57 protein-coding genes and 9 pseudogenes (1 of these 66 cut by a window edge) are annotated in these 53383 nt (G+C 69.5%); 28 read left to right on the top strand and 38 right to left on the bottom strand.

Features of this window, described 5'->3' with window-relative positions; genetic code table 11:
* On the top strand, nt 1–947 hold the 3' portion of the coding sequence (locus ACZ5ID_RS28820) for a diacylglycerol/lipid kinase family protein (protein ID WP_468903595.1). Its footprint begins 391 nt before the window's first position; the window shows 947 of its 1338 coding nt (coding positions 392–1338); the start codon falls outside the window, past its left edge; it ends in the stop codon at nt 945–947.
* 478 nt (nt 948–1425) lie between these two features.
* On the opposite strand, the gene ACZ5ID_RS28815 is transcribed toward ACZ5ID_RS28820, so the two are convergent.
* The 3 genes from ACZ5ID_RS28815 to ACZ5ID_RS28805 form a co-directional block, all read right to left on the bottom strand.
* Entirely contained in the window at nt 1426–1713 is a 288-nt protein-coding gene (locus tag ACZ5ID_RS28815; protein WP_468903592.1) for an ANTAR domain-containing protein, read from the bottom strand.
* 244 nt (nt 1714–1957) lie between these two features.
* The gene (locus ACZ5ID_RS28810; RefSeq protein WP_468903590.1) at nt 1958–2317 is read right to left on the bottom strand and encodes an ANTAR domain-containing protein; all 360 of its coding nucleotides are present in this window, start codon (nt 2315–2317) and stop codon (nt 1958–1960) included.
* Nucleotides 2318–2397: 80 nt separating this feature from the next.
* A complete protein-coding gene (locus tag ACZ5ID_RS28805) occupies nt 2398–2640 on the bottom strand; it encodes a hypothetical protein (RefSeq protein WP_468903588.1) in 243 nt (80 codons plus the stop codon).
* Nucleotides 2641–3272: 632 nt separating this feature from the next.
* On the opposite strand from ACZ5ID_RS28805, the gene ACZ5ID_RS28800 reads away from it, so the two are divergent.
* Nucleotides 3273–3692: a hypothetical protein gene (locus ACZ5ID_RS28800; protein ID WP_468903585.1), complete on the top strand. Its 420-nt coding sequence runs from the start codon at nt 3273–3275 to the stop codon at nt 3690–3692.
* Here the strand turns inward: ACZ5ID_RS28800 and ACZ5ID_RS28795 are convergent.
* Nucleotides 3678–3971 carry a transposase gene (locus ACZ5ID_RS28795; protein ID WP_468903581.1) on the bottom strand — a complete coding sequence of 98 codons (294 nt, stop codon included), beginning with the start codon at nt 3969–3971 and terminating at the stop codon, nt 3678–3680. The two genes, ACZ5ID_RS28800 and ACZ5ID_RS28795, sit on opposite strands and share 15 nt — an antisense overlap.
* 1151 nt (nt 3972–5122) lie before the next feature.
* Between ACZ5ID_RS28795 and ACZ5ID_RS28790 the strand changes: the two genes are divergently transcribed.
* A complete protein-coding gene (locus ACZ5ID_RS28790) occupies nt 5123–6127 on the top strand; it encodes an alpha/beta hydrolase (RefSeq protein ID WP_468903578.1) in 1005 nt (334 codons plus the stop codon).
* Nucleotides 6128–6249: 122 nt separating this feature from the next.
* Here the strand turns inward: ACZ5ID_RS28790 and ACZ5ID_RS28785 are convergent, their stop codons facing one another.
* Complete coding sequence (locus tag ACZ5ID_RS28785; protein ID WP_468903576.1) at nt 6250–6429, bottom strand: hypothetical protein; 180 nt, start codon at nt 6427–6429, stop codon at nt 6250–6252.
* Here ACZ5ID_RS28785 and ACZ5ID_RS28780 point away from each other — a divergent pair.
* Nucleotides 6390–6587: pseudogene (locus ACZ5ID_RS28780) on the top strand (IS5/IS1182 family transposase); the annotation flags it as partial. The gene ACZ5ID_RS28785 and the pseudogene ACZ5ID_RS28780 sit on opposite strands and share 40 nt — an antisense overlap.
* A gap of 51 nt (nt 6588–6638) precedes the next feature.
* Nucleotides 6639–7315: pseudogene (locus ACZ5ID_RS28775) on the top strand (IS5 family transposase); the annotation flags it as partial.
* An 80-nt stretch (nt 7316–7395) separates the two neighbouring features.
* Here the strand turns inward: ACZ5ID_RS28775 and ACZ5ID_RS28770 are convergent.
* The gene (locus ACZ5ID_RS28770) at nt 7396–7587 is read right to left on the bottom strand and encodes a hypothetical protein (RefSeq protein ID WP_468903574.1); all 192 of its coding nucleotides are present in this window, start codon (nt 7585–7587) and stop codon (nt 7396–7398) included.
* Between the two features lie 146 nt (nt 7588–7733).
* Here ACZ5ID_RS28770 and ACZ5ID_RS28765 point away from each other — a divergent pair, with 146 nt between their 5' ends.
* The gene (locus ACZ5ID_RS28765; protein WP_468903572.1) at nt 7734–8744 is read left to right on the top strand and encodes an aldo/keto reductase; all 1011 of its coding nucleotides are present in this window, start codon (nt 7734–7736) and stop codon (nt 8742–8744) included.
* Here ACZ5ID_RS28765 and ACZ5ID_RS28760 read toward each other — a convergent pair.
* On the bottom strand, nt 8711–8956 hold the full coding sequence (locus ACZ5ID_RS28760) for a LapA family protein (RefSeq protein WP_468903570.1): 246 nt from the start codon (nt 8954–8956) through the stop codon (nt 8711–8713). The genes ACZ5ID_RS28765 and ACZ5ID_RS28760 overlap by 34 nt on opposite strands.
* Nucleotides 8957–9038: 82 nt before the next feature.
* Here ACZ5ID_RS28760 and ACZ5ID_RS28755 point away from each other — a divergent pair.
* Nucleotides 9039–9284: pseudogene (locus ACZ5ID_RS28755) on the top strand (IS5/IS1182 family transposase); the annotation flags it as partial.
* Between the two features lie 136 nt (nt 9285–9420).
* On the opposite strand, the gene ACZ5ID_RS28750 reads toward ACZ5ID_RS28755, so the two are convergent.
* Nucleotides 9421–9813, bottom strand: a complete 393-nt coding sequence (locus ACZ5ID_RS28750) for an SHOCT domain-containing protein (RefSeq protein ID WP_468903568.1) — start codon at nt 9811–9813, stop codon at nt 9421–9423.
* A gap of 192 nt (nt 9814–10005) precedes the next feature.
* Between ACZ5ID_RS28750 and ACZ5ID_RS28745 the strand changes: the two genes are divergently transcribed.
* From ACZ5ID_RS28745 to ACZ5ID_RS28730, 4 genes are all read left to right on the top strand, one after another.
* Entirely contained in the window at nt 10006–10560 is a 555-nt protein-coding gene (locus ACZ5ID_RS28745) for a potassium channel family protein (protein ID WP_468903566.1), read from the top strand.
* Nucleotides 10557–10817: a hypothetical protein gene (locus tag ACZ5ID_RS28740; protein ID WP_468903562.1), complete on the top strand. Its 261-nt coding sequence runs from the start codon at nt 10557–10559 to the stop codon at nt 10815–10817. The genes ACZ5ID_RS28745 and ACZ5ID_RS28740 overlap by 4 nt, the downstream gene beginning before the upstream one ends.
* A gap of 458 nt (nt 10818–11275) precedes the next feature.
* On the top strand, nt 11276–12202 hold the full coding sequence (locus ACZ5ID_RS28735; RefSeq protein ID WP_468903560.1) for an NADP-dependent oxidoreductase: 927 nt from the start codon (nt 11276–11278) through the stop codon (nt 12200–12202).
* 179 nt (nt 12203–12381) lie between these two features.
* Nucleotides 12382–13326, top strand: coding sequence for a hypothetical protein (locus ACZ5ID_RS28730; protein ID WP_468903558.1), 945 nt, complete (start codon nt 12382–12384; stop codon nt 13324–13326).
* A 52-nt stretch (nt 13327–13378) separates the two neighbouring features.
* On the opposite strand, the gene hypE is transcribed toward ACZ5ID_RS28730, so the two are convergent.
* The 15 genes from hypE to ACZ5ID_RS28655 all read right to left on the bottom strand — a co-directional run bounded on the left by hypE (nt 13379) and on the right by ACZ5ID_RS28655 (nt 28640).
* Nucleotides 13379–14452, bottom strand: a complete 1074-nt coding sequence (hypE, locus tag ACZ5ID_RS28725; RefSeq protein ID WP_468903556.1) for a hydrogenase expression/formation protein HypE — start codon at nt 14450–14452, stop codon at nt 13379–13381.
* The gene (gene hypD, locus ACZ5ID_RS28720) at nt 14445–15569 is read right to left on the bottom strand and encodes a hydrogenase formation protein HypD (protein WP_468903554.1); all 1125 of its coding nucleotides are present in this window, start codon (nt 15567–15569) and stop codon (nt 14445–14447) included. The genes hypE and hypD overlap by 8 nt, the downstream gene beginning before the upstream one ends.
* Nucleotides 15566–15886 carry a HypC/HybG/HupF family hydrogenase formation chaperone gene (locus ACZ5ID_RS28715; protein ID WP_358812587.1) on the bottom strand — a complete coding sequence of 107 codons (321 nt, stop codon included), beginning with the start codon at nt 15884–15886 and terminating at the stop codon, nt 15566–15568. Before ACZ5ID_RS28715 ends, hypD begins: the two co-directional genes overlap by 4 nt.
* A gap of 52 nt (nt 15887–15938) precedes the next feature.
* Nucleotides 15939–18269: a carbamoyltransferase HypF gene (gene hypF, locus ACZ5ID_RS28710; protein ID WP_468903696.1), complete on the bottom strand. Its 2331-nt coding sequence runs from the start codon at nt 18267–18269 to the stop codon at nt 15939–15941.
* 53 nt (nt 18270–18322) lie between these two features.
* Complete coding sequence (gene hypB / locus ACZ5ID_RS28705) at nt 18323–19153, bottom strand: hydrogenase nickel incorporation protein HypB (RefSeq protein WP_468903551.1); 831 nt, start codon at nt 19151–19153, stop codon at nt 18323–18325.
* Nucleotides 19154–19156: 3 nt separating this feature from the next.
* Complete coding sequence (hypA, locus tag ACZ5ID_RS28700; protein WP_389890828.1) at nt 19157–19552, bottom strand: hydrogenase maturation nickel metallochaperone HypA; 396 nt, start codon at nt 19550–19552, stop codon at nt 19157–19159.
* Between the two features lie 140 nt (nt 19553–19692).
* Nucleotides 19693–19800, bottom strand: coding sequence for a DUF6893 family small protein (locus tag ACZ5ID_RS28695; RefSeq protein WP_468903548.1), 108 nt, complete (start codon nt 19798–19800; stop codon nt 19693–19695).
* 25 nt (nt 19801–19825) lie between these two features.
* Entirely contained in the window at nt 19826–20359 is a 534-nt protein-coding gene (locus ACZ5ID_RS28690; protein ID WP_468903546.1) for a hydrogenase maturation protease, read from the bottom strand.
* Nucleotides 20356–21804 (bottom strand): hypothetical protein, encoded by a 1449-nt coding sequence (locus ACZ5ID_RS28685; RefSeq protein WP_468903544.1) that lies wholly within the window; start codon nt 21802–21804, stop codon nt 20356–20358. Before ACZ5ID_RS28685 ends, ACZ5ID_RS28690 begins: the two co-directional genes overlap by 4 nt.
* Nucleotides 21801–22508 carry a DUF6084 family protein gene (locus ACZ5ID_RS28680; protein WP_468903541.1) on the bottom strand — a complete coding sequence of 236 codons (708 nt, stop codon included), beginning with the start codon at nt 22506–22508 and terminating at the stop codon, nt 21801–21803. Before ACZ5ID_RS28680 ends, ACZ5ID_RS28685 begins: the two co-directional genes overlap by 4 nt.
* A complete protein-coding gene (locus ACZ5ID_RS28675) occupies nt 22505–23173 on the bottom strand; it encodes a DUF5947 family protein (RefSeq protein WP_468903539.1) in 669 nt (222 codons plus the stop codon). Before ACZ5ID_RS28675 ends, ACZ5ID_RS28680 begins: the two co-directional genes overlap by 4 nt.
* Entirely contained in the window at nt 23170–23775 is a 606-nt protein-coding gene (locus ACZ5ID_RS28670; RefSeq protein ID WP_468903537.1) for a hypothetical protein, read from the bottom strand. Before ACZ5ID_RS28670 ends, ACZ5ID_RS28675 begins: the two co-directional genes overlap by 4 nt.
* Complete coding sequence (locus tag ACZ5ID_RS28665; protein WP_468903534.1) at nt 23772–25556, bottom strand: nickel-dependent hydrogenase large subunit; 1785 nt, start codon at nt 25554–25556, stop codon at nt 23772–23774. Before ACZ5ID_RS28665 ends, ACZ5ID_RS28670 begins: the two co-directional genes overlap by 4 nt.
* A 138-nt stretch (nt 25557–25694) precedes the next feature.
* Nucleotides 25695–26783: an NADH-quinone oxidoreductase subunit B family protein gene (locus ACZ5ID_RS28660; protein WP_468903532.1), complete on the bottom strand. Its 1089-nt coding sequence runs from the start codon at nt 26781–26783 to the stop codon at nt 25695–25697.
* A gap of 117 nt (nt 26784–26900) precedes the next feature.
* The gene (locus tag ACZ5ID_RS28655) at nt 26901–28640 is read right to left on the bottom strand and encodes a hydrogenase maturation protein (protein ID WP_468903694.1); all 1740 of its coding nucleotides are present in this window, start codon (nt 28638–28640) and stop codon (nt 26901–26903) included.
* A gap of 352 nt (nt 28641–28992) precedes the next feature.
* Between ACZ5ID_RS28655 and ACZ5ID_RS28650 the strand changes: the two are divergent.
* A pseudogene (locus tag ACZ5ID_RS28650) lies at nt 28993–29109 on the top strand (tyrosine-type recombinase/integrase); the annotation flags it as partial.
* A 270-nt stretch (nt 29110–29379) separates the two neighbouring features.
* Here ACZ5ID_RS28650 and ACZ5ID_RS28645 read toward each other — a convergent pair.
* From ACZ5ID_RS28645 to ACZ5ID_RS28630, 4 genes are read right to left on the bottom strand one after another with little or no spacing between them, the layout of a single operon-like run.
* Nucleotides 29380–30075, bottom strand: coding sequence for an HAD-IC family P-type ATPase (locus tag ACZ5ID_RS28645; RefSeq protein WP_468903530.1), 696 nt, complete (start codon nt 30073–30075; stop codon nt 29380–29382).
* Nucleotides 30076–30080: 5 nt separating this feature from the next.
* Nucleotides 30081–30242 carry a cation-transporting P-type ATPase gene (locus tag ACZ5ID_RS28640; protein WP_468903528.1) on the bottom strand — a complete coding sequence of 54 codons (162 nt, stop codon included), beginning with the start codon at nt 30240–30242 and terminating at the stop codon, nt 30081–30083.
* 8 nt (nt 30243–30250) lie between these two features.
* Nucleotides 30251–31111: a universal stress protein gene (locus ACZ5ID_RS28635; protein WP_468903526.1), complete on the bottom strand. Its 861-nt coding sequence runs from the start codon at nt 31109–31111 to the stop codon at nt 30251–30253.
* On the bottom strand, nt 31108–32010 hold the full coding sequence (locus tag ACZ5ID_RS28630) for a universal stress protein (protein ID WP_468903524.1): 903 nt from the start codon (nt 32008–32010) through the stop codon (nt 31108–31110). Before ACZ5ID_RS28630 ends, ACZ5ID_RS28635 begins: the two co-directional genes overlap by 4 nt.
* Nucleotides 32011–32306: 296 nt before the next feature.
* Here ACZ5ID_RS28630 and ACZ5ID_RS28625 point away from each other — a divergent pair, with 296 nt between their 5' ends.
* The 7 genes and pseudogenes from ACZ5ID_RS28625 to ACZ5ID_RS28595 form a co-directional block, all read left to right on the top strand.
* Nucleotides 32307–32561 carry a CBS domain-containing protein gene (locus tag ACZ5ID_RS28625; RefSeq protein WP_468903522.1) on the top strand — a complete coding sequence of 85 codons (255 nt, stop codon included), beginning with the start codon at nt 32307–32309 and terminating at the stop codon, nt 32559–32561.
* A gap of 73 nt (nt 32562–32634) precedes the next feature.
* Nucleotides 32635–32961 carry a hypothetical protein gene (locus ACZ5ID_RS28620; RefSeq protein ID WP_468903520.1) on the top strand — a complete coding sequence of 109 codons (327 nt, stop codon included), beginning with the start codon at nt 32635–32637 and terminating at the stop codon, nt 32959–32961.
* Between the two features lie 251 nt (nt 32962–33212).
* Nucleotides 33213–34524: pseudogene (locus ACZ5ID_RS28615) on the top strand (AMP-binding protein).
* On the top strand, nt 34439–34756 hold the full coding sequence (locus tag ACZ5ID_RS28610; RefSeq protein WP_468903518.1) for an AMP-binding enzyme: 318 nt from the start codon (nt 34439–34441) through the stop codon (nt 34754–34756). Before ACZ5ID_RS28615 ends, ACZ5ID_RS28610 begins: the two are co-directional and overlap by 86 nt.
* Nucleotides 34757–34781: 25 nt before the next feature.
* Nucleotides 34782–35126, top strand: a complete 345-nt coding sequence (locus tag ACZ5ID_RS28605) for a thiamine pyrophosphate-dependent enzyme (RefSeq protein ID WP_468903516.1) — start codon at nt 34782–34784, stop codon at nt 35124–35126.
* Nucleotides 35127–35483: 357 nt separating this feature from the next.
* Nucleotides 35484–35766 (top strand): annotated as a pseudogene (locus ACZ5ID_RS28600) (CBS domain-containing protein); the annotation flags it as partial.
* A pseudogene (locus tag ACZ5ID_RS28595) lies at nt 35764–35874 on the top strand (CBS domain-containing protein); the annotation flags it as partial. The pseudogenes ACZ5ID_RS28600 and ACZ5ID_RS28595, both read left to right, overlap by 3 nt.
* A gap of 310 nt (nt 35875–36184) precedes the next feature.
* On the opposite strand, the gene ACZ5ID_RS28590 reads toward ACZ5ID_RS28595, so the two are convergent.
* The 5 genes from ACZ5ID_RS28590 to ACZ5ID_RS28570 form a co-directional block, all read right to left on the bottom strand.
* Entirely contained in the window at nt 36185–36442 is a 258-nt protein-coding gene (locus ACZ5ID_RS28590) for a dsRBD fold-containing protein (RefSeq protein ID WP_468903514.1), read from the bottom strand.
* 21 nt (nt 36443–36463) lie between these two features.
* Nucleotides 36464–39142 carry a cation-translocating P-type ATPase gene (locus ACZ5ID_RS28585; RefSeq protein WP_468903512.1) on the bottom strand — a complete coding sequence of 893 codons (2679 nt, stop codon included), beginning with the start codon at nt 39140–39142 and terminating at the stop codon, nt 36464–36466.
* Nucleotides 39139–39726 (bottom strand): Rv1733c family protein, encoded by a 588-nt coding sequence (locus ACZ5ID_RS28580; RefSeq protein WP_468903692.1) that lies wholly within the window; start codon nt 39724–39726, stop codon nt 39139–39141. The genes ACZ5ID_RS28585 and ACZ5ID_RS28580 overlap by 4 nt, the downstream gene beginning before the upstream one ends.
* A 64-nt stretch (nt 39727–39790) precedes the next feature.
* Entirely contained in the window at nt 39791–40303 is a 513-nt protein-coding gene (locus tag ACZ5ID_RS28575; RefSeq protein WP_468903510.1) for a flavodoxin domain-containing protein, read from the bottom strand.
* Complete coding sequence (locus ACZ5ID_RS28570; RefSeq protein ID WP_468903508.1) at nt 40294–40974, bottom strand: hypothetical protein; 681 nt, start codon at nt 40972–40974, stop codon at nt 40294–40296. The genes ACZ5ID_RS28575 and ACZ5ID_RS28570 overlap by 10 nt, the downstream gene beginning before the upstream one ends.
* A gap of 97 nt (nt 40975–41071) precedes the next feature.
* Between ACZ5ID_RS28570 and ACZ5ID_RS28565 the strand changes: the two genes are divergently transcribed.
* Complete coding sequence (locus tag ACZ5ID_RS28565; RefSeq protein ID WP_468903506.1) at nt 41072–41632, top strand: hypothetical protein; 561 nt, start codon at nt 41072–41074, stop codon at nt 41630–41632.
* A 364-nt stretch (nt 41633–41996) separates the two neighbouring features.
* Here ACZ5ID_RS28565 and ACZ5ID_RS28560 read toward each other — a convergent pair whose 3' ends face one another.
* Together ACZ5ID_RS28560 and ACZ5ID_RS28555 are read right to left on the bottom strand one after the other, a co-directional pair.
* Nucleotides 41997–42500 (bottom strand): hypothetical protein, encoded by a 504-nt coding sequence (locus tag ACZ5ID_RS28560; RefSeq protein ID WP_468903504.1) that lies wholly within the window; start codon nt 42498–42500, stop codon nt 41997–41999.
* Nucleotides 42501–42675: 175 nt separating this feature from the next.
* Nucleotides 42676–42819 (bottom strand): annotated as a pseudogene (locus tag ACZ5ID_RS28555) (hydrolase); the annotation flags it as partial.
* Here ACZ5ID_RS28555 and ACZ5ID_RS28550 point away from each other — a divergent pair.
* The 4 genes from ACZ5ID_RS28550 to ACZ5ID_RS28535 all read left to right on the top strand — a co-directional run bounded on the left by ACZ5ID_RS28550 (nt 42818) and on the right by ACZ5ID_RS28535 (nt 45779).
* Nucleotides 42818–43000 carry a BON domain-containing protein gene (locus ACZ5ID_RS28550; RefSeq protein WP_468903501.1) on the top strand — a complete coding sequence of 61 codons (183 nt, stop codon included), beginning with the start codon at nt 42818–42820 and terminating at the stop codon, nt 42998–43000. The pseudogene ACZ5ID_RS28555 and the gene ACZ5ID_RS28550 overlap by 2 nt on opposite strands.
* Entirely contained in the window at nt 42997–43275 is a 279-nt protein-coding gene (locus tag ACZ5ID_RS28545; RefSeq protein ID WP_468903499.1) for a cupin domain-containing protein, read from the top strand. The genes ACZ5ID_RS28550 and ACZ5ID_RS28545 overlap by 4 nt, the downstream gene beginning before the upstream one ends.
* A 1181-nt stretch (nt 43276–44456) precedes the next feature.
* Complete coding sequence (locus ACZ5ID_RS28540; protein WP_468903690.1) at nt 44457–45185, top strand: 1-phosphofructokinase family hexose kinase; 729 nt, start codon at nt 44457–44459, stop codon at nt 45183–45185.
* Between the two features lie 393 nt (nt 45186–45578).
* Nucleotides 45579–45779, top strand: coding sequence for a DUF5988 family protein (locus ACZ5ID_RS28535; protein ID WP_468903497.1), 201 nt, complete (start codon nt 45579–45581; stop codon nt 45777–45779).
* A 900-nt stretch (nt 45780–46679) separates the two neighbouring features.
* On the opposite strand, the gene ACZ5ID_RS28530 is transcribed toward ACZ5ID_RS28535, so the two are convergent.
* The 4 genes from ACZ5ID_RS28530 to ACZ5ID_RS28515 all read right to left on the bottom strand — a co-directional run bounded on the left by ACZ5ID_RS28530 (nt 46680) and on the right by ACZ5ID_RS28515 (nt 50018).
* Nucleotides 46680–46970, bottom strand: coding sequence for a hypothetical protein (locus ACZ5ID_RS28530; protein WP_468903495.1), 291 nt, complete (start codon nt 46968–46970; stop codon nt 46680–46682).
* 157 nt (nt 46971–47127) lie between these two features.
* Complete coding sequence (locus ACZ5ID_RS28525; RefSeq protein WP_468903493.1) at nt 47128–47376, bottom strand: hypothetical protein; 249 nt, start codon at nt 47374–47376, stop codon at nt 47128–47130.
* A gap of 486 nt (nt 47377–47862) precedes the next feature.
* The gene (locus ACZ5ID_RS28520; RefSeq protein ID WP_468903491.1) at nt 47863–49287 is read right to left on the bottom strand and encodes a sensor histidine kinase; all 1425 of its coding nucleotides are present in this window, start codon (nt 49285–49287) and stop codon (nt 47863–47865) included.
* On the bottom strand, nt 49284–50018 hold the full coding sequence (locus tag ACZ5ID_RS28515) for a response regulator transcription factor (RefSeq protein WP_468903489.1): 735 nt from the start codon (nt 50016–50018) through the stop codon (nt 49284–49286). The genes ACZ5ID_RS28520 and ACZ5ID_RS28515 overlap by 4 nt, the downstream gene beginning before the upstream one ends.
* A 166-nt stretch (nt 50019–50184) precedes the next feature.
* Between ACZ5ID_RS28515 and ACZ5ID_RS28510 the strand changes: the two genes are divergently transcribed.
* From ACZ5ID_RS28510 to ACZ5ID_RS28495, 4 genes and pseudogenes are all read left to right on the top strand, one after another.
* On the top strand, nt 50185–51540 hold the full coding sequence (locus ACZ5ID_RS28510; protein WP_468903486.1) for a ferredoxin reductase family protein: 1356 nt from the start codon (nt 50185–50187) through the stop codon (nt 51538–51540).
* A gap of 11 nt (nt 51541–51551) precedes the next feature.
* A complete protein-coding gene (locus tag ACZ5ID_RS28505; protein ID WP_468903484.1) occupies nt 51552–51989 on the top strand; it encodes an FMN-binding protein in 438 nt (145 codons plus the stop codon).
* A 34-nt stretch (nt 51990–52023) separates the two neighbouring features.
* Nucleotides 52024–52566, top strand: a pseudogene (locus ACZ5ID_RS28500) (FAD:protein FMN transferase); the annotation flags it as partial.
* A gap of 119 nt (nt 52567–52685) precedes the next feature.
* Entirely contained in the window at nt 52686–53213 is a 528-nt protein-coding gene (locus tag ACZ5ID_RS28495; protein WP_468903482.1) for a DUF2231 domain-containing protein, read from the top strand.
* Nucleotides 53214–53383: the final 170 nt, after the last annotated feature.

Here is a 53383-nt window from a genome sequence, read left to right as displayed (position 1 = left end):
GGTGGCCGCGGCACCAGGACGAGCCCGCCGACAGCGCACGGCCCAGGCTCCCGGTTCCCGCCCTTCCGTCCGGCGAGGGGCTGGTGGTGGTCGTCAACACCGACGCCGGAAGCGAAGCCGCCGATGTCGAGCTGCACGCCCTCCTGCCGAAGGCGGACCTACGGCTGTGCCAGGCCGGCGAGGACCTGCACACCGCGCTCCGGGAGGCCGCCGCGTACGTATGGGCGCGTGGCGGCGCACTCGGAGTCGTGGGCGGTGACGGCGCGGTCAACGCGGCGGCCGCGCTGGCCGTCGAGAGCCGTCTGCCGCTCGCGGTGTTCCCGGGCGGCACCCTCAACCACTTCGCCGCCGACCTCGGACTGCCGACCCTGAAGGACACCGCGGAGGCCGTGGAAGCGGGCCGGGGCGGAACCGTCGACCTCGGCCGCGTCACCGGCGACGGCGAGTGCACGCACTTCCTCAACACCTTCAGTATGGGCGTCTATGCCGAACTCGTCCGGGCTCGCGAAGCCCGCGAGACGTCTCTGGGGCAATGGGCCGCCCTCGCCCTCGGCCTGCTACGGGTCCTCGCCGACGGCACCCCCATCGATGTCGCCGTCGACGGACAGCCCCGACGGCTGTGGCTGCTGTTCGCCGGCAACAGCCGCTACGACCCGCCCGGTTTCGCCCCCTCATCCCGGCCGAGCCTCGACGACGGTCTCCTCGACGTGCGCATCGTCGACGGCAAGCATCCCTTCGCCCGCACCCGTCTCGTCGCCGCCTTCCTCACCGGAACCCTGGCCCGCTCCCGTGTCTACGAGGAGACCACCGCCGTCCGCCTGCGGATCGACTGCGCGGGAAAGGGGGGCGACTACACCTGCGACGGAGAGGTCGGTCCCGCCTCCGACACCCTCGTCCTCGACAAGAGGGCCCGGGCACTCACCGTCTACCTGCCGGCCGGGCGGTGATCCCGCGCCGCCAGCGGCCGTTGACGCGGTGCCGGGGACTGTGCCCCGAAACGGGCGCTCAGTGTCTCCGTATCCGTCGATTGCCAGATGGGCGTGACTGTCCCGCGGGTCTTGCGGTGTCCTGAAGCGGGGCCCCCGGTGCGCTCCGCACCACCTCCAGGAACGCCGCGGCTGCTGTTCCCGTGCCGCTGGTGGACGACGTACAACTGCCGGGATGCGACGAGGGGCTGGACGCACTGGCCCTTCGGCTCGAGGAGCGCACGACAAGGCCCCCGACGGCCCGGCTCACCGTGACAGGGCCCGAGCGGCCCGGACAGCCGCGCCGACCGGCCGGACACGGGGCGAGCGCGGACGGCGGACCCGTGGTGCCGGTCCCCAGAGCGGGCTGCCCGAGCAGGGCTTCTGCGTTCGGCCCGGGCGGAGGCACCGGAGAACGGGGAACACCACTCCTGGTGCCGTCCGCAGCACGCACACGCTCTCATCGGCGGTCGTTGAGGCGCCTCAGCGCGCGGCGCAGCTCCCGTTGTATCTGCCCGGGAAGCGGCTCGTCCTCCGTAGTGGCGACCAGAGCCGCAGCCACCCCCCGGAGCTTGACGTTGCAGTGCTGCGACACCTCCACCAGCAGGCCCCAGGCCAGCGCGCTGGAGCACGGTGCCAGGGCCATCACCATGCCACGGGCCTGGTCGATCACCGCTCGGCTCGACAGCGCCCTGTTCAACTCCACGTTCGCCGCGCGCAGTTCGAGGACCTCGGCGACGAGATCCACACCTTTTGCCGAATCCCCGCCCGTCAAGAATCTTCGCTCTTCGCAGGGTGTGGTCGCTCGGTGCATGGCGCCTACCTCACAACGCAGTAATGAGAGCCACGGCCTACGCCCCCGCGAGCGCGCCGTCGGCGTTCAGTGGCGGGCGAGGTGCCTCTCACCCGCCGTACGCGGGGCATGGGGCGATCGCCGGTTTTTGAAGATCGTTTCCTCGTCCTCGGCGGGCAGGACGTTCTCTGTGCGACGCTCAACGCCGGTCCGCCGCATGGAGGCGCCGCAGTGCGCGACCCAAGGCGCGCTGCATCTGCCCGGGAAGCGGTTCCCCCTCCGTAGTGGCGACCAGGGCGGTGGCAACCTCTCGAAGCCTGAGATCGCATCGCCGTGCGACATCCACCAGCATTCCCCGTGCTGCCGCGCGACGGCACGGAGTCAGCACCATCACCATGCCGCATGCCTGGTCGACGACGGCGCGGCCGGCCATCATCCGGCGCAGCTGGTCGAGCTCGGTTCGCAACGCGGCAACGTCCGGCCCCGGGGACACGCCGCCCCACGCGGCTTGGGCCCTCAAATTCCACCGCTCCTCTTGGATCGTGGTCGTCCGCTGCATGGCAAGCCTCTCTCGGCGAGATCTTCCACTCCGGTCCGGCTTGCGCCGCTCCGGAGTGCCTGAACAGGCAATTGCGCGTGTCACCTGCGATGCTCGTGATCCCGGCGGTCCTGGCGCATCCATTGCCCCCGGCGCTGATAACGGTAGCGGCGGTCCCACCGGTCCTGCCGATCCCGGTAGTCCCGATACTCCCCGTACCCCGAGTCGTTCCCGCGTAGCCAGCCCCCGGTACCGTCTCGGCCGTAGTGGACGAGGGCGAAGACCAGCACGGCCGCGGCCCACCACCACAGGGCATTGAGGAAGCCGAGGCCGAAGAGAGTCACGAGGAGAATGAACAACAGTACGAACACGCGGGCCTCCCGGAGCGGAATGGGACATCGCTGCCAGGGACCGGGGCCTCACCCAACAGCGTAGCCCTGTGCACCGACCGCGTATACCTCACGGTGGGTCACCTACCGGTCAATCTGGACGGCCCCGGAGCGGCTCCGGCCGCGCCCCGAACCCGTCTGCCCCTGAAGGACGTTGACAGCAGACGCCGACAGGCGTTGAGTGGCAGCACGGTGCAGGGCCATGCCACTCCGGACCCACGGAGCGAGACATGATCCTTCCCGCTTCGCCCGGACCCCGCGGAAAGCAGTGAAGCTCTCCGCGATCTGGAGGTCCGGCGTTGCCTACATGGACATTGTTTTCTCCTGATCCCGCAGTTCCGGAGGGTTCAGACAGTCCGGCGACAGGGCCGGGGATTCCTTCGGGCGCTGCCGCCGGACGTCCCGGTGGAAACCCGTGTCGCCTCGACACCAACAGGGTTTCTCGCGCGCTCACTTCGTTAGGGCACCGGGCGGCAGGCCGTCACCCGGGACCGAGCGAGCGGCGGACACGGACCGGCACGATGGGCACCCCGACCACGCGCGCCATGGGCGCTGAACCGACGCCACGCAAAGGAAAGTGAGACAGAATGATGTATGACCAGGAACGCGCACAACAGCCTCAGGGCGAGCGCCCGGACCCCGCTACGCGACGCGGCCCGCAGCGACCCCGCACGGGACCGCCCCGCACCCCGCACGAGCCGGCCGTCAACGGCAACGATCCCGACCGCGCCCCGGGCTCCACGCTCCTCCCCCAAGCCGAGCGGGACAAGCTCACCCTGGCGCTCCAGCAGGCCCTCGGCTCCTTCGTGGAGAGCCCTCGCGAGGCGGTGGAGGAGGCCGACGGCGTCTTCGACGAGGCCGTCACCCACGTGACCGAGACCCTCGCGGAGCGGCACCGCGTCCTGCGCGCGAGCTGGCAGGACAGGGGCACCGAAGTGCAGACCGAGGAACTACGGCTGGCGTTGCGGCAGTACAGGGAGACCACGGAGCTGCTACTGCACCTGTAGCGCCCCCGGGGCCCCCTCCTCTGCCCGGGGGCGAGGTGCGGGAGCATCTGCGACGTCGGCGAGGTGGTTGCCGGCGAGGTTGGCGAGCTCGCGGGTCTTGATGGCCGACCAGAGTAATTCCACGGGGCTGAGTTCGGGTGCGTAGGCGGGCAGCCGTTCCAGGGTGAACCAGTCCTGGTCAGCTGCCCAGGCCCGCATGCCCCGGCTCCAGTGCGCGGACAGCCCGTCCCACACCAGCATCACCGACTCGCCGGCGTAGAACGTTTTGACCTGTTCCAAAACCTCGATCAAGGTAGGTCTTGCGACCGGCGATCCGTGGCCCGTGCAACGCGTCACCGGTCCACAACTCGTTCGGGTGCCGGGCCTCAAACCGGCCGAAGACCTCCCCGCCCGGGGCGGGGACGTTCAGCCCTCGTTCGGCGAAGTGCCGCTGCAGGGTGCGCTCGGTCGGCGCCCAGCCGTTGCTGGTCCCAGGATCCGCCGGATCTGGGCCGCGGTCCGCTCCGGCTTCTCCTTCTTGAGCGCGACCGCGAGCTCCAGCAGCTCGGGCGGGGTCCGCGGGACGCACCGGCGCGGTGTCGGCGCGAGCGCGGCGAAACCGCCCCGGACGCCAGTCCCGCACCCACCGGTCCAGCGTCCACCGGGTCACGGTCACCCGCCGGTCGAACGCGTCGGTGTGCTCGGCCTCGGCGATCCGCCGACACAACGCGCCGCGCTGCCGGGTGGACAGCGGCGGGTCGATCAACTCCTGGATCAGCGAATACCGGAACAGAGCCACCTGCCGGGACTTCTCCGCCCGGCGGCGGTCCTCCTCCTAGAAAGACTCCATGCGGCCTCCACGCTCCCCTCCGGCTCACGACCACCCGGTGACAGGCAGTCACGATCCAGCGTCGGCGCGGAGACAGTGCGTGCCCAGAGGCGACTCGTGTTGATCAACTCCGTCAGCCCGGCCCCCTGCCGAGACAGGGAACTGCAGAGCTGCCGGCGGCCGGACGGCGCGACAAGACGCCGACCGACAGCCGTTCCCGTGATCGGCGCGAGCCGGTCACGAGAACACCGGGGTCACCGGTCAGATCGGCATCAGCAGCAACTCCCGGCCCGCCCCGAAGCCACCGACATCTCAGCCAGCACCTCGGCAACCGTCTTCCGCGTGACCCGCAACCGCTCCAGACCCTCCCGGGCCTGACCCAACTGCAAGATCACGAGGGCGAGTTCTTACTCAAGTTCCTCCACCCGCGCCCGGGCAGCCGCCTCCTGGGCCTCCAACTCCTCAAACAGCGGGCCCATCCGGCATCCCCTCCACTACCAGGTGGAGACGGACAGAGGCGAGCACCTCCCCAACCGCGATTCCCCAACGCAGCGCTTCGCCTCAGAAGAGCCGCACCCAAAACCGAATGACGCGAAGGGGACAGGGGCGCTACCGTCCGCGCATGGATCTTGAACCTAGTCAACCCGTGCCCGCCGTTCCCGTGCCCCTCGATGTCGAAGTTCAGGTCGCCTATGACGCCATTCTGGTGGAGAAACCGGATATGGCGGCGATGAGCCTCGAGAGGCTGCCGGTGATCCGCGCGGAGGTCGACGCCGCAGTGGCGGCGCTCGAGGACCTCAGCCATGGCGGACGCTTCGGCGTCTCCCAGCCTTCGGCACCCAGCCTGGACGGCGCCTCCGAGATCCCGTTGCTGGTGTGCACGCCCTCCGGCGCGGCGCCCGCATCGCGGCCGGCGCTCTACTTCATCCACGGCGGCGGCTTCTACTGCAGCGATCACCGCATCGGGCTCGACCAGATACTCGACACGGCCGAACGGCTCGGGGCCACGCTGATCTCGGTCGGCTACCGGCTCGCGCCCGAGCACCCCTACCCCGCCCAGATCAACGACGCGTACGCCGGCCTGCTGTGGGTCGCCGACCACGCGGACGAGCTCGGCATCGACCCGGAGCGCATCATCGTCACGGGCCCCAGCGCCGGCGGCGGCCTCAGCGCCGCGCTCGCCCTGTACGTACGCGACAAGGGCGGCCCCCGGCTGCTCGGCCAACTACTGACTGCCCCCCTGCTCGACGACCGGAACGACAGCGCCTCGGCCCTGCAGATGGACGACGTCGAACTCTTCGACCGCAGCCACAACGGGTTCGCCTGGAGCTCGCTGCTCGGCGACGCCCAGGGCGGAGCTGACGTGTCGCAGTACGCCGCGCCCGCCCGCGCCACCGACCTGACCGGCCTGCCGCCCACGTTCCTCGACGTCGGCTCCGCCGAGTGCCTGCGCGACGAGATCATCGCCTACGCCGACCGGATCTGGCAGGCCGGCGGCAAAGCCGAGCTGCACGTGTGGCCCGGCGGAATCCACTCCTTCGACCGGAAAGCCCCCGAGGCGCGGATCAGCAAGGCCGCCGTCGCGGCACGCCGCAACTGGCTCGAGCGCCTTCTCGCCGCCAACTGACGGTCTCCCCCGGCGGTCAAGGGCAGATCCTGCCATGAGCTGCAGACATCTGTCCCTTCAGAAGAGCCACACCCATTGACGGTCGGCCGAAAGCCTGTTCCGTCATCAGCCCAGCTAGGTACCTACCTCAAGTGCACAGGGTCACGAGGGTTGAGGTCGAGACAGGGGGCGATGGTGGCCGCGGTAGTGGCGGACTGCAGATAGTTCGTCGCGTGGTGGAAGCGGAAGAAGGGACTGATCACGGTGGTGTGGTCGGGGTCGACGCCGTCGAAGTAGCGGCTCAGTTTCGGTGGGACGGCCACGGGGTCGCCAAGATCGGCGATGTTCACCGATCTGGTGGCTGACCGGCACCCGCAGACTCAGCCCCCGCTACGAACGCCAACCCCGCAACTACCTGGCATGCCTCGGCCTCACCGCAGCCCTGTGCTGCTACAAACGTTTACTCAAACTCACCACATAGGACACCGTCTTGGACGAAGTTTCCTTTGGCGAGGGAAGCCGTTGTGTTGGTATGACGAGTCTTGTTGGGCATCTGGTCTCGGATGAGTTGTGGGCGTTGTTTCGGCGGGTGGTGCCGGAGACGGTGGTGGTGCGTCCGCAGGGCGGAGGCCATCGACGGGCCGGGGACCGTGAATGTCTGACCCCGATCGTGTTCGTGGCCACGTCTGGTTGCTCCTGGCGGCAGTTGCCTCCGGTGTTCGGGTCAGCTTCGCCCACCGTCTACCGACGATTCGCGCATTGGAGCCAGCAGCGCGTCTGGGCCCGTCTGCACCGCGTCATCCTCGACGAACCCGGTGCCCAGGGCGCCCTGGACCGGTCACGATTCGCCGTTGACTCCGTCAGCGTCCGCGCCCTCAAAGGGGGCAGCTGACCGGACCGAATCCGACCGACCGCGGCAAGACGGGATCGAAAATCCACCTCATCGTCGACCGCTCCGGCCTGCCCGTCTCCGTCGCCATCTCGGCTGCCAACACCCATGACAGCCTGGCCCTGCAACCCCTGGTCATGGGAATTCCGCCCGTCCGCAGCCAGCACGGACCACGGCGCCACCGACCGGCGAAGCTTCACGGCGACAAGGGCTACGACTATCCCCACCTTCGCCGATGGCTCCGCGAGCGGAACATCACCCCGCGCATCGCCCGCCGCGGCGTCGAAAACTCACAACGCCTGGGCCGACACATCTGGCTCCACCACGCCGACGACGTCGCGCTCGACACAGTCACCATGCACGCCAGCCGCGTGGCCTCCACGCCACCACAACCGGGGATTCAATGCCGCGTGGAGGACGCATAGCCGCAGGACAGCTGTGTGAAGCTCTTGCCGTTCGCCACGTAGGAGCAGGCGCCGTCGGGGGCGCGCTTGATGACGACCTGAAGATGCATGGGCTTGCCGCAGTTGTTCGTCACCGTCACGTACGGTGTGTGAACGTTGCGCTTCACACATGCCGGAGCGGTGCCCACGCCATTGTCGGCGCAGCGCTGGAATAAGGGATTCCGCGGGTAGGGGCGCGGTCGCGGGTGCTGCGATACCGCCGCCCGGTCCAGCGGAGCACGCCCCACGCCTCTGAGTTTGCGTTAGAACGCACTCCAACTCCTAGTTTCGGCGCATGCGATACATCAAACTCGGAACGACCGGGCTGGAAGTCTCCGCCATCGCCCTCGGCTGCATGAGCTTCGGCGAGCCGGAGCGGGGTGGTGAGCCCTGGTCGCTGAGCGCGGACGCCAGCCGGGACATCATCAAGCAGGCCCTGGAGGGCGGCGTCAACTTCCTCGACACGGCCAATGGGTACAGCGCCGGAAGCAGCGAGGAGATCGTCGGCCAGGCGGTCAAGGACTTCACCCGGCGCGAGGAGGTCGTTCTCTCTACCAAGGTCTGGATGCGGATGCGCCCCGGTCCGAACGGGGCCGGGCTGTCCCGCAAGGCGATCTTCGCCGAGCTCGACGCCTCCCTGAAGCGGCTGGGGACCGACTACATCGACCTGTACCAGATCCACCGCTGGGACTACGACACCCCGATCGAGGAAACCCTCGAGGCGCTGCACGACGCGGTCAAGTCCGGGAAGGTCCGCTACATCGGAGCCTCTTCCATGTACGCCTGGCAGTTCGCCAAGGCCCTGTACCTGGCCGATCTGAACGGCTGGACCCGGTTCGTGTCGATGCAGGACCACTACAACCTCATCCACCGGGAAGCGGAGCGGGAGATGCTCCCGCTCTGCGCCGACCAGGGCGTCGGCGTGATCCCGTGGAGCCCGCTGGCGCGGGGCAGGCTGACGCGGGTCCGGGACACCGCCACGGCGCGTGCCAATACCGACGAGGGCGGCAAGATCCTCTACCGCGACGGGGACCAGGCAGTGGCCGAGCGCGTCCACGAGATCGCGGGCAAGCGTGGTCTGTCCCCGGCCCAGGTCGCTCTGACCTGGGTCATGCGCAACCCGGCGGTGACCTCGCCCATCGTCGGGGTCACCAAGCCGGCCCAACTGGCCGACGCACTGGCTGCGGTGGACGTCGCACTCGACGAGGACGAGGCCGCCTACTTGGAGGAGCCCTACCAGCCGCACGAGGTCGCCTACTTGGAGGAGTCCTTCTACAAGTCGCGGCCTGTGGCCACCTCCCGGTAGTCCGGGCTACCGCCGGCCTTCGGCGAGCCCTTGACCTCGGCCTTCACAGCCCTGTGGTGGGCCTGGCGGTACTTGCGGGCGGTCGCGCGCAACCGCATGATCTGCTCGCTGCCCCCCGGCACGGTGAGCAGGATGCCCGCCACCGCGGCCAGCAGCAGGGCCACGCTCCGCGGAACGTGCCCGTGGTCACCGAAGTAGCTGACGTCCCCCAACTGCTCCTGAGTTTGGTCAATCGGTAAGAGATTTCGCGGGTGGAGGCGTCAGGCTGATGTGCCGCAGGCACCGGTCGGGTTCGACAAGCTCGTCGCGAAACTCGTCTTCGACGGCTCGTACGAGAAGCACGCCGATCATTCGTGCTCGGCAACCACGATGAGAACCCGACGCAACGAGTGGATCGCGGCCGGTGTCTTCGCAGGGCTGGAGCAGATCGTGCTGGAGACCTACGACCGTGTCGTGGGCCTCGACCTGGCCGACATCACCGTCGACGGGCAGATCACCAAATCGCCCTGCGGTGGCGAGGTCGCCGGGAAATCACCGATTTTTGACCGAGGAAGGCGGCCGGCACAACGCTGTGACGTAAGTGAAGGGGATGGAAGCGAGCAGCATGCAATGGATCAGCGAACAGATCGAGGGACCCACGCCATCGCCCTGAGGCGGGAGCGGCGGCACACCGGCCTCACGCCAGGACCTTGGCCTTGGCGCGCTCGTACTCCTCCGGAGTGATGTCGCCCTTGTCCTTGAGCGCGGAGAGCTTGCTCAGCTCCTCCACCGAACCGCCCCCGCCGGTTCCGGCCGCGTTGCGGACGTACTGCTGGAACGCGTCCTCCTGCTGCTTGAGCTGCTTCACGTCGCGCTGTCCCATGCCCTGTCCACGGGCGATGAGATAGACGAAAACACCGAGGTAGGGCAGGACGAGCACGAAGACCAGCCATCCCGCCTTGGCCCAGCCGCCGAGGCTGTGGTCGCGGAAGATGTCGGTGGCCACCTTGAAGAGCAGGAAGAACCACATCACCCACAGGAACAGCCACAGCATCGTCCAGAAGAGGTTGAGGAGTGGGTAGTCGTCCATGCCTGTCTCCGATCACGGGGGTGATCCCTTCCTACCTTCGGTAGGACGAGGTCGCACTCCGGAGGAGAGCCGCCGGGGCCCCTCCGCCTCCGGTGGCGGGACCGTCCGTCCCCGCCTCTCCTGAAGCAGAGGGCGGGCAGGCGCCGGGCGCGCCGGGCGCCCGACAGCACCACGCGTACACCGGAGCGGCCCATGGAACGCGCAGGCCCGGGCGACCGGCGCCGCCGCCGCGCCCTCGCCGGCCATCTGCTGCGTTCGGTGGCCTCGGCGGTTCTGCTGATCGCGCTGTACTACCTGGCCCCGCTGGACCGAGGAGTGGGCGTCGGCACCGCGGTGATGCTCGTGCTGGGGCTGGCGCTCTTCGGCTGTCTCGCGGCCTGGCAGATCGCCGCCATCACCCATGCGGAGTATCCGCGGCTGCGGGCGTTCGAGGCGCTGGCCACCGCTGTGCCGCTCTTCCTCGTGCTGTTCTCCGCAACGTACTTCCTGCTCTCCGACAACCGGCCGTCGTCGTTCTCGGAGCCGCTGAGCCGGACCGACGCGCTGTACTTCACGGTCACGGTGTTCGCGACCGTCGGCTTCGGCGACATCGCGCCCACCACCGGCACCAGCCGTGCGCTGACCACCGTGCAGATGCTCGCGGATCTGATCGTGGTGGGCGTGTTGGCCAAGGCCCTCTTCGGCGCGGTCCGCGTCGGGCTGCGCCGCCGGGGTGAGGCTCCCAAGTACCCGGAGGAGGAGCCGTGACCGCCGACGGGACGCAGCCGCAGGAGGCAGATCTGCTGAGGGGCATGCTCCGGACGCCCGGCTACCTCATGGCGCTCGTGCTGTGCGCACTCATCGGTATCCCAGTGTCCCTCGCCGCGTTCTGGTTCATGGTGGGCTGCACGAACTGGAACACGTGCTGTGTGCCGGGCTTCCGCACACCCTGGGCTGGGAACTTCCGCCGTGGTGGTGGCCGCTGCCCCTGCTCCTCTTCGCCGGGGCAGCGGTGGGTCTGGTAGCAACACGGCTGCCGGGCGAGGGCGGTCACATCCCGGCCGCCGGCCGAGCGATGGAACGGCCCCTCCCAGCCGATGGACGACGAGGCCCGCTGGGCAACCGCCCGACGCCTGCTGCACGACGAGACCGTCAAGCCCGAAGGCCGTCTCGCCGGCCTGCTGTTGCTTCTCTGTGCCCAGTGGCCCGCAGCGATCTCCCGGCTCACCGTCGACCACATCGCGGAGATGGACGAAACCGTCCGTATCCGCCTCCGCGCCGTCCCCGTCGGGCTCCCCGCACCCGTCGCTGAACTGGCCCTCCGGCAGGCAGGCCGAGACTCGCCGAAGCCATGCCTTCTTCGGCCGGACAGACTCCGCTGGTTTTCATGCCGCCCCGGCGGAATGAGAAACCGGTCGTCCAGGTTCCAATGACAGCCTGCCGGGACCTGCCCGGTCACGGCACCTTCAGAGAGGACGTAGAGATGCGTGCTGTCATCGTGTCCGAATATGGTGGCTCCGACGTGCTCCGCGTCGCCGAAGTGCCAGTCCCTGAGCCAGGTGACGGTCAGATCCGCATCCTGGTCGCGGCGGCCTCCTTGAATCCCGCCGACGCCTTGATCCGCTCCGGCGCCCTGGCCTCCCGCGTCCCCGCAAAGGACTACTACATTCCGGGTCTCGATGTCGCGGGCACCGTCGACGCCCTGGGCTGCGGTGTCCGCGGCTTCACGGTTGGCGACGCCGTGATCGGCCTGTCCGACTGGCCAGAGACCCAGGCGGGCACGCATGCCGAGTACGTCGTCCTGCCCGCCACAGCGGTCGCCGCCGCGCCCCGGCACGCAACGCCGGTCGAGGCGGCGACACTCCCACTGAACGGACTCACTGCCTGGCAGGCCCTGGATCTGCTCGGCGCGGCCGACGGTGCCACGGTGGCGATCACCGGTGCGGCGGGCGCCGTGGGCGGTTACCTTGTCGAACTCGCGGTCACGCGCGGTCTGCAGGTCGTCGCCGTCGCCGGGCCGCAGGACGAGGAACTTGTGCGCAAGTTCGGGGCCGACATCTTCGTTCCGCGCTCCGAGGACCCCACCGCGGCGATCCGCGCAGCCGTTCCCCGCAGAGTCGACGGACTGATCGATGCAGCCGCCTTGGGAGGGTCAGTGATCGGTGCAGTGCGAGACGGCGGCGCGTTTGTCAGTGTTCGCGGCGCGGGTCCAGAAGCGGAGCGCGGGATCCGGATTTCGCAGGTCCAGGTACACAGCGACGCGGTGCGGCTCGCCGAGTTGGCCGCGCTTGCGGACGCGGGCGGTCTCACCCTGCGGGTGGACCGGACGATGCCGTTCGCGCAAGCCGCCGCGGCCCACGACGCCCTGGCCTTCGGCGGCCTGCGCGGGCGCATCGTACTCATGCCCTGATCAGCTGATCCGGGCCGCGGCCGGCCCGGGTAGGCACGCCACGGGCTGGCCTCAAGTGCTGCCCCGCCTCCAAGGCGATCCCGCGGCAGCCGGAACAAAGCGCGGCACAGCAACGTTTTCGCAGCTCAAGCGGGCCTCGGATCGCTGACGGTCAGCACACTGTCAGCAAGGCCGCCTCGGTGAACCAGGCGAAGAGCGAGCGCGTCGAGAAGTACGGTCAGATGCGGTTCCGGGAGTACACCGCCGAGGGCAAGGCCTGCCGGCGTCACCTTGCTGCGGCGTCGCCCAGCCACCTCGACTCGCTCCTCCAGCACCACCTCTTCCCTGCCGTCGCAACCCGTCGGATGAACACGTTCGACCACAAGGTGGTGGACGGCTTCATCCGGACGATGGAATGCAACGGCATGGGTCTCGCAGCCCAGTCGAATGCCTACGACACGCTGAAGTCGATACTCCTCGACGCACATCGCCTGGGGTCCTTCGGCGGCACCACCCTGGGCGTCAAGCCGCTTCAGTACGACCCCAGCCTGCCGTCATCCCCTCCTCGGCGCAGCTCCAGGCTCAGCGCCGGCCACGCCTACCGCCCGGACCTCCCCCGCTCTCCCCTCATCGGCCCGGCGGCAGGACCGTGCCCCATATGGCCATTTTCCGCACAAGTTGGGAGAATCGCTCTATTCATGGGATGGCGCGCGTACCCGTCGGCCATCACCGTCACAGGACAGGCAGGCCACGTTATGGCGAAGAAGCCGGAGTCGTCCCAGCCGTCACACGGCAAGGGGCCGAGCAGGCACCAGGGCAAGCACCAGCACGGCTGGGCACCGGATGTGGACGAGACGCGCCAGCAGGACAACCCGAGCGCGCACCGTTCGTTCCATCCGGACGAGTACGCCCCTGAGAAGGGCCCGGGCCGGAAGACCTCCCGGGAGGAGAAGAAGCCGGTCCCGGGTGACACCGTCGAGAGCGTCAGCGACCGGGGGGAGGACCACGCCATGGCGAAGGACGAGGAAGGCATGCACGACCGGGGACGCAAGGGCCGCTCCCGGCGCCCCAGCGGCAGCAAGGACGCCTCCGCCTTCACAGGCGTGGACCCGCAGGACCCGCCCGACAAGCACAAGCGGGGTTAGAACAGCCCGGCTCGCGCCACCGCGCCCCCGCGGCGGCGCGGTCAGGCGGCGGTCAGCAGATCCGGGGCAGCTGCTCCCCCATCGGCAGGTCGACCACGCGTGTGCCCCCGAGGGCCGTGCGGGCCACCACCATGCCGGGGTGTGCCTCCACCGCCTCACCGATCACCGTCGCCGCCGCGCCCAGGGGGTGCGCGCGCATCGCGTCCAGAACCGCGTCCGCGTGTTCGCGGGGAACGAACGCGACCAGCTTGCCCTCGTTGGCCACGTACAGCGGATCCAGACCCAGGATGGCACAGGCATTGGCCACGGTCGGCGGGACAGGAACACTGCGTTCCTGGATGACCACACCGGTGCCGGAAGCAGCCGCGATCTCGTTGAGCGCGGCGGCCAGGCCACCGCGGGTGGGATCCCGCAGGACGCGCAGGTCCGTGGTGACCGCCAGCATGGCCTCGACGAGTCCACCGAGGGCCGCGCAGTCGCTCTCGATCTCGACGCCGAACTCCAGGCCCTCGCGCACACTCATGATCGTCACGCCGTGGACGCCGATGTCACCGCTGACGATCACCACGTCGCCGGGGACGACACGCTGGGGCCTCAGGTCGACCCCTGCCGGGATGAGACCGATCCCGGAGGTGTTGATGTAGATGCCGTCCCCGTGACCGGCTTCCACGACCTTGGTGTCGCCGGTCGCGACTTCCACCCCCGCTGCCCGCGCAGCCGCCCCCATGGCCTCGGCCACGCGTCCCACCAGGGCGACCTCGACACCCTCCTCCAAGATGAATCCGCAGGACAGGTACGCGGCCCGGGCGCCGCTCATGGCCAGGTCGTTGACGGTGCCGTTGACGGCGAGGTCACCGATGCTCCCGCCGGGGAAGAACAGTGGCCGAACCACGAAGGAGTCGGTGGAGAAGGCCAGTCGGGCTCCGCCGAGCGACACGGCGGCGGAGTCGCCCAGCTGAGCCAGGACCGCTCCGCCGAAGGCGGGCGCGAAGATGTGCTGCACCAATTCGGCGGAGAGTGCACCGCCGCCCCCGTGGCCCATCACCACACGGGGATGGTCGCGCAGCGGAGCCGGACAGGTCCAGGCGGTGAGGTCCGGCACACGGAGCTCGGTGATGTCAGGCAACGGGGCTCGCCTCCAGGGGGGCGGTGGTGGTGTCGAGACGCCGGTAGAGGTAGTACGCGGCACACGCCCCCTCGCTGGAGACCATGGTGGCCCCCAGCGGGCTGCGGGGAGTGCAGGTGGTACCGAACGCCTCGCACTCGTTCGGCTTCAGCAGGCCTTGCAGCACCTCGCCACTACGGCACTCGGCCGGCTCCTGGGTGTGGATGCCGGTCACCGAGAAGCGGTACTCGGCGTCGTAGTCCCGGTAGCGGGGGGACAGCCGCCAGCCGCTGTCGGGGATCACTCCGATACCGCGCCAGGCCCGGTCGGTGACCTCGAACACGTCCTCCAGCATGGCCAGGGCGGAGGGGTTCCCTTCGGGCCGGACCGCACGCGAGTAGGCGTTCTCGACCGTGTGCTCGCCGCGCTCCAGCTGCCGTACGGTCCGGCGTACGCCTTCCAGGATGTCCAGCGGCTCGAATCCGGTGACCACGATGGGGACGCGGTACCGGTCGGCCAGCGCAGGGTACTCACCGACGCCCATGACGCTGCAGACGTGTCCGGCCGCGAGGAAGGCCTGGACCCGGCAGTCCGGGGACTGCATGATCGCCTCGATCGCCGGAGGGACCCGCACGTGGGACACCAGCAGGCTGAAGTTCCCGATGCCCAGCCGGCGAGCTTGGTGGACCGTCATGGCGTTGGGCGGCGCGGTGGTTTCGAAGCCGATACCGAAGAACACCACCTCGCGGTCCGGGTTCTCCCGGGCGATCCGCAAGGCGTCGAGTGGGGAGTACACCACCCGTACGTCGCCTCCCTCACCGCGGACCTGGAACAGGTCGCGGCCGGTGCCGGGCACGCGGAGCATGTCCCCGAACGAACAGAAGATCACCTCGGGGCGGGAGGCGATCTCCAGCGCCTTGTCGATGACCTCCAGCGGAGTGACACACACAGGGCAGCCCGGCCCGTGGATCAACTCCACCAGATCGGGGAGAAGCTGGTCGATGCCGTGCCGGATGATCGTGTGCGTCTGTCCCCCGCACACCTCCATGAGGGCCCATGGTCTGGTCACCGTGGAATGGATGTCGTCGAGCAGGCGCTGGGCCAGGTCGGGGTTCTGGAACTCGTCGATGTACTTCACTTCTGGGCCTCCTGCGGTGCTTCACTTCCATCGGGCCACTGGGCTCCGCCCGCCTCCGCGGCCAGTTCCCACGGGTCTGCGAACTCCTCCTGGAGCATCCCGAGAGTCGCGAAGAGGTCGAGCGTCTGCCTCGCCGACTGCTCGTCCAGGCGCTGGAGGGCGAACCCGACGTGCACGATGGCGTACTCGCCGACCTGGAGGTCCGGCAGGTATTCCAGGCACACCTCCTTCACGACGCCGCCGAAGTCGACGGTGGCCATACGAGTGCCGTCACGAACCTCGATGTCCATCACTTTCCCGGGTACCGCCAGGCACATGGGGGTTTCTCCTCGCTGTGGTGGTCCGTGCCCCCGCCTTGCGGGTGGGGCGTCAGTCGGCGGTTCTGTGTCCGGCGATCACCAGCTGGCCGAGCGCCAGTCCCCCGTCGTTCGGCGGCACCTGGTGGTGGCGCAGCACCGTGAAACCGTCCTTCCGCAGCGCCTCGGCGCAGGCCGAGGAGAGCAGAACGTTGGCGAACACGCCGCCGGTCAGGGCGACACTGTCCAGCCCGTGCCGCTCGCGGGCCACGACGCAGGTGCGGTGGACGAGGGCGGCGACCGCACGGTGGAAGCGTGCCGCGACGAGTGCCGGAGGGACACCGGCGCGTACGTCATCCACGATCGCCGCCATGACAGGCGCGGGGTCGGCGGTCCACGTGGCCCCGACGGCCCTTTCAGGGGGTCGGAGGGCGAACGCGTAGCCGGTACGGCCGTCCGCGGCGGTCTTGGCGGTGAGCGCCGCGGCCTCCAGTTCGACGGCGGCCTGCGCCTCGTATCCGGCCCGGTGGCACACCCCCGCGAGCGAGGAAACGGCGTCGAAGAGCCGGCCCATGCTGGAGGTGGGTGTGCAGTTCAGGTCCCGCTCCATCTGGGCTTCCAGCACCCGCCTTTCGTCGGGTGGGCAGACCGCTACGCAGGGCAGGTCGTCCGTCCAGGCGATGCCGGCCGCGCGCAGGTGGGCCAGTGCCATGCGGTAGGGCCGGTGCACGGCGGCGTCGCCGCCGGGCAGCGGGACATAGGCGAGGTGGGCGAACCGGGTGAAACCGTCGTAGTCGGCGAGCAGGAACTCCCCGCCCCACACTGCCCCGTCGTCGCCGTATCCGGTGCCGTCGAAGGCGACGCCGATCACCTGGTGGGTGCCGTCCAGTCCGTGTTCGGCCATTGCCGCCGCGACGTGGGCGTGATGGTGCTGCACCCGCACGAGCGGCCGGCCGGCCGCCTGCCGCTCGGCCCATTGGCCGGAGCGGTAGCCGGGGTGTCGGTCGGCGGCCAGCGCCAGGGGTTCCACCCCCGTGATCGACTCCAGCTGCCGCTCGGCGCGCTCGAAGGCGTACTGCGTGGCGAGGTCGTCCATGTCCCCGATGTGGGCGGACAGCCAGGCCCGGCGCCCGTCGGCCAGGCCGAACGCGTTCTTCAGGTCTCCCCCGACCGCGAGGGTCGGCCTGACGGGCACCGGCAGGACGATCGGCAGGGGGGCGTAGCCGCGTGACCGGCGCAGGATCATCCGTTCTCCGTCGCACACCCGCACCAGGGAGTCGTCGCACGGCACCTGGATCGGGCGGTCGTGCGTGAGCCAGGCGTCGGCCAGGTGAGCCAGCCGCTCCAGTGCCTCGGCGTCGTCGGTGACGATGGGTTCGCCGGCCGTGTTCCCGCTGGTCATGACGAGCAGGCGTGGCCCGGCGGGGTCTGTGGGCAAGCCGAGCAGCAGGTGGTGCAGGGGTGTGTACGGGAGCATGACACCCAGGTCCGGACTGCCGGGCGCGACCGCGTCCGACACTCCTGGGGCCCCGACCCGCGGTGGCGGCGCCGCCCGGCGCCGCAACAGGACGATGGGCCGCACCCCGCCGGTCAGCAGTACGCGCTCCGCAGGGCCGATGTGCACGAGGTGCTCGATATCGGCGGTGTCGCGGGCCATGAGGGCGAAGGGCTTGTCGCCGCGGGCCTTACGGCGGCGCAGCAGGGCCACGGCTTCGGCATGGGAGGCGTCGCATGCCAGGTGGTAGCCGCCGAGGCCCTTGACGGCGAGGATGGCGCCGTCGGCCAGGAGCCTGCGGGCCTCCGCGACGGGGTCCGCGACGGGCACCTCACTGGGGGTGCCACCCCCGGCGGTGCGCAGCAGACGCAGGCGGGGCCCGCAGTCGGGGCAGGCGACGGGCTGCGCGTGGAACCGGCGGTCGGCCGGATCGGCGTACTCGCGGGCGCAGTCGGGACACATCGGGAAGCCGGCCATGGTGGTGTGGGACCGGTCGTACGGCAGGCCGGTGACGATGGTGAAGCGCGGACCGCAGTGCGTGCAGGTGATGAACGGGTGGCGGTGGCGCCGGTCGGCCGGATCGCCCAGTTCAGCGAGGCATGCAGCGCAGGTGGCCACGTCCGGCGAAACCAGCGTGCGCCCCCGTCCCTCAGACCGGGAGGCGATGATGGTGAACCCCGCACCGCCGGAGGCGGGAACGTCCTGGTGGTCGACGGACTCCACCACGGCCAGCGGGGGGGCTTCCGCGGCGATCCGGTCGCAGAACAGTGCCACAGCGGACGGCGCCCCCTCGACCTCCGCCACCACGCCTTCAGCGGTGTTGCTCACGTGGCCGGACAGCTCCATGGCCGTGGCCAGGCTGTACAGGAACGGTCGGAAGCCCACGCCTTGTACGACACCCCGGACCATGACCCGGCGGCGCTGTGGCGCGGGGGCGTCAACCGTGCCCGGGTGCGGAGCGTTCACGCCCGGGGCCGGGCGGCGGGGCCGGCGGATGCCGCGTACGCGGACTGCCGGGGATCATCCGCACGGTCGTGGGGGTGGGGATGGGTGTGCGAACCGTTCATCTGCCGGGAGCCGTCCCCGTGGTGGTGGTGATCGCGGTTCTGCCGGCCCATGACCGGTTCGTGTGCCGGCTCTCCGTCCGCCACCGCCATCGCCCGGTCGAGCAGCACGCCCACCCCTTCGCCCCGGCGGGCGGAGGTCAGGACCACCTCCACTCCGGGGTTGACCTGCTCGACGTGGGCGCGGAACGCCGGCTCGTCGAACCCGACGGCATCGGCGATGTCGGTCTTGGTGACCACCACGAGCTGGGCGAGCCCGAAGGCGGTCGGGTACTTCAGCGGTTTGTCCTCGCCTTCGGTGACCGAAGCGAGTACGACCCGCAAGGCCTCACCGAGGTCGTAGGTGGCGGGGCAGACCAGGTTCCCGACGTTCTCCACGAACACCAGCCGGGTGGTTTCCGGCAGCCATCCCTCGAGATGCCGGCCCAGCATGTCCGCCTCGAGGTGGCACAGTCCGTCGGTGAGGACCTGCTTGACGGGAACGCCGGAGCGGGCCAGGCGCCTGGCGTCGTTCTCCGTGGCGAGATCGGCGGTCAGCGCGGCGACCGGCACTCCTCGCTCACGTGCGAGGAGGAGTTCGCGTTCCAGCAGGGCCGTCTTCCCGCTCCCGGGGCTGGACAGCAGGTTGACCACGGTGGTGCCCCGGGCCGCCAGTCCGGTGCGCAGCGCATGGGCGGCGGCCTCGTTCTTGGCGAGGACCGCCTGTTGCAGGTCGACGACTCGGCACATGGTTCAGCGCTCCTCGGAGATGGGTTCTCGGGTGCGGTCACGGGCCGGACCGTCTTCCCACTGCACACTGGCGATCTGCAGCTCACGGCCGGAGAGAAGCTCGGCTGTCGCCTGACCGCACGCCGGGCAGCACAGTTGCGGAGGCGCACCGACCGCCCATTCGTCCACGCACGTCGCGCAGCGGGCGCGGCCGGGCACGGATTCGGCGATCAGTTCGGCGCCTTCCAGGACGGTCCCCGCGCAGGCGAGCTCGAAGCAGAAGGCCAGTGCGTCCGGGACGACCCCGGCCAGCTCACCCACCTGGAGCCGCACGGAGGTGACGGCGGTGACGCCGCCGGCTTTGGCTGCCGCCTCCTCCACCTGGCCGACGACGGCCATCGCGATGGACATCTCGTGCATCAGTCTCCGTCCTGGCGGAGGCCGGCCGGTAAGGGTGTGGCCGGTCCGCTGGGCACCATTACACGGCGGGCTGCGGGGGCGGGCTCCGTGGCTCGCCGATGCCGCGCCCCGCGTGCCCCCGTTCGGTGCAGCCGGCCGCGTCACATCCTGCGGATGCGCAGGTAGCGCCTGACGTCGGGCAGGATCTGCCTGACCAGGGCGAGGAGGACGGTGGCGGCGACGGCGCTGCCGATCATGGACTTCTTCATGGTGTGCTCCTCATGTCCCGGCCGGTCAGGCCACGGCACTGTGTGCGGACGCTTCATGGGTGCTCTGGCGTACGAGGTCGAGGACGCATCGAACCGCCTCGGGTACGGCGGCGGCCACCTCGGGGCTGAGGCCGATCCCCTCCTCGACGGATGCGGGTTCGCATCCCACCACCAGCGTGCGCCGCGGCGGCGTCGCACCGGTTCCGGCACACAGGGTGTCCAGCAGGGCCAGGACCGCGTCGGGCGACATGTGGTGCCCGTCGAGCACGGCCCCCTCGGGCTCGATGCCGCCCGCCGTTCCCGCGTCGATGAGGTACACGGTCCCCGGGTCGCCGCCGCGCGCCGTGGCGTCGACGAGGATGAGCGTGTCGTATCCGTCGAGCAGTTGGTACGCGAGGTGTACGCCCCGTACTCCGATGTCCACGACCTCGACGTGTTCGGGGAGCTGGTGCCCGGCCAGGGCGCGCACCGTCTCCACGCCGAAGCCGTCGTCACCGAGGAAGATATTGCCGACTCCGGCGACCAGGATCCGGCCGTTGCCGGGCGAGGCGGGGTTCACGCGTCCTCCGGGAGTGCTACTTCGTCGGGTTGGAAGTACAGGAACCGTCCCTGTTCGCGGCGGATGTCCGCGCCGGGATCGCCTTCGACGGTCACGGCGAGGTGCACTCCCCCGTCCACGTCGTGGAGTACGGCCTCGACCCGGGCGCTGCGCCCGTGCAGGAACAGGTCCTGCGCGTCGGTGCGGCGCAGGCCGGGACGCAGCAGCACGCGGCTGCCGGCGGCGACCGGGCGGCCGTCGACCAGGACCTGGTCGGTGGCCGGGTCGAGACCGGCGTCGCCCGCGGGGTCCCACCAGGGCGTGCCGGGACGGGAGACACCAGGCGCGTCGAACGGGTCGGGCGGGATGGGCGGCCCCGTCCCGCAGAGACCGGACGGGCCCGGTTCGGTGATCTCGCGCAGGGCGCGGACCGCTCCGTGGAGTCGTTCCAGGACCTCGGGCGGCATGGAGTCGGCCAGGTCGATCACGGCGGCGGCCTTCGCGTCGGTCCCGCGGGCCTCGCGCTTCTCCTGATCGGTCAGGGCCGCGGTGCGCAGGGCGAGGATCTCGTCGATCTCGGTCGCGTCGTAGAGCGCCCCCGGGCTTTCCGGGGCGATGGCGGGGTGGTCCTCCAGAATGATCGGGGAGGACAGCACCACGTCGGCGCGGCCGGGCTCGCCGGCCAGCACCGGCCAGGTGTTCCGGTTCCGGCAGGACGCCACCGCGCCCTTGGCCCACTCCGGCGGGTCCGTCATCGAGACGAACGAGCCGGTGTCGAGGCAGAGCATGAGGTGCGTGGAGACGAGCGAATGAGGCAGTGCGGCGTCGCGGTCGCCGCTCCCGTCGGCCGGGGCCCACGTGCTGGTGTTCTCCACCACGGCCGTCAGCCGCATCACCCGGTAGGGGCCGTCGAGTTCGCTCGCGGACATGCGTACGACGCCGACGGCCTCGTCGTACCGGCGGACCAGCCGGCCCACCAGCGTGCCGTCCGTGTCGTGAACCGGTTCGGTGTCTTCACCGGCGGGCCGGGTGAAGGGGACGACGATCCCGTCTCCGGTCAGCTCGGCCACGGTCGCGACGATCTCGACGCGTTCTTCGGTGCCTTCGTCCCAGGGGACCAGGACGCGGTCGTGGAGGTGCAGTTCCGGCACCGTTGCGAACGTACCGTCCGGCCGGGCCTCTTGGACGGTGCGCCGCTGGGCGCGCAGGAACCGCACCTCGGCCGCCAGCGTGGCGCCCGCTCTGGGTTCCATCAGGCATTCGGTGCGCTGGAAGGCGTGTTCCTCACGGTCGGCGCCCCAGGCGGGCGGTACGAGCACTCCGAACTGCCAGCGCAGCCGGTTCTTGGCCGCCGAGGCACGGTAGGGATAGAGCACATAGCCTTCGAAGAGGACGGCGTCGGCCACCTGCCGCGCGGTGGCGAAACGGGACTCCACCTCGGGGCTGAACACGGCCGCCGTGGTCATGTCGCCGTCCTCTCGGTGACGCGCGACGGTACGGCACCGGAACTGGGCAGGCTACGGGCCGGCGTCCGGGGAACCGCCGGGGCGGCCTCGTCCAGGAGTGCCCGAAGGGTGGCCTCCCACGAGGGCAGCGCCCGGTGCGAGCGGAACGCGAGAAGGGCATCCATGGTGTCGCGGGGCAGACGGATCCAGCCGCAGCCGGGAAAGTGCTGTTCGAGCATCTCCCGCCATACCTCCACGGGCATCCGGTAGGTAGCTTCGCGGTCCCAGGGCACCGGCTCGACGCGGAACCCGCCGGCGCCGGTGAAGGCCGTTCCCGAGAAGAGCATGAGCAGCGGCACCTCGCCGCCCGAGAGGGCCTCGGCATACCTGGTCGCGGCGATGTCCATGTCGTAGGTGCAGGGCACGACGAGGTCGATTTCCGTCTCCCCGGTGAAGCTGGGAGACATGAGGGAGACCTGCGCGAACTGCACCGGCTGGAGCGTGGTGCCCCAGCGGGAGCGCTCGCCGAACAGGTCGGCCAGCTTGCCCGCCTCCTGCTCCTCGTAACGGCGGCGGGCCGGTTCGATGCGGATCTGGCAGCGGAGCGCTAGGGCGTGCACCCGGGTCTCGTCTGACGCGGTGACGTGCAGCCGGAAGACCAGGGTGGGGCCGGCGGCGTAGGGGTCGGCGCGGACTCCGGTGCAGGTGAAGGAGAGCTCGGTCATGGCCTGCTTCCTTCGGTGAGCGCCCGGGCCCGCTGCCCGACGTGCGCGAAGAACACCTGCAGAGCGGCCCGTGCCTCGGCTCCGCCATCGAACCCCTGCCACAGCAGGCGCATTCGGCCCACCAGTTCGTAGCAGACGTCGATCGGCACCAGGTAGCACTCCGTGCGGCCTTCCTTGCGGCGCAGCAGCAGCGCCTCCACATCCGGTTCGAGCATGCCGGCCAGCCGGCTGGTGCCGAGTACGGTCTGCCAGGTCGCCGGGTCGAGTTCGCTTTCCGTGGCGCCGGCCGGGCTGGGGTAGAGCGCGACCAGCCGGTCCAGTGCGGCGTTGCGGAAGAAGAAGGCGACCCCGACCGGAATCTGCAGGAGGTCCCAGGCAGCGGCGTCGAAGGCGTGGCCCGGGTCGGCCAGATAGCGGTCCGGGACCGTGCGATAGCGGCCACCGCCGGCGCCGGGCTGTGCGAAGAGCAGGGAGCACGGGGTACAGGCACAGGCCAGGGAGCGCCTCTCGGTGTCCACGAGGTGGCGGTGGTTGTCGTCCGGGACCGCCACTCCACACAATTCGCACCGTTCCGGCTGCGGCGCACGCGGTCCCGCGAACCGGCGCAACCCCCGCGTCCGCGCGCCGGGTGCCGGGTGCTGTGGCCGGGCCTGCGGCGCACTCACGGCGCCGTCGCCGGAGCCGACCGGCCCGCTGCGCCCGTGGGCGGACGCGTGCCGATCTGGAGCAGCGCCGGCTCGTGGGAGGACGGGGCCTCTTCCAGTTCCACGTGGCTCACCTCCGGGGCGAAGCAGGCCAGCAAGTCCTCCACGGCCTGCCGGGGCGACGAACCCGTGCTGGGGCAGCCGCAGCCTGAGCCGCCGCCGGATGGGGCGGTCGAGCGCAGCCGCAGGGTGCCGGTCGCTTCGTCGAATTCGAGGAGTTCGAGCTCCACACCATGCCCCTGAACGCTCTCCAGGGCGCGGGAGATCCGCGCCGAGGTGTTCTCGGGGTGGACGTCGTGCAGGACAAGCAGACTGGCGACCAGTTCGTCGCCGAGCAGCCCGCTCAGCGGGCCGCCCTGCGCCCTGCGCGCCGCGGGGGCCTGCAGCAGTGTGACGATCCGGGCGAGGCCCGCGGCGTAGAAGTCCATCAGGACCCGGACCAGTTCCTCGGCCGCCGCAGCCGCCGCGGGGTCTCCGGCGGCGGTCAGCCGGTCGAGGATCTCTTCGACGCGCCGCCCGGCCTCCTCCGCGCTCGGAGACCGCGGAGCCTCGGTCGCGCTCATCCGGCCAGGCCGCTCAGGCCGGTCGGCATGTGCATCTTCTGCACGGTCTTGCCGCCGCCCACGTACATGTGGACGCCGCAGGGCAGGCAGGGGTCGAAGCTGCGGACGGCGCGCATGATGTCGATGCCCTTGAAGTTCTCCGGCGGGTTCTCCTCGAAGATGGGCGTGTTCTGCACGGCGTCCTCGTAGGGCCCAGGGGTTCCATAGGTGTCGCGGGTGCTGGCGTTCCACGGGGTCGGCGGGTAGGGGTGGTAGTTGGCGATCTTGCCGTCGCGGATCACCATGTGGTGCGAGAGGACACCGCGTACCGCCTCGGTGAAGCCGACGCCCAGGCCCTCGTCCGGTACCTCGAACTTCTCCCAGGTCTGGGTGCGTCCGGCGCGCACCTCCGCCAGACCCTGCTCCGCGCAGTGCAACGCGATGGCCGCGGCGTATGCCTGGAAGTACGTGCGGGCACGGTTGCGTTCCAGCGCGTTGCTCCACTTCGGGATCTTCCACTCGAAGCGGGTCTCGGGCTTGGTCATGGTGCGGGGCAGGGTGATGACGACGCTGTGCCCGGTGGCCTTGACATAGCCTACGTCGACGAGGCCCGACAGGGCGGTCGACCACAGGCGGGCGATGGGGCCGCCTCCGGTGTCAAGAGCGAGGTAGTCCTTGCCGTCGAACCAGCGCGGCGACATCACCCAGCTGTAGTTGCCGTTGAAGTCCCGCTTCTGGGGGGCCGGGATCGTGTGCTGGTTCCACGGGTGGCGAGGGTCGACGGGATTGCCGAGCGGGTCGTGCGTGACGAACTGCTCCTTCCCGGCCCAGTCCTCGTAGTACGAGCTGCCCAGGAGGATGCGGATGCCGAGGTTGATCTCGGTGAGGTCGTTGGTGACCAGCTTGCCGTCCACGACGATGCCCGGGGTGACGAACATCTTCCGTCCCCAGTCGGTCATGTTGGCGTACGTGAAGTCGCAGTACTCGGGGTCGTTGAGGGCGCCCCAGCAGCCGAGCAGCACGCGCCGGCGGCCGACCTCCTCGTACCCGGGAAGGGCTTCGTAGAAGAAGTCGAAGAGGTCGTCGTGGAGCGGGACGACGCGCTTCATGAACTCGACGTAACGCATGAGGCGGCTGAGGTAGTCAGTGAAGAGCTGGACGGACGCGATGGTGCCCACGCCGCCCGGGTAGAGGGTGGAGGGGTGCACGTGGCGGCCCTCCATCAGGCAGAACATCTCCCGCGTGTACCGGCTGACTTGCAGCGCTTCGCGGTAGAACTCGCCCTCGATGGGATTGAGGGAGCGCATGATGTCGGCGATGGTCTTGTAGCCGTGGTCGCCGGCGTGCGGGGCCTCGGTGCGCTCGGCCAGTTCCAGGACCCCCGGGTTGGTCTCGCGGACCATCTTCTCGCAGTAGTCGACCCCGACCAGGTTCTCCTGGAAGATGTTGTGGTCGAACATGTACTCGGCGGACTCACCGAGATTGATGATCCACTCGGCGAGGTGCGGGGGCTTGACGCCGTAGGCCATGTTCTGCGCGTACACCGAGCAGGTGGCGTGGTTGTCGCCGCAGATGCCGCAGATGCGGCTGGTGATGAAGTGCGCGTCACGGGGGTCCTTGCCGCGCATGAAGACGCTGTAGCCGCGGAAGACCGACGAGGTGCTGTAGCACTCCGCCACCCGCTTCTGCTTGAAGTCGATCTTCGTGTGGATGCCGAGACTGCCCACGATCCGGGTGATCGGATCCCAGGCCATCTCCACCAGGCCACTGCCGTCGTCGCCGGTCTTCGTCGTCGGTGCCATCGTCTGCGCAGCGCCCTTCTTCAAGACTTCGTTACGGAGGGGGGTCGGATCAGGACGGGATGATCAGCCGGGGCCGGCCGGGTCCGCAGCTGAGGTGGGGCCGGGGTGGTGGTGTGCGCGTCGCGCGTCCGGGGCCGGTCACCAGGGCGGCCGGTAGCCGGTCGTCAGCTCGTCTCCCGCGTGACGCCACTTCGGCTCCTTGTCCACGGTCCTGGCCGTGACGGAGCGGAGTTTGCGGACGACGGCTCCGTACGCACCGCTGGCCGCGCTGGAGACCTTGCCGCCGGGCGGCTCGTCCATGAACGGCATGAACTTGTCGGGGAAACCCGGCATGGTGCAGGCGATGCAGATGCCGCCGACGTTGGGGCAGCCGCCGATGCCGTTCATCCACCCGCGCTTGGGCACGTTGCACTTGACGACGGGCCCCCAGCAGCCCAGCTTGACAAGGCACTTGGGCGAGTCGTACGTGGTGGCGAACTGGCCCTGCTCGTAGTAGCCGGCCCGGTCGCACCCTTCGTGCACCGTGGCCCCGAACAGCCACGTCGGACGCAGCTTGTCGTCCAGCGGAATCATCGGGGCGGATCCCGCGGCCTGGTAGAGGAGGTAGGTGAGGGTCTCGGAGAAGTTGTCGGGCTGGATCGGGCAGCCCGGTACGCACACGATCGGGATGCCGGCCTTCGACTTCCAGTCCCAGCCCAGGTAGTCGGGTACCCCCATGGCACCGGTCGGGTTGCCCGCCATCGCGTGGATGCCGCCGTACGTGGCACAGGTTCCGATGGCGACGACCGCCAACGCCTTGGGTGCCAGGCGGTCGATCCACTCGCTGGTCGTGATCGGCTGGCCGGTCTCCGGGTTGTCGCCGAACCCGCACCAGTACCCCTCCGGCTTGATCGACTCATTGGGAATGGATCCCTCGACGACCAGCACGAACGGGTCGATCTCACCGCGCTCGCCTTTGAAGAACCACTCGATGAACGTGTCCGCCCCACCCACCGGTCCGCACTCGAAGTCGATAAGAGGCCAGTGGACCGCGATCTTCGGCAAGCCGGGCAGCACGCCGAGCACGATCTCCTCGATGCTCGGCTGCATCGCGGCCGTCAGGGCTACCGAATCGCCATCGCAACTCAGCCCCGCGTTGATCCAGAGGATGTGGATCGGGGACTCGTCCCCCTCGGGGGTGCTGGGGACGGTCTCGGACGGGGCCGGGGTCGGCGTTGCTGCATCCATGGGGCCAAGCCTCCTACGGGGAGGAATACGACGAAGCGGTTCATATTCCCTTCGCATTTCTTGATAGCAGGCAGCCGGTCACCCCGCGACAGCGCCGGGGGCGGATCCGGTACCGCCTCAGCGTGAGGACGCCTGGGGCGCCGCCCTCCTCCCGGGGAGGGCCACGCCGATGTGGGGCGGCGTCCGGGCCGCGGGGTACTTGCATACGAAGGCCCTGCGCAGCGAGTGGTAAGGGGCGTCCGGGTCCGAGAAAGTACGGAGCATGTGGGCCAGTTCCTCCTCCCGGTAGGAGGCCAGCGGCTTGGCCGCCTCGCGCCGCTCCCGTTGGGCCTTCTTGGCTGCGATACGCGCCTGCGTCGCGGCTGAGGACGCGAGCTGAGCGGCCAGGCGGCCGGTCTCGGCGGCAAAGTCCTGTGGCCCGCATTCGACCATACGGTCCACCAGGCCGAGCCCCAGTCCGGCTGCGGCGCTCACCGGGAGGGCCTCCCGCATGAGCCTGTCGGCCACCGCGGGGCCCACCCGGCCGGGCAGCGTGTAAGTCCAGTACTCGGAGCCGTACAGGCCCATCAGGCGGTAGTGCGGGTTCAGCACCGCGCCCCGCCTGCACCACACCTCATCCGCAGCCAGGGCCAGCATCACCCCACCTGCGGCCGCATTGCCGCCCACTGCGGACACCACCAGCCGATCGGTGGTCGTCAGAACGGCCTCCACCAGGTCGTCCATGGCGTTGATGTTGGCCCAGGACTCCGCGCCGGGGTCGTCGGCGGCCTCGATCACGTTCAGATGGATTCCATTGGAAAAGAAGTCCCGGCTGCCACCGAGGACCAGCACAGAGGTGGGCCGGGAGCAGGCCATCCGGTAGGCGCACAGCAGACGGCGGCAGTGCGAGGTGCTCATGGCGCCGCCGGGGAAGGAGAAGGAGAGGAAGCCGACGGGGCCGTCCTCCCGGTAGCGAATGTCGGCCCAGGTTCGGAGGGAGGCGTCCGCGTCCGGCGGAGCGGGGTGTTCGCGCAGCCTGGGCAGGCTGTCGCCCAGGGCCAGAACGGCGGGGAGCTTGAACGTGGCCGGTCCCCCGGGTACGCGCCGGGGCCGCAGCTCGGGGATCCACACGGCGCCATCGGCGGTGGCCCGGCAGATCGCCCCCGACCTGGTGGCCAGCAGCTCCCCCGGGCGGCCACGCAGTCCGTCCTCCGGGTGACCGCCGTGCAAATACCACTCCTTGCCCAGCAGTTCATCCAGCACACCGGGGAACGAGTCGGCCGCGCGTAGTTTGCGGACGACGACCTCGGTGGCATCCGACTCCCAGCGGATGCGGCGCAGCCCCTGGTCGAAGTAGGCCCGACTGCGGGCGACGCCCTCTTCCCCTCCGCCGGTCTGAGGCTGAGGCTGAGGCGAGAACGTACCCGAGGCGAAGCGTTCGACGGCCAGGAGGATCGCGGCCAGCGCGGCGTCGGACACCTCGTTGCGGTACAGGTCCCCCTTGCCCACGGGCGGCACCGGGCAGGCGACCGACGCCCAGACGTCGCCTGCGTCCATTTCGGCATTGGCCTGTAGGACGGTCACGCCCCACCGGCTCACCTTCTCGTGGATCGCCCAATCCAGGGAGGACGGTCCGCGGTCACCGACGGGGCCCGGGTGAACGATGAGGCACGTGTACGCCTCCCATACCTCTGGCGGGATGGCACTCTTCAACATGGGCGCCACGACGAGATCGGGCTGGTGGCGGGAGACGGCGTCCCACAGGGGCACGTCCTGGAGGGCCAGCTCCACGGTCACGCTGTGCCCGTGGTCGCGCAGTTCCGCGTGAGCCCGTTGCGTCAGGCTGTTGAACGCGCTCGCGATGAGCATGATGTGCATCGGCAGGCTCCCGGTGACCGGCGGTTTCACGGCCAGGACGAGACCGGACCTGCTGGTGATGCTCAAGCACGCACGACGCGGCGGCGGCGAAGCCGGACCGGGGGGTCACCCGGAAGTGGGCATCCTGGCCGCCAGTCGCAGGCGTCGCGGGGGATTCTCCGCAGCGGCTACAGTGCGCGCCGGCTGACAAGACGCCCCGGGTCACCAAAGTCATCATTGGGTCAGCATCGGTCCCTGGCAAAGCCCACCCCACCTGGTCACACCTGGGGAACCTCGGGCGCTCGAAGAGCACCTCCAAGAGCCCCCTCACTCCCGCCCGCCGGAACGTTCTCCGCAGGAGATTCGGCCTCATGTCGCTGAGTGGATGGGGCACAAAAGCATCGAGATCACGTTCAAGACCTACCGACACGTCATGCCTGGCACCCTAGGACAAGCCGCCAAGCTCCTCGGCGTTGGTCTGGCGGCTTGATCCACGGACTGTGCGGCACCGGCACGGAGGCAGGCAGGGTGAACGAGAACTCCCCCGGCACTGTGGAGCAGGGATCGAGTTCGTCGGAAGTCGGCCGTCTGCCTTCCACTCGCACGTCGCCTTCCGGTTCGTAGCCGACACCGAAGAAGTCAAACGTGACGCGTGGCGTCCACACATGCTGGACGACCATGCGCCCCTCGGTGAGGGTGCCGGTCTTGTCCGTGGCCAGGACAGTCACCGAGCCCAGCGTCTCCACGGCGGGAAGCCGCCTCACCAGAGCATGCCGCTCCGCCATCCACCGCGCGCGCAATGCCAGGGACAGGGTGACCAGGCCGGTAGGGATTCGGGGACAGCCGCCACCGCGAGGCTGACAACCGTCACGGCCATCGTGCCAGCCGCCAGGCCTCGCGCGAGGCCGAGTACGAACACGACCAGGCAGAGGGCCAGGGTGACTGCGGCGAGGACACGGCCCAGGGCTCCGAGGCGGCGCTGCAATGGCGTCGGCTCACGCCTGCCATCGAGCAGGGCGGCGATGCAGCCGAGCGCGCTGTCAGCTCCCGTGGCCGTCACCATTGCCGCGCCTCGCCCCCGGACGACGACCGTCCCGGCGCTCAACCGGACGCCGGGGGCTTTGTCCACGGCCACCGATTCGCCGGTGAGCACGGACTCGTCGACCAACAAGGCAGAGGCTTCAGCGAGTTCGGCGTCGGCCGCGACGATGTCGCCTTCGCCGAGGAGGAGTACACCACCGGGAACGACTTCTGCGGCTGGAACCTCCCCCGGGGAGGAGTCACGCAGGACCCGCGCGTTGGGTGCGGAGAGGGCGGACAGGGCGGCCACGGCGTTGTCGGCCCGGATCTCCTGCGCGACGCCAACGGTGGTGGTCACCACGATCACCAGCGCGATGACCACCGCGTTGGCACGGTCGCCGATCGCGAGGGTCAGCACGACGGCTCCCAGCAGCACAAGGATCAGTGCATCCCCGCGAGCACTCCGGCATACAGCGGAACGGTCCTGGCGGCCGCCACCTCGTTGCGGCCGTGCGCGGCGAGCCGACGCGCCGCCTCCGCCTCCGTCAGACCCCTGTGGGGTCCTGCGGGAGCGGACGCCTGCTGAGCGGCGGACGTCGTCACGACCGTCCTCACACGACAGGAACCGTGATCACCGGGCAGTGCGCCCGGTGCAGTAGCCCATGGACGACCGATCCGAGCCGCATACCGGTGTAGCCACCCCGGCCTCGCCGGCCCACGACCACCGCAAGTGCGTGCTCGGCGGCACCGGCCAGCTCCTCCACCGGGTGCCCGATGTGTATCTCGTGCGTCAACACGACGTCCGGGTACTTCGGCGACCAGCCTGCCGTCGTCTCCGACAACATCCGTCGCTGCGCCTGGAGCGCAACCTCCTCGTCACGGAGCAGGAAGACCGGAGCCTGCCACACGGAAACGGCACGCAGCTTGGCTCCTCTGAGATCTGCCTCCTCGAACGCCAGCGCCAGCGCCGCCTTCGATGATTCGCTACCGTCGATGCCCACCACCAGGTAGGGCGGCTGCTGCGTGACGTGCTCGGCGTCGCCCACGACGACGACCGGACACTGCGCTTGCGCGGTGACGGGGACTACGAGCGAGCCGGCGCTGAGGAACTCGGTGGTACGGCTCAGGTGGCGTGAACCGAGGACGATCATGCGGGCCTGCTTGGACAGTCGGCCTATCGCCGGAGCGGGGAACCCGTCGACCAGGTCCGCGACCGGTTCGACTTCCGGGTGGCGCTCCCTGCTCCAGGCGGCAGCGGCGCTGAGGGTTTCCGAGGCGGCCTGGTGCAGGGCCATGCTGCGGGGCGTGTCGTCGACGTGCTGAGTGTCGTGCTGCGAAGGTACGGCGACGACGAGCCGCAGTCCGATCCGGCGTCGGCCGGCCTCGTCCACCGCCCAGGCCAGGGGAAGACGCCAGTCCCCGGCCGGGTCGAGACCGACGACGATCTTCTCGTGGGTGCCCCGGGCCGTCACGACTCGCTCCCGTGCTCCTGGCTGTGGCGCGGAATGAGCTGCACGGGACAGTTCGCGTGGTGGACCAGGGTGTGCGTGACCCGCCCGAGGGTTGGCCCGAGGTAGCTGGGTGACCGCCGGCCGCCCATCACCAGCAGGTCCGCCCCGGGCGACGCCTCGACCAGGACACTGGCCACGGACACGCTCTTCTCGGCGTCCACGTGCACGGTCATGTCTGGGAACTCCTCGCGGATCCGATCCCCCACTGCGTTCAGGTGATGGACCTGCTCGCCGGCGATTTGGTCCACGTCGTCGAGCATGGTCGCGACCATGCCGACGGACTGCAGGATGTTCCACACGTGCAGCAGCCGCAGTGAGCCCTTGCGGAGCTCGGCTTCCCGTGCGGCGTACCGTGCGGATTCGAGGTCGTGTTCGTCGCGGACGGCAGCGAGCACCACACCGGTCTCGGTGCCGTTGCCGGTGCCTCTGACGATGATGACGGTCGTATTCGCACCCGCGGCGACCTTCAGCCCGACCGAGCCGAGCATGAGTGAGCTGAATCCGCCCGCGCCGCGGTTGCCGACCACGATGGTGCCGTGAAGGCCCGCGGACCGGTGGAGGCTCGGGACGGGTGCCCTGCGGCTGAACTCGGTGTTGACCTTCAGGCTGGGAAACTGCTCCGCCACCGCGGTGGCGGTGGCGTCCAGCAGTTCACGGCCCGCCTGGCGGACCTGCTCGATGGTCTCGGCCGAGACGTAGAGCACCCGGCCGTCCGTATCGGACCCGTACACGATGTGCAGCGGACGCTCGCGGCGCGCGGCCTCGGTCGCTGCCCACAGAGCTGCCTGGCGGGCCGGCTCGGAGCCGTCGACGCCGACTACGACGGAGCCGAGTCCCGGGCCGCTCGTGGTGCCTTCCATGGTTCCTCCTCAAAACGCCGCCAAGGGTCCGCCTCTCACGCTGGCACAGCGGGATCCTGCAGCGAGAGGACCGCTCAGGTCCCCGAATGGGGCAAAAGGTCCCGGTTCATGCAGGAAAGAGGCGCCCGCATGCGTGGGGGCAGGTCCGATCGGTCCCGGCTTCGGACCATTCGGCCCTCCTCCTCTCGTAGGGGTCGGTGGATCGTAGGTTCTCAAGCGACCCCCGGCCTTTACGTCCGCGCGGATCGCTGGGACGCCGGGAGGTGCCTCATGAAGCACATCAGGTGGGAGAGCTGATGACCGGCGAAGTCGTCTCGGTCGTCACCTCTACCTCTTTCAAGGATGTCGCGAAGTTGCTCGCTCAGCACGACATCAGCGGACTGCCGGTCCTCGACGAAGAGGACCGGGTACTGGGCGCCATCTCCGAGAGCGACCTGCTCGTCCGGCAAACGGCGGAGCATCCGCTGATGAGCGATGTGCCTGGCGGCCGAGGGACGTTCCCATCTGAGGTGTCCTTCACCGCTGGTGAGGCCATGCCGCGCCGACAGTGACAGTCCACGCGGAGGAGACCGCGGCAGGCGCCGCCCGCCTGATGGCCCACCGAGCATCGAGCGGCTGCCGGTCGTGGACGAGGACGACCGCCTCGTCGGCATCGTCACCCGTCGTGATCTCCTCATGCTCGTTCTGCGACCGGACGCGGAGATACGGCGCCGCGTGGTCGAGGAGATACTCACGGACACGATGGGGCTGGGCGCGGACGCAGTCGCCGTCCAGTCCTGGACGGCATTGTCACACTGGACGGCCAGCTGGAAAGAGAGCCACCTTCCAGTCCTGGTCCGCCTCACTGGTCAGCTCGAGGGCGCGGTCGGCGTCGTCGGCCGACTGACCGCTCGCGTCAATGACTCCCCGCTAACTACCCCGCCACGCAGCCCCCTTGGGATGCCCTGGTGATCGTGGGGGCCGAGCCTGGACCGTGCGGGGGACGCCTGGAGCCCGCGCAGCCACGTTTGCCGCTGGCACAGAGCGTGACGGTGTCTGCTTGAAGATCCCAAGGCAAGGCGAGGAACCGGTCATGGACAACCTGATCATCCGCAAAGAGCCCAGACCGGACGCCGTCTTCATGCTCCAGGACTACGAGCGTGCCCGCGCGGAATTCACCTGGGACGGGGCTCGATCCTGGCTGTCCGGGCTGCCCGGAGGAGATGGGCCCTACATCGGATACGAGGCCGTCGACCGACACCTGGCGGCAGGTCACGGCGGGCGGGGAGGCCCTCCGCTGCATCGCGGCCGACGACACCGTCACCCACCTCACATACGGCGAGCTCGGCGGCCTCACAGGCCGCTTCGCCAACGCACTCACGACCCTCGGCGTGGGACGGCAGGAGGGGGTCTTCACGCTCCTCGGCCGCTGCCCTGAACTGTATGTGACTGTTCTGGGCACATTGCGCAGCGCGCGCGTGCTGTGCCCGCTCTTCTCGGCCTTCGGCCCCGAGCCCGTGCGCCAGCGGCTGGAGCTGGGCGATGCCGGGTCCTTGTCACCACCGAGGCGCAGTACCGGCGCAAGGTCGAGGAGAACAGGCACCGGCTGCCCCATCTGGACCATGTCCTGCTCGTGGGTCCGGTCACTGATCCACCCCCGGGGACCGTTTCCTTTGCCGAGCTCATGGAGCATGCCCACAGGAGTACGTCGTGCCGCCCACCGAATCCGGAGGACATGGCGCTGCTGCATTTCACGAGCGGCACGACCCGAGCCCCCAAGCGTGCCGTCCATGTGCACGAGGCGGTGGTCGCCCACCACGCGACGGCGGCCTTCGCGCTCGACCTTCGCCAGGAGGACGTTTACTGGTGCACTGCGGACCCCGGGTGGGTGACGGGCACCTCGTACGGAATCATCGCCAGCTCACCCCCGGCGCGACGGTCGCTGGACGAGGGCGACTTCGACGTACACCGGTGGTACCGCATCCTGGACAGCGAGCGAGTCACCGTCTGGTACACGGCCCCGACGGCCGTCCGCATGCTGATGCGCGCCACGCCCAGGGAGGGTACCCGGAACTCCCAGGGCCGTACGACCTGTCGGCCCTCCGATTCATCGCCAGCGTGGGCGAGCCGCTGAACCCAGAAGCCGTGCTGTGGGGGCAGGATGTCCTCGGTCTGCCCATCCATGACCACTGGTGGCAGACGGAGACCGGCGCCATCATGATCGCCAACTTTCCCTCCTGCGACATCCGTCCGGGCTCCATGGGGCGCCCCCCTGCCCGGAGTCAAGGCCGCGCTGCTGCAACGCGGCGAGGACGGCCGCGCAGAGATCGCGGACGGTCGCGTGCGCGTGATCGCATCGGCGAAGCGGGTGTCGAGGGAGAGCTGGCGCTCCGTCCGGGTTGGCCCTCCATGTTCCGGGGCTACCTGAACGAGGGGCACGCTACGCGGCGTGCTTCGCGGACGGCCGGTACCTCACGGGCGATCTCGCGAAGCGCGACAAGGACGGCTGGTTCTGGTTCTCGGCCGCGCCGATGACGTCATCAAGTCGGCAGGACACCTCATCGGCCCGTTCGAGGTGGAGAGCGCGCTGATGGAGCATCCCGCCATCGCGGAAGCCGGCGTGATCGGCCGCCCCGACCCGTTCGTCGGAGCTGTCGTCAAGGCCTTCCCAAAGACCCGCAGCGGCAAGGTGATGCGCCGACTGCTGCAGGTCCGGGAACTGACGTTGCCCGAAGGGGACCTGTTCACGCTTGAGAACCCAGGATGACCCGCTCGCGAGAGAAGGCGGAACGATGAGCAGCACCAGCGCGCAGACGGAAGGAAAGGCCCGTCGGGCAGCACGCAAGAGCGGACGCAGGAAGGCAGGCTGCGCCGCCGCGCGCAACGCTCCCGACGGCTTTCCCTCACCCGACCATCACCTCTCCCTGCTCCGGCAGATGCTCACCATCCGCCGCTTCGAGGAGCGGTGCGTCGAGCTGTACAGCAGCACGAAGATCCGCGGCTTCGTTCACCTCTACATCGGCGAAGAAGCCGTCGCAGTGGGCGTCAACCAGGCGCTGGGCGAGAAGGACGCCGCGGTGTCCACCTATCGCGAGCACGGGCACGCACTGGCCAGGGAGTCCTCGCCGAGGCCGTGATGGCGGAGATGTACGGCAAGGCCACGGGGTGCAGCCGCGGGCGCGGCGGCTCCAGGCACTTGTTCGACGCGGGCCGCCGCTTCTACGGGGGCAACGCCATCGTGGCCCGGCGGAGCCGTGGGCGATGACGGCGACAGGTGCGGCGGCGTGGTGCAGAAGAGGAGCTCCGTGAGCTGATCATGGCTGAGCTCATCCCAGCTGGTTCGGCCGAGGCGCACGTCCACGTCGCGCGGGGTCGAAGAAGGGGACGTACTCGTAAGCGTGTGGAAGCTGCTTCTTCGGCGACGGTGCCTTCGCCGGTCGACGGAGACGGCCGCCTCGTCGGGTTGGTCAGCCGGGGGGATCTCCTGAAAGTCCGAGCGTCCCGTGGGCGTCGTCTCCGAAGCGGACCTGCTCCGCAGACGTGACGGCGGAAGTGGCGCGACCACCGCATCCGACGTCATAACCAGCCGGCCATCACCGCCGATCCCGAGTGGAGCGTCGTCCGCCCGCGGCGCGTGTCATGCGCAAACAATCGGTCAAGCGGCTGCCCGTGGTGGACGCCACCTGCCGGCTGATCGGGATCCTGAGCCGCAGCGACCTCCTGCAACTCTTCCTGCGCCGTGACCACGCGATCCAGGAAGAGATCCTGAAGACCGTGAGGCATCGAGAAGTGAGCGAGCTGGTGACCCGGGAGGTCGTCACCGTCCCCCAGAACGCCGCCTTCAAAGACATCGTCCGGACACTCGTGGAACACCAGGTGTCGGCAGTCCCCGTCGTCGTCTCCGCGGGGCATGCCTTCGGCCTGATCTCGGAAGGGGACCTCCTCCCGAAGTCCGCAGCCCAAGGCGACTACTTCCGGTCGCTGCCCGAACGGGAAGCGTGGCGAGAGGACAAGGCAGCGGGGTTGCGTGCCGAAGAGCTGATGTCCGCTCCTCCCGTATGCGCCAGACCCGACTCGCGCTCGCACCACCTTCAGCAGCCGCTCGAACCGGTCCATCCGCAGCCCGTTGAACGCCTCAACCCACAACGACTCATCCCGCAACACCCCACCCAAAAACGCGAAACGCCCAACCAGCCTAAATACGGCTTCGGGGATCGACGGCCTGCATGTCTCCATAGGCCGTTCGCTTCAGCTGCTGGGCCAGGTTCTCCATGGCCCGTGCTACGGCGAGTTCGTCGCCGATCTCGGGGACGTCGGTGTCCTGGGGTGCGCAGCGGGAGGTGCCGTGGCCGGTGAGCTTGTTCGTGCCCGTATCGAGCTCGAGGCGGGCCTTCGTCGTCTGGTCCTCCTCGAAGAGGCAGAGATGGACCTTCCATTCAGCGGTGTGTGACATGGCAGGCCTCCAGTAAAGGGGTCAGGGCTTCGTGAGGTGGTGCGTGCGCCGGACCCAGCGCCGCAGTTCGTCCGTGCCCCAGACGAGGACGGGGAAGGTCGCGATGAGGGCGACGACATCCAGCGGCAGGGCGGCGGTACCGAACAGTCCTTGCAGGGGCGGCGCGTAAACGAGGGCTGCCGTGAAGGCGAGCTCGAAGGCAATGCCGGCCAGTAGCAGGGGGTTGGTGAACAGGCCGATGTCGCGCAGGGCCGCATGGTCGGTGCGGGCTGCGAAGGCGGTGCCGACCTGGCAGGTGACGATGCCGGCGAACGTGGCCGTGGTCGCGGTGACGTATGCGTGGTGGAGGGGGCTACCCGTGCCGGTGGGGTCGCCCGGTTGCCAGCCGCCGCGCCACAGTACGTAGAGGAACGCGCCCATGACCAGGATGGCGGAGACGGTACCGAGGTAACCCCAGCTGCGGATGAGCATGTCGCGGGAGATCACTCCCTGCGATCTCGGGCGGGGCGGCCGGCTCATGGTGCCCGGCTCGGCTCGTTCGCGGCCGAGGGCGAGGGCGGGGAGGGTCTCGGTGCCGAGGTCGATGGCGAGGATCTGCAGGACGGTCAGCGGGAGCGGGACCGTGCCGGCCGACAGCGCGAAGACCAGGAAGGGGACGACCTCGGGGGTGAGGTGGGCGAAGATGTAGACGATGAACTTGCGGACGTTGTCGTAGACGCGGCGACCGGACTCGATCGCCGTGACGATGGTGGCGAAGTTGTCGTCGGTCAGCACCATGGTGGATGCCTCACGGGCCACGTCCGTGCCGGACAGCCCCATCGCCACTCCGATGTGGGCCCGGTGCAGGGCGGGGGCGTCATTGACCCCGTCACCGGTCATGGCGACGACCTGCCCGTGTGCGCGCAGGGCGTCGGCCACCTTCAGCTTGGTCTCGGGTGAGGAGCGGGCGAAGACGACTTCGGCGTCCGCCGATGCGAGGAGCGCGTCGAGTTCGTGGTCGCCGATCGCCTCGGACTGTGCCACCACCCGCAGACGAGGTAGGCCGATGCCGACTTCGCGGGCGACGGCCGCGGCGGTGGCGCCGTTGTCGCCGGTGACGATGTGCACGCGGAGTCCTGCCTCGTGGCAGCGCCGGACGGCGGCGGCGACTTCGGGGCGCGGTGGGTCGTACAGGCCGACGAGCCCGAGCAGGCGGAGCCCGGTCTCCGCGTCCTGGCGACGGGTCGGCACCTCGGCGCCGGCCGGCAGTGTTCGGACGGCGACGGCCAGGACACGCATGCCTTCGTGGGCGAGTTCCTCCGCCGCTGCGGCCGCGGCCTGCGAACTGCCTTCCAGGGTTTGCAACACCGTCTCCGGCGCGCCCTTGACGATGACGCGCAGCCCATGCGGGCCGTCGTCTTGGACGACGGACATCAGACGCAGCCGGGGGTCGAAGCGGAAGAGGGCCCGGCGCCCGGTGTCACGGCCGTCGAGGTCGACGGGAGCGGCGTGGGCAGCGGCACCTTCTACCAGAGCCATCTCCGTCGGGTCGCCTCGAAGTTCGCCTCCCTCGCCTCGGGTGACCGTGGTGCACAGCGAGCTGGTTCGCATCAACTCTCCGTCCCAGGGGCCGGGATCCCTTCCGTGCTCCGGCGTCCACACGGCTTGGAGTCGCATGCGGTTCTGGGTGAGGGTGCCGGTCTTGTCGGTGCAGATGACGTTGGTGGAGCCGAGGGTTTCCACGGCGCTCAGGCGTTTGATCACCGCTCCCTGGCGGGCGAGAACGCGTACGCCGACGGCGAGAGCGAGGGTGATGGTCGGCAGCAGGCCCTCGGGGACGTTGGCGACGAGGAGCCCGATCGCGAACATGAGGGTGTCCGTCAGCGGCAGGCCCACGGCGACACCGGCCGCCAGGAACACGCCGCCCATGGCGACCGCTACGGCGGCGATGAGCCAGGCGACCTTCTTGACCTGCTGTTCCAGGGGGCTGGGGTCGCGCCGGGTACGCTGGCTCAGTGCGGCGATGCGGCCGAGTTCTGTGTGGTCTCCGGTCGCGAACACGATCGCCTGGGCCTGCCCCCCGGTGCAGACGGTGCCGCTGAACACGAGGTTGGGTTCCTGCAGTAGCGGTGCTCCGATGAGTCCGGGGCCGGCGATGCGTTCGGCGGGGGAGGACTCCCCCGTCAGCATCGACAGGTCGGCCTCGATGGCTCCCTCGGTCAGCCGTGCGTCGGCGGGAACCTTGGCGCCCTCTTCGAGAACGACCAGATCGCCCGGCACCAGTTCTCTTGCCTCCACCGCCGAGGGCCGGCCGTCGCGGATCACCAGGGCGTGTTCGGGCAGGTACTTCGCGAGAGTCTCCACCGCCTGTTCGGCCTGCCGTTCCTGGAGGAGTGCGAACGCCGCATTGACGAGAACCACGGCGATGATGGCCCACCCGAGCACGGGGATGCCTGCGACGAACGCCAGTGCGGCGGCCGCCCAGAGCAGCAGCGCCAAGGGGTGAACCAGCTGCCGTAGAAGTTCACGCCCCAGGGAGGTACGGGCCTTGCGGCGGACTTCGTTCGGACCATAGACGGCGAGGCGTCGGCCCGCTTCCCGAGTGGAGAGGCCGCTCGAGCCGGTATGGAGTTCACGGCGCAGCAGCGGCAGAGGCTCCAGCGGGTCCGGGCTCAGGAGCGGTTCCCGACCGGCGGGCAGAGGAGTGGCGGCCTCAGTCATCTTCGGCTCCCGGTTCCCGGCGCAGCTAGCCGGACCAGCGTGGCTCTACGAGATCCCACTCGCGGTCCCACCCAGCGAGACTGCGCGCTTCGACGCGGCGGAGCCTGAGCCAGACGACTCCCCCTGCGGAGAGAACAAGTACCCCGATGGCCGCGGGCCCCGGCGGCAGCGGCGGTGGAGGCGAGTTCGCCGTAGAGGCGAGGAGCCGACGCCTTCCTTCCGGCGTCATCGACCCAGACCGTGACCGTCCCGCCCACGGCTGTGCCGGCCGGGACCAGGACCGTGTCGGTGTGCCGCTGGGAGGCGGGATACTGCCAGGAGGCCGGCGCCGTCGCCATCTGGGCATTGACTCTCGCGGGGAGGGCGCGGTCGGCCTCACCAACCGTCGTCGCCGACACCTGATGCAGGTGCAGGGCCTCCGCACGGGCGGCGCGGACTTGGGTGTTCCGGACAGCCGTCCCGATGGCGATCGCGCAGAGCACGGCGATAAAAGGAGAGAACGCGAAGACGACGAGCCAGCGGCTGCGGGTACGGTCGGCGGCGCGCCGCAGTTCGTTAGAACGGCGACCGAGCAGCCGTCGCATCGGGCCCTTCTCCGGGTGAGCCTCGAACATGTCGTGCCTCCGCGCTGTCGCCTTACCGAGTCGCTCAGTTGAGGGCGGCGAGCTCGGCGCTGATGTGGTGAGCCCAGGTCTGGATCCGCTCGGGATTGCGGAAGTCACCGCCCTTGCCATGCCGGACCAGCGCCTTGACGATCAAACCCGGAGTGTGCGCCGTGATGCTGCCGCCGAAGGTGACGTGTTCGCGTGCACCCAGGCTCTCCATCTGCTGCGCGACCGCCCGCACCGGCGGGATGTCGTGCTGTTCGGCGGAGCTGTCGACCGGACCGCTGCTGAACAGCCAGACCGGGCGGTGCTTCAGATAGTCGGCGTTGCGTTCGGCGCAGCGCTTGGCCTTGCGGCTCCAGTGCCCTGCGTACAGGGCTCCTCCGAGCACCACAGCGTCGTAGCTGCGTACGTCGTCCACGTCGTCCACGTCGTCGGCGGGGAGCACGACGGCTTCGAGGCCGTCCTCGCGGAGGGTCACACCGATCTGCTCGGCGATGCCGGCGGTCGCGCCGTGCTTGGTGCCGTAGGCCACCAGTACCCGCTTCAAAAGCATGGCGTTTCTCCGTTCCCGTCGTTCTTGGTCTGCTTCACCGGAATGCCGCGCACCCTGGCGATGTGCTCGGGAAGGAGGCTGCGCCTCCGCTCCCTCACCGTGACCTCGTCACGCGCCCCGGCCGCGCGCAGCTCGGGGCTGAACCCCGAAGCGCTGTAAAGGGCCGGGCGGATTCTGCTGACGTCTTCTTCTTCCCGGGCTGCAAGTTTGCCGAGGATGCCGTGCAGTCGTTGCAGATGGTGGATGTCCATGCCTGTGTGCCATCGCGCGATTCCCACCGATAAGAGGGCACCGGTCTTGTGACCGTCCCGTTTGGGGACCACGACCTCGGCCTCGTGCCCGCTCGTCGACAAAGGGTCGCCGAGCGAGCCGTACGACGCACTCAGGTGGTCGGCGCCGAAGGAATCCGGGGAGGCGAAGTGGACCACCCGGTCCCTGCATGTCTGAGCGAACTGGGGAGCCGCGACAAGGGAGTTGAAATCGGTTCTCGCGTCTTCCCACACCGCTTCGGCGCAGCCTTGTTCCAGCGCGGTCCTGCGCGGGCGCGCCACGACATGCTCGAACGTTAGGAGCTGGTCCGTGGGCCGGTGACGTTCGACGGCCGGCCGCAGTCCATCGTGCCAACCGAAGTAGGCCGTTCTCTCGGAGAACGGCGAGGGCGCGAGAGGCATCGGAGAGCTGCTGCCCCAGGAAGGCGGCGATCTCCCCCTGGGTCGTGCAGCCCGCGACCAGGGCGGCGAGCACGGAGTGACAAGCCTCGGGGCTCTGGTGCCCGGTCCCCTCATCGACGAGGTGGCGGGCTTCACGGAACAGCGGCGTGCGTGGATTCAGGACGGTTCGGCAGACCCAGGCATCGAAGTCATTCCGGTCAACGGGGACGTCCTCCCCCACGTAGTCATGCCGATAGGCTGGCGTTCCGCCGACAACGGCGTACACGCGGAAGGCCAACTCCGGGTCGTCGATGCCCCACAACTGCGCTGCCTTGCGAAAGTCCAGGGGCTGAAGGTCGAGCTTCAGACCGGACACGGCCTCCAGCGAAGAAGCGGGCGCGAACAGCCGGTTCATGACCGGTGCGGTCCAACCTCCCAGGATCAGGTGCGCGCGGTTCACCTGGAGAGAGCGCTCAAGGCGGCGAAGGGCGCCGTGAATGACGGGTGTCAGCGCCGGGCTCGCCGCGACGAGGTCGGGAAACGAGTCGATGATGACGGGCAGTGCCCGCGAGTCACCCAGTGCGAGAAGAGCATCGACGGCTTCCTTCCGATCACGCCAGTGACTGGGTGGTGCGACCTGCCGATATCGCGCGTACTCCTCGCCCAGTCTGCGCAGTGACTCCGCTTCGATGGCTTCCTGGCCACAGAAGTAGAACCCGCCGGTGACCCTCGCCCTCGCCACCGATTCAAGCAGAAGTGTCTTGCCTCGGCGCGGCCGGCCCATGACTGCGCCCAGCCTCGTTCCCGCATGCGGATCGCTGGAGAAGGCGATCAGAGTCGACCATTCGTCCTCCCTGTCGAAGAGCCGATCGGGCTTGGCAAAGAGGTCAGGGACCGCCATCTGGGGTTGCTGTCCGTGTACGGCATTCACACCATGCACCTCCGGAACCAGCTGAGGGCTGACTCCATTCTCGGGCTCGTGACCGTTCAGCGCGCGGCGTGCTGCCCTCCATCGTTCCGGCGCACCTCGTCGCCTGCCAGGGTCAGTCCCCAGTCAGTCGGAACCATCGCTCCTCCCCCGCGGCAACGGCCGCAAGCCGTTCGCCGGCCACGCACACCGGCAGCGACGATGCCGGCGAGGAGGCGGGCACACGGATGCCCAGCCTGGCGGGTAGGAGCTGGACACGGATGCCTGGGTTCCCGGGAAAACAGAGGGTGAACGAGGAGCGGAGAACCTCCCGGAGCGGGACGGGGTCGATGAGGAGTCCCCCCGGGCCCGCCTCAAGCCCCGCGATACCCCGCTCGATGAGGTCGAGGGTGCCGGCCATGGCGCCGAGGTGGACGCCTTTACCGGTGGTTCCGCCCTGAATATCCGCCACGTCACTGAGCAGGACCTCCTCGCAGTACCGCCAGGCGTCCGCGCCCTGCTGGCAGGCGAGGATCCACCCGTGCACCGGGCTGCTGAGAGTCGAGCCGTGGCTGGTGCGGTTCAGGTACTCCTTCTTCGGTTCGTAGTCGTTGAAAGCCCAGGTCCACGCGGTGTTCACGCACTGCTCCGCACACTCTCTCCGCCACGGCGGTGAGGCCGGGGAACACCACATCCGCGCCATGAGCACGCAATCGCACTTCGGCGTCAGGGGCACGAGTCCGACTGCTGCCTACGACCAGGCCGAAGTGACCGCGACGTCCTGCTTCTGCCCCGGCGAGCGCGTCTTCTACGACGGCTGCGCGGGCGGGGGCGATACCCAGCCGGTCGGCGGCTTCGAGGAACAGCGCGGGATCCGGCTTGCTGAGTAGACCGAGCCGGTCGGCGTCGACCCCGTCCACCAGAGCGTCGAAGAGGCCGGCCAGGCCCGCGGCTTCCATGGCAGAGCTCCTCCCCGCCGGATCGGCCATGGTCCAGGTGCATGTGGCCGACGGCATCGTGCATCTGAACGGCTCCATCCCCGACCCGGCCCTGAAGGACGTGCTGGTCCGAGTCGCACGCACCGTACCGGGGGTAGTGGACGTCACGGCCGTGCGCCTCGACACCGAAGTCCGCATGTGAAGGAGGCCGACGATGAGGCACCGCAGCGTCGCCGAGCTGATGACCCCGACAGCGGTCAACCTCCAGCGGGGCACCCCGTTCGTACTTGGCACAACGTCACCAACATCGGTGACGAGACCCTGCAGCTCTACGCCGTATACGCACCGGTCCACCACGTGTCGGGCAAGATCCATGCGACAGCCGCCGACGCGGAGCGCGACGAGGACTCAGGCGACGACGAGCCCGCAAGCTGGTCGGTCCAGCCAGCCCAGCAGCCATCGGACGAGCACGCCTGACCAGCGAAGGCGTACCGCGAAAGTAGTTCCTGGCCCCGAGACGAGCCGGGAAAATCACGAACTTGCCCTCCGCCCGTACACCCACCTGGCCGCTGTTGACCGCTTCGAAGGGCACGGTTGGGGCACGTCGTCAAGTGTCCGCTCCCTTTCCCTGGTTCACGTGCCTGGAGGTACCGCCCAAAGGCTGTCCCCTTCGAGCGTGCAGCACATGACGAGGTGCCCATTCCCGCGGCACGCGACGTCCCGCTCGGTCTCTGACAGGCATGGACGTACCTCTGCGCCAGGTAGCGACTGGCTCGGTGCTCGACCTGCCCGCAAAGTACGGAGCATTCCCGAGCTCCTCCGCAACGGGCTGGCATCAGCCTGCGGGCAGCCTCGACCGTTCGTTCTCCGGTGCAAAAGCGCTGCAAGAAGGCCAATGACACGCTGTCCCCGTCCGAGCTGGACTACGAGATTGCCAGGGGCCGCACGCTCTTGCCCCGCGTCCCGAGCTGTCACCGCCTACCCGATGCTCCTGTAGATCCACATGCCGAGGAACAGACCCAGCCGTGGGCCGGCATGCAGGTGACATCAGGCTGTTTCAGTATGGAAGTCGGGTCGCTGTCCACGGAGGTGAGTGCGATGACGCTTCCCGCGCGGCGCCGGACCGGTGGCCCGGTGGAGCCGGACTCGTTCTTCGGCCGCACGCACCCGTTCTTCCGCGCGCCACGGGCACGGCACACGCCGCTCCGGCCGATACAGGTACCAGGCCATGCTCCTCTCGGCGGTGAAGAGCGAGGACGTCGGTACAGCTCCGGCCTACGGTGCGCTCACTGTCACCGTTCCCAAAGCGCAAGCAGCCACGCCACGGTGCGGGAAACGGCCTGCGGGAACCTGTGCGAAAGGACAGCGGGCATTGCCAGGCCCCACGCGTTCAACGGTCGCCACCGTGGTCAGGAGCCGAAGCCGTCCCTGACAGCGGCCGTGATCGGGATCGACCGCGTGTGGGAACAGCCCCTGATCGCCTCAGGCCGCAGTAAGCGGAGCCGTGCCCAGCCGGCGGTGCGCCGGGCAAGGGTCAGCGCGACCACCTGGGTACCGCGATGAGGACGGCCGCGACGGCGGACCCCACCACAGCCAGGACTACCGACGGGTCAGGAGGATCGGAGAGTGCGGCCGAGCCGTCGATCCTCACCTTGACGATGAATCCTACGGTCGATCTCTGCTGGGAGGTCGGACACCTGGAGGAGATCGGCAAGAACCGCGCCCGGGTCAGGTGGGTGGCCGCCGGGGGTGGAGGGATCAACGTCGCCCGTCATGTCGTGCGGCTCGGAGGACGAGCCACCGCCGTCCACACCGCCGGAGGCCAGGTCGGGCTGCGCTTGAACCGGCTGCTGGACGAAGAGGGCGTCGACCACGTCACCGTCGACATCGACGACGACACCCGCGAAGCACTCGTGCTGTTCGAGGCCGAATCGCGCCACGGCTACCACATCGTGCCACCCGGGCCGCACCTGCACGATCACGAGGGGCAGCGAACCCTGGATGCGCTGGTGCAGGCCGTTGGCAGTCGCCCGTACGTCGTGGCCAGCGGCAGCCTGCCCGGCGGCCTGCCCGACGACTTCTACGCGGCCGTCGCCCACCGCATCAGGGAAGCCGGATCCCGACTGGTCCTGGACACCTCCGGACCGGCGCTTCGCGAAGCACTCGCGGAGGGCGTGTTCCTGCTCAGGTGCAACCGCACAGAGGCCGAGAGCCTGACCGGACGACCGGTCCGCGACTTCGACGACGCCCGAGCCCTCAACGAGCACCTGCTCACCACAGGGGCCGCCGAGATCGCCGTCACCACCCTCGGAGAACTGGGCGCACTGTGCTCGACCGGCCACGGCCACACCGAGCTCTACGCGCCGCCGCTGCCCGGCGAACCCTGAGCGACGCCGGGGTGGGAGACAGCATGGTCGCCGCCCTCATCACACAGCTGGCCGCCGGAGAGGATCCCGTCAGCGCCTCCGCGTTGGGGGTGGCCGCAGCCGCCGCAGCGATGCTCACCCCCGGCACCGAGCCCTTCGACCTGGACGTGGCCCGATCCCTCCGCTCCCAGGTGAGGACCAGGTTCCAGGCCGATGCACGACGCCGGGGGGTTTGACCCTGCCCAGCCCCTTGGCGCTTGGTCAGCCCTCTCAACCAAATTGCGTACCCCGTGCTGACAAGCCGATCCTGCCCCCCCTATGACCGCGTCGGGCCGGGGCCGTGCCGGTGGTGCTGAGCGACGGCAGTACCGACCACGTAATGCGAGCGGGCCTGCGATTGGGAAGACTGGAAGCATGGCGAACAAAGCAGTGCTTGAGGGCGGACCGAACGATCTGCCCGAGCGGATCGTTCCGATCTCCGACCCCGAACAAGACCTGAAGATTCCACACCGCGGAGGGTACGAGCATTTCAAGAACACGTCGCGGCACCAGGACAGCCCGGAGGGACAACTGGCGGTCTACGAGTGGTGGGAACGGACAGAGATCGCCGAATGAAACGGACGGTCAAGTCCCGGTCGTCGGCCCGATCTGGTCGTGAGGACCTTGGTTGGCGGTCACTTCCCACCGCGCTCCTCGCCCGCGGGGACGGTCATTGACGCACGCGTCGCTGCCGACTGGTCCTCGGCGGTGGTTGCTGAAGGAATCCAGGTACAGGCCAACGATCCGCCGATCAGGCCGGAAAACCCGATCAGCGTATGCACCCGTCCAACGCGGACGTTGGAAGTCGCACGATCAAGGACGGACCCCTCTATTCTGCCTGGTCGTAAGCGGTATTGCGCGTGTAACACCAGCATTCGAAGAACCTGCTGACGAGTCACTCATCTGAAGGACAGCCCAGCCAGTTCAACGAACAGGCGTGGCAGCCGGCGACCGGCGGGCCGAGCTGCCGCCAACGGCCACTTCCGAACCTCCCCAAACCGCACCCGCAGGCACCCACTGGACACACCGCCGGGGCCCTGCCAGTGCGACGGCGGCTCCAACACGGTGCTTGTTGACTGCCTACCACCTCGCATACCAGCCTCAGTCGCGGGCTTGCCTGGGGGCTTCGCCCCTGAAGGGGGAGTCGAACCGGCCCTCGCGACAGTCGAACGGTTCGTGACCGGGCACCTCTGCGTGACGCACGTCTGCCACGACGAAACGTCCGACCCTCCCTCCAAGCATCTAACTACTCGTCAGCGGAGTCAGCAAAGGGTCAGCATTCGTCCGACCAAACCTGACCGCAGCCTGGTACACATGACACTCGACTTCAAGATCAAAAACTTGTCCAGACGCCGCTTCGATCTCCGCCAGACCCCTGGAAATCGGAATGGTGGCAGCTGCCACCCCTGAGAGCCTGCCGAGATGAGATCAGCGCAGTTCAGCGGGTCCTACCCCTAGGACGTGTTTGAGATGTGGTCACAGCGACGGTCGTATCAAGGCGAGTTGGAGGGTGGCTTCGTAGCGGACGGCGAGCTTGTCGTATCTGGTGGCGACGCCGCGGGCCTGCTTGAGCAGCGCGAACCGGCACTCGACTTTGTGCCTGCGTTTGTACATCTCGCGGTCGAAAACGGGCGGGCGTCCGCCGGCCGGACCGCGCAGGAGGCGGTGCCCGGCCCGGTCGCGCTTCTCCGGGATGGTGTGCGCGATCTGCCGCCCGCGCAGGTAGGAACTGATGGCGCGGGAGGAGTACACGCGGTCGGCGAGCACATGGCTGGGCCGGGTGCGGGGACGTCCACCGCCGGTCCGGGGTATCCGGATGCGCTCATGACCTCGGTGAACACGGTTGCGTCGCCGCGCTGTCCAGCGGTGATGACGGCGGCCAGGACATGGAAGGAGGCGTCTACCGCGAGGTGGATCTTGGTGGTCAGGCCGCCGCGCGAGCGTCCGAGCGCATGGTCGTCCGGCTCGGCCGCCAGCCCGTCGGGACACGTCCGGCCCGAGTCGGGAGCCCCCTTTTTCGGGCCGCGGCGGCGTGCTGGTGGGCCCGGCAGACGGTCGAGTCCACCGACACCTCCCACTCGATGTGCCCGGCGACATCCGCTTCGACCTGCAATTCCTCCAGGACCTTGGCCCAGGTCCCGTCGATCCGCCAGCGCCGGAAGAGCGTGTACACGGTCTCCCACGGTCCGTACCGCTCGGGCGCATCCCGCCACGGCGAGCCCGTCCTCGCCCGCCACCAGAGCGATCCGCACGGTTGACGAGTTCAGCGACGACATCCTGTCCGCCTGGACCGAACACGCCCGGCTGCATGCGACGGCCGCCGGCAACAGCGCCACACCCGCCTCACGAGCCGCTTGGCACATCGCTGCCCCCCCCCCCGGGGCCTGGGTCGGCGCCGAGTACGCCCGCCGGGCCGAGGACATGGCACAGGCCGCCGCAGCCCTGTGCTGCTGGCCAACTCGCGTGTGCCATCGATTCCTAACGCCGCTTGAGAAGCGGCGTTAGGAATCGATGGCACGAACTCGTGGTCGTCAAAGTTCGATGGCACACGGTCAGGTCCGATGACGGGGCCGGCCGTCGAGCTCCTGCCCTGACGGTTCGGGGCGGCTCGCTCGGGCCAGAACCGGCACGCGGCCGTCGCAGTAGTGCCCCAGCCCGGTCAGTCGGGCAGCTCCAGTACGAACTCGGTGTGCCCCGGACGACTGATCAGCCGGACAGTTCCCCCGTGGGCGACGACGACGGCGCGGACGATGGCGAGCCCCAGACCGGTGCCGCCGGTACTGCGCGAGCGGGCCTGGTCCGCGCGGACGAAACGGGTGAAGACCTCCGGCTGGAGGTCCTCGGGGATGCCCGGTCCGTTGTCACGCACGCTCAGTCGCGTGCCAGTGGCGTTCTGGACGAGGGCGACGGTCACCTCGGTGCCGGGCGGGGTATGCGTACGGGCGTTTGCCAGTAGATTACCCACGGCCTGTTGGAGACGATAGGCGTCTCCGGTGACCATGACGGGCCTTTCCGGAAGATCCAGCAGCCAGCGGTGCTGGGGGCCCGCCGCGCGGGCGTCGTCGGTGGCGTTCAGGACCAGCAGGGTCAGATCGACCCGCTCGTGGTCGAGAGGGCGTCCGGCGTCGAGGCGGGCGAGCAGGAGCAGGTCGTCGACGAGCCGCGCCATACGCTGCGACTCGGCCTCGATCCGCTCCAGGGCATGGCGCACCGCACCGGGGGCTGGGCTGGGCTGCCGCAGGGCGAGTTCCGCGTGCCCGCGGATGTTGGCGACCGGAGTGCGCAGTTCGTGGCTGGCGTCGGCGGCGAAGTGCCGCAGGCGCTCCTCACTGGCCTGGCGCCGCAGCAGGGCGTCTTCGACGTGCCCGAGCATATGGTTGAGGGCGGTACCCACCTGTCCCACCTCGGTACGCGGATCGGTGTTTGTTAGGGGCCGCGGCATCGCGACCTCACCTTCCGCGAGCGGCAGCCGCGCGACGTCGGCTGCCTGCGCCGTGACCCGCTGCAAGGGGCGCAGGGAGATCCGCACCCAGACGGTGCCCGCGACGCCGGTGGCCACCAGAGCCGCGCCGAACACCAGGACCTCGACGGCTTCGAGGTGGTGCAGCGTCTCCTCCACGGGGTGCAAGGGCAGCCCGGTGAGCAGGAGGTCACCGTCGTCTCCCGCGACCGCGACGACGCGGTACGCCCCCAGGGCCGAGAGGCCGACCCGGTGGCCCCTCCCGTCGACCGCGACGCCCAGCAGGCCGCGGCGGTCGGACGAGGTGAGCGGGACGGGGCGGCCGGTCGCGTCGTGGACCACGGCGGCCTGCATGACGACCCCCTTCAGCAGCCGGGCACCGAAGGTGGACTCGGCCTGCCCACGGGTGTCGGGGCGGTTGTCGGGGTCCGGGACGGACTCGTGCTCCAGACTCGCGGCGAAACGGCCGCCGGACGCGATCAGCTGTTCGTCCAACCGCCCCATCAAGAAGCCCTGGAGGGCAAGGACCGTGGTAACCCCGACAGCGACGCACGCCAGTGCCAGGAGGAACAGCAGCCCCGCGGTCAGCTGGCAGCGTAGGGTCCGCGGCCACAGCCGTCTCATGACGACCCGGGCTTGAGGACGTAGCCGACACCACGGACCGTATGGATCATCGGGACGCGCCCCACGTCGATCTTCTTGCGCAGATAGCTGATGTAGAGCTCGACGATGTGCGCGCGTCCTCCGAAGTCGTAGGCCCACACCCGGTCGAGGATCTGCTCTTTGGACAGCACGCGGCGCGGATTGCGCATCAGGAAGCGCAGGAGCTCGAATTCCGTACGCGACAGATCCACGACGACTCCCGACCGCCGCACCTCCCTGGCCTCCTCGTCCATCGTGAGGTCGCCGACCTCCAGGCGGTCCATATCCGTCTGCGCGGTCATACCGGCCCTCCGCAGCAGTCCGCGCAGCCGGGCCAGGACCTCTTCCAGGCTGTAGGGCTTGGTGACGTAGTCGTCGCCGCCCGCGGTGATGCCGACGATACGGTCCTCGACCGCGTCTCGTGCGGTCAGGAACAGCACGCACACCCGCTGGGCATCGCGCCGCAGGGCGCGCAGCACGTGCAGACCGTCGACGTCCGGCAGCATCCAGTCCAGGACGACCGCGTCCGGCCGAAACCCCCGCGCCACCGCTAGCGCGGACGCCCCATCGGCTGCGGTCCGTACCTCCCAGCCCTCAGCGATCAGCACGCCGGCCAGGACATCGGTGACGTCGGGTTCGTCATCGACGACCAGGACCCGCACGGGGCCTCCGTCGGGACGATGCAGGACAGGGGGTTTACGGCGCTCTTCCATGGTCACTCCAGCATCCCTCCCCCACGGCCCGCCCGGCGGCGCCACACCTCAGAATTCCCTCTGAATCCCCGCTGGGTCCGGCCGGCCGAAGTTTTTCAGAAGGTACGCAGAGGTTGTGCTGTGAGGCTGGCCGCCCATCACCGACGCGAGCCGCTGCGAGACGCGCATGACCACCACTCACGCCCTTACGGGCCGCCGACTGTGGCATCGACGCACCCACCCCGGCGGCGCCCCCTTCCTCGTACCACTGGCGATCTGGACGGGAGCCGCGGCAGCGCCGGCCCTGTGGTGGAGTGACACCCGCTCCGTCGTCGGTCCCGCGGGCTGGCTGACAGGGGCAGGACGCATCACCAGCCTGCTCGCGGGCTGCGCGTGCGCGGTCCTCCTCGCCCTGATGGCCAGGGTTCCCCTGCTGGACCACAACATCGGCACCGACCGGCTGGCGAGCCGGCACGCCTGGGGCTGGCTCTGCACCGTCTCGCTCGCCCTCGCCCACACCTTGCTGATCATCGTGGGGTACTCCCTGGCCTCCCACACCCCCCTCGTGCGCCAAGCCACCACTTTGGCCTTGCACTACCCGGACCTGCTCAAGGGCACCGCCGGTCTGCTGCTCTTCGTCGCCACCGGGGTCGTCTCGGCACGCGCCATCCGCCGGAAGGTGAGCTACGAGACCTGGCAGTACCTCCACTCCGCCACCTACCTGGCTGTTTTCCTCGCCTTCGGACACCAGCTCTCCAACGGTGCGGACTTCGTCGGCAACCGGCTCGCCCAGATCGCCTGGTACTCGCTGTTCGCAGCGGTCGCCGCGCTGCCGGCCTGCTACCGGTTCGCCCTCCCCCTCCGGCGCGGGCTGCGCCACCGCCTGCGTGTCGTCGCGGTCCACCCCGCGGCACCCGGCGTCGTCTCGGTGTACCTGGCCGGCTGTCACCTCGACGAACTGGGGGGCGCTCCCGGCCAGTTCCTGCGCTGGCGCTTCCTCGCCCGCGGACTGTGGTGGACCGCCAACCCGTACTCCTTGTCCCCCCCGGCACGCCCCGGCCACCTGCGCATCACGGTGAAGGGCGTCGGCGGCCACAGCACGGCCCTGGCCCGAACCGCACCCGGCACCCGAGTCTGGGCAGAAGGCCCCTACGGGGGTTTCACCGCCGGCCGACGCACCGCGGCGAAGGTGCTGCTGATGTCTGGCGGCATCGGCATCACCCCCCTGCGTGCCCTGTTCGAGATCTTGCTCGGGCAGGTGACGCTGATCTACCGAGCCCACCGCGCAGCAGACCTAGCCCTGCGCGGCGAACTCGACGCGATCGCCGTGCACCGCCACTTGACCGTCCACCACATCGTCGACGGTGAGCCCGGCGCCTCCTGCGCTCTCACCGCCCGGGGCCTGAGTGCCCTCGTGCCCGGCCTCGCCGCACACGACGTGTTCGTGTGCGGGCGCCCGTCCATGACACAGGCCGCTGTCCTCGCCGCACGGACGGCGGGTGTACCCCCGCACCGCGTCCACCACGAGTCGTTCGCGTTCTGAGAGGAACCATCATGCGCCGAACCGTCCTCGCCCCCTTCGGGATCAGTGCCCTGGCCGTGGCGCTCCTGGCCCTCAAACCCCACCACCTGACCGCCCTCGCCGGCCAACCCGCCCCCGCCCTCACCCACTCCGCACCCCGGTCAGGGCCAAGCACGCCGGCTGCGGGCAGCGCCACGGGCACCTTCACCAGTGACCCGGTCGCCACGCCCTACGGAGACGTACAGGTCGCCGCCGTTCTCGTGAAGGTAAGGATCACGGCCGTCCAGGTCCTGCGGGCACCCGACAGAGGCGGCCGTGACCGGGAGCTCGCCGCGTATGCCCTGCCGCGTTTGATGCAGAAGGCCCTGGGCGCCCAGAGGGCGCAGATCGACGCCCTCTCCGGTGCCGGCTACACCAGCCAGGGCTACACGCAGTCCCTGCAGAGTGCCCTGGACCGCGCCCGTGCCTGATACCACGCAGGGCTTGCGGCACGTCGAGCACGTCATGGGCACCGTCTTCTCCTTCGACATCCGTGACCACCCCACACAGGCCATCCAACAGGCCCTCGCCGAGGCCGTCGCCATGCCGCACACCGTGGACGCCGTGTTCTCCACCTACCGGCCCGACAGCGCCGTCCTGCACGAGGCGGGCGCGCGCAACACCTGCGTCAACGGCGGCGGCGACGTCCAGCTGCGCGGCCGGCCCGCCCCCGGCCTGCCGTGGCGCATCGGTATCGCCCACCCGTTCCGCTCCGGGCAACTGGCGGCCTCTGTCACCGCCGACGGCGAACTGGCCGTCGCCACCTCGGGAACCGTCGAACGCGGCGCCCACATCCTGGACCCGCACCGCGGTGTCCCGGCCCGGGGCCTCGCTTCGGTCATGGTCACCGGACCCCGGCTCACCATGACGGACGCCTACGCCACCGCCGCGTTCGCGCAGGGCGCGAGCTGCCGGGACTGGCTGGAGTCACTGGAGGGGTACGAGGCGTTAGCCGTGCTGCTCTGCGGGCGTACGTGGCAGACCACAGGCTTCGGCTCCCATACCGCTGACAGCCGCCCCGGCGATCCCACGCCCCGCAGGCCACGGGCGCCTCCGGCCACGCACCCACACCGCACCGGCCACAACAGCCCTTGTCCGAAGCACTTTTCTCCTCGAAGGAGCCCCCTGTGGGACCCCACCTCATCAACGGCATTCCGGCACATGTCCTCCTAGTCCACGTGGTCGTGGTCCTGGTGCCCCTCACCGCCCTGTGTCTTCTGCTGTGCGCGCTGTGGCCTGCGGTGATGCGCCGCTTCGGCCTGGCCCTGCCAGCCCTCGCCCTTGTCTCGCTGATCAACGTTCCACTGACCACCGACGCTGGTGACTGGCTGGAGCGGCACGTGGACAGCAACGCCCTGGTCCGCCGGCACACCGAACTCGGCGACCAGCTCCTGCCCTGGGTCATCGCCCTGTTCGTTCTCTCCCTCGCGCTCTGGTGGGTCTACTCGCGAGCCAACCTCGGCGACCCGGGCCCGGCGGATTCCGGCGGCACCCCGCGAGCGGCCGTGCGCGTGCCACTGCGTGTGGCCGCCTCCGTTCTCTGCCTCACCGTCGCGGTCGGCTCGGTCGTCCAGATCTACCGGATCGGCGATTCGGGCGCCAGGGCGGCCTGGCACGACGGATACTCCGCCACCGCTCACCCGGAACGCGGCTGACCCCAGGGCAGGGGACCGCCCGCCCACGCGGTCGAGTGCGCTCCGGCTGGCCTACCGTTCCCCGCACCTGGAGGACCTAGGTGTGTTGTCCGGACAGGTTGGTGACGCGGCTGGCTGGGGTTTGACCTGCGATGCCGGTGTGGGGTCGGTGATAGTTGTACCAGTTGATC

The sequence above is a fragment of the Streptomyces sp. NPDC031670 genome (genome assembly GCF_055580545.1).
The sequence above is the reverse complement of the archived record's forward strand: the minus strand, read 5'-3'. Positions and strand labels throughout refer to the sequence as shown.

Bases quoted from the DNA above. Each gene is read 5' to 3' on its own strand.
- ACZ5ID_RS28810 (WP_468903590.1), bottom strand. From the start codon at position 2,317: ATGCAGCGGACGACCACGATCCAAGAGGAGCGGTGGAATTTGAGGGCC.
- ACZ5ID_RS28800 (WP_468903585.1), top strand. From the start codon at position 3,273: ATGATGTATGACCAGGAACGCGCACAACAGCCTCAGGGCGAGCGCCCG.
- ACZ5ID_RS28790 (WP_468903578.1), top strand. From the start codon at position 5,123: ATGGATCTTGAACCTAGTCAACCCGTGCCCGCCGTTCCCGTGCCCCTC.
- ACZ5ID_RS28765 (WP_468903572.1), top strand. From the start codon at position 7,734: ATGCGATACATCAAACTCGGAACGACCGGGCTGGAAGTCTCCGCCATC.
- ACZ5ID_RS28750 (WP_468903568.1), bottom strand. From the start codon at position 9,813: ATGGACGACTACCCACTCCTCAACCTCTTCTGGACGATGCTGTGGCTG.
- ACZ5ID_RS28745 (WP_468903566.1), top strand. From the start codon at position 10,006: ATGGAACGCGCAGGCCCGGGCGACCGGCGCCGCCGCCGCGCCCTCGCC.
- ACZ5ID_RS28735 (WP_468903560.1), top strand. From the start codon at position 11,276: ATGCGTGCTGTCATCGTGTCCGAATATGGTGGCTCCGACGTGCTCCGC.
- ACZ5ID_RS28715 (WP_358812587.1), bottom strand. From the start codon at position 15,886: ATGTGCCTGGCGGTACCCGGGAAAGTGATGGACATCGAGGTTCGTGAC.
- hypF (WP_468903696.1), bottom strand. From the start codon at position 18,269: ATGGTCCGGGGTGTCGTACAAGGCGTGGGCTTCCGACCGTTCCTGTAC.
- hypB (WP_468903551.1), bottom strand. From the start codon at position 19,153: ATGTGCCGAGTCGTCGACCTGCAACAGGCGGTCCTCGCCAAGAACGAG.
- hypA (WP_389890828.1), bottom strand. From the start codon at position 19,552: ATGCACGAGATGTCCATCGCGATGGCCGTCGTCGGCCAGGTGGAGGAG.
- ACZ5ID_RS28695 (WP_468903548.1), bottom strand. From the start codon at position 19,800: ATGAAGAAGTCCATGATCGGCAGCGCCGTCGCCGCCACCGTCCTCCTC.
- ACZ5ID_RS28685 (WP_468903544.1), bottom strand. From the start codon at position 21,804: ATGACCACGGCGGCCGTGTTCAGCCCCGAGGTGGAGTCCCGTTTCGCC.
- ACZ5ID_RS28680 (WP_468903541.1), bottom strand. From the start codon at position 22,508: ATGACCGAGCTCTCCTTCACCTGCACCGGAGTCCGCGCCGACCCCTAC.
- ACZ5ID_RS28670 (WP_468903537.1), bottom strand. From the start codon at position 23,775: ATGAGCGCGACCGAGGCTCCGCGGTCTCCGAGCGCGGAGGAGGCCGGG.
- ACZ5ID_RS28665 (WP_468903534.1), bottom strand. From the start codon at position 25,556: ATGGCACCGACGACGAAGACCGGCGACGACGGCAGTGGCCTGGTGGAG.
- ACZ5ID_RS28660 (WP_468903532.1), bottom strand. From the start codon at position 26,783: ATGGATGCAGCAACGCCGACCCCGGCCCCGTCCGAGACCGTCCCCAGC.
- ACZ5ID_RS28655 (WP_468903694.1), bottom strand. From the start codon at position 28,640: ATGCACATCATGCTCATCGCGAGCGCGTTCAACAGCCTGACGCAACGG.
- ACZ5ID_RS28630 (WP_468903524.1), bottom strand. From the start codon at position 32,010: ATGGAAGGCACCACGAGCGGCCCGGGACTCGGCTCCGTCGTAGTCGGC.
- ACZ5ID_RS28625 (WP_468903522.1), top strand. From the start codon at position 32,307: ATGACCGGCGAAGTCGTCTCGGTCGTCACCTCTACCTCTTTCAAGGAT.
- ACZ5ID_RS28605 (WP_468903516.1), top strand. From the start codon at position 34,782: ATGAGCAGCACCAGCGCGCAGACGGAAGGAAAGGCCCGTCGGGCAGCA.
- ACZ5ID_RS28590 (WP_468903514.1), bottom strand. From the start codon at position 36,442: ATGTCACACACCGCTGAATGGAAGGTCCATCTCTGCCTCTTCGAGGAG.
- ACZ5ID_RS28585 (WP_468903512.1), bottom strand. From the start codon at position 39,142: ATGACTGAGGCCGCCACTCCTCTGCCCGCCGGTCGGGAACCGCTCCTG.
- ACZ5ID_RS28580 (WP_468903692.1), bottom strand. From the start codon at position 39,726: ATGCGACGGCTGCTCGGTCGCCGTTCTAACGAACTGCGGCGCGCCGCC.
- ACZ5ID_RS28575 (WP_468903510.1), bottom strand. From the start codon at position 40,303: ATGCTTTTGAAGCGGGTACTGGTGGCCTACGGCACCAAGCACGGCGCG.
- ACZ5ID_RS28570 (WP_468903508.1), bottom strand. From the start codon at position 40,974: ATGCCTCTCGCGCCCTCGCCGTTCTCCGAGAGAACGGCCTACTTCGGT.
- ACZ5ID_RS28550 (WP_468903501.1), top strand. From the start codon at position 42,818: ATGGCAGAGCTCCTCCCCGCCGGATCGGCCATGGTCCAGGTGCATGTG.
- ACZ5ID_RS28540 (WP_468903690.1), top strand. From the start codon at position 44,457: ATGAATCCTACGGTCGATCTCTGCTGGGAGGTCGGACACCTGGAGGAG.
- ACZ5ID_RS28535 (WP_468903497.1), top strand. From the start codon at position 45,579: ATGGCGAACAAAGCAGTGCTTGAGGGCGGACCGAACGATCTGCCCGAG.
- ACZ5ID_RS28520 (WP_468903491.1), bottom strand. From the start codon at position 49,287: ATGAGACGGCTGTGGCCGCGGACCCTACGCTGCCAGCTGACCGCGGGG.
- ACZ5ID_RS28515 (WP_468903489.1), bottom strand. From the start codon at position 50,018: ATGGAAGAGCGCCGTAAACCCCCTGTCCTGCATCGTCCCGACGGAGGC.
- ACZ5ID_RS28510 (WP_468903486.1), top strand. From the start codon at position 50,185: ATGACCACCACTCACGCCCTTACGGGCCGCCGACTGTGGCATCGACGC.
- ACZ5ID_RS28505 (WP_468903484.1), top strand. From the start codon at position 51,552: ATGCGCCGAACCGTCCTCGCCCCCTTCGGGATCAGTGCCCTGGCCGTG.